Genomic DNA, 56,948 nt, shown 5'->3' with positions numbered 1-56,948 from the left:
CGGAAAAACTCGTTGGCGGCCACGTGCGCCGGCGCGAGCCATGACTCGGCGGCGGCCGCCAGTTTCGTGTAGGCGGTGGTCACCCCGATCGGCACCCCCGACACCGCGCACACGGCCGCGCTGATCCCGCTCAAACTCAAGGCCGCGGCCAGGGGGGAAACCCCCCCGGGCACGGAAAACGGCCGGGAAAGTTCCCCTCGGCGCCACCACCGCCACGCCCACCCCAGGAGGGCGGCTGTGAGCGGCAGGACGAGGGCCCACGGGGGAAGGCCGAGCGCCTGGGGCAGGGTCACGGCGTCGCCCCCCACCCTGGTGGGCGCGGCGACCCGGGTCCAGAACGGGTGAAATTCGGCGTAGAGCCCGCTTCCCCCGAGGATCCCGAGGAAGGCGGCCAGGTGGAGCCCCCTGCCCTGGGCCACCTTGTAAAGCGTGCCCACCACACACCCGCCGGCGAGCACCATGCCGACGCCGAAGAGGACCCCCCCGGCCGCACCGGCCAGGTGGGCCGGGCCCAACAGGGGAAAGGGGTAGGCGGAAAGGAGCCCCGCCGCCCGAAGGGCCTCGAACAGAAGGGCCGTCACGGCGATGCCCACGACCAGCGTGCGGGTCAGCACGCGGTCCCCGAACAGGAACGGGTCGCGCAGGGCGGCCACCAGGCAGTAATCGGCCCGGTGGAACAGCGCCCCGGCTGCGACGCCTAGCACGAAAAGGCTTCCTGCGAGAGTGACCGGCGTCATACGCCCCTTCCAAGGATCTTCGGCTAGGCGGCTGGCTGCTTGGCAGCTAGGCGGCTAAGAACATTCGGGATCCCGACATCATCGCGCCGGCCAACCCGTGGGAGCGGCTGCCGTATCAGGGGCCGGAATTCAGAAGACAGAAGTCAGAGCACCCCCTGTCCTCTGTCGTCTGTCCACTGACTCCTGACACGGTCGCCGGTCTGCGGCCTCCGGTCCTCTGTTCCAGGAGGTCTACCGGAGTTTCCACCTTTGCGCAGACCCGATTGCCCGTAAGGTACCGCTACTTGTGCTGCATGTGAAGGTCGGCACGTTCGGTGGCGTCCTTGAGGCGGAATCCCGGTTTTGGTGCTCAAGGCGAGCATTCGAGAAAAAAGAGGGCGACCCATGGTGGGTCGCCCACGGCGAAAGGGCTCCGGCGCCGCGGTTCGGAAGGAGGGCGCCTCAGCCGAGGTCCCGTGAACCCTTTCTCAAAACTCCACGGCGAGTTGGGCCGTGAGGGTGTCGGCGGAGTCGGTTTCGGGTTCGAAGTCCTCGTCGAAGGCGGCGTGGAGGTACTCGAGGGCGAGGCTCACCTGCTCCCAGGGGCTCCAGGACACGACTGCGCCGGTCTGGAGCCGGGGGAAGCCGGCGAGATCCCGGCTCCCGGCGAGGCGGGCGGCGACCTCCACGGTCGGCCGGACGTCCCAGGCGGCTTCCAGGTTCCAGGTGAGGGGGCGGTCGCCGGACCCGTCGGCGTCTTCGTCGAGGTCGGCCCGGTCAAAGGCCCCGAGGGAGCCCAGGAGTTCCCCGGAGAGCTCGAACGGCCCCGCCGCGATGACGGCGTAGGCGCTCCAGCCGGCCACCCGGTCCCTGTACTCCGGGAGGAGATCCGCGTCGGTGTCGGCGAGGTCCGACAGGAGGCTTGCCCCGAGTTCCACGCCGTCCAGGGGCCGAAGGACCGCGCTCACGCCCCAGTCCTTCACGTGATCCTCCTCGGCCTGGCCGGCGGCGTTCACCTTCTCGGCGTCGCCGTTCATGGCGAAGAGCGACAGCGTGAACCGGTCGTGGTCGTACCCGATGAGAACGGCGGTTTCCCGGGTTTCCCCGAGCTCCAGTGTGAGGGGGTCGGAAACGAAGTGGCTCGGGAACGCTCCGAAGGGCACGTACTGCCTGCCGAACCGGCCGAACCAGGCGCCCCGGCGGTAGTCCAGGGTGGCCTCGTCCACCTCGACCCCTTCGGTCTCGTCCTCTTCGTACAAGAGAACCAAGGTGGCGCTCAGGTTCTCGTGGATCGCGGCCTCGAAACCCAGTTGGGCCGTGGCCAGCACGAGGTCGCTCGCCGCCTCGTCATCCCCGGAACGGGCGTCCCGGCGTTCGTAAGAGGCTTCGACCTCGAGGAGCCCTGAAAGGGAAAGGCGGTCGCCGATCCGTGTGCCGACCCCGGCGGCCTTCTTTTCTTCGAGCGTGTGATAGAGTTCGGCGTTTCGCTTTTCCAACGCCTCCACCCGCTCTTCCAGCGTGGCAGCCGGCGACAGGGCGGGGGGCAGGGCCAGGATGGCGCACAGGCAAAGGGCACGGCAGCGCATGATGTCTCCTCCTTCTGGAATTTCCAAGGTTTCCGGCCGCACGGGTGCCCACCCGCCGAAGGGGGCGGAGGGGGAACCGAGGGCCGAAAGCGGGGGAAAGGAACGGGGGCCGGGCGGAGGGCCCGGCCCCGGGTCAGTCCGAAGGCCGGATCAGGTCGGGGAGTTCGCCGCGGTCCGGCCCTTTCTTCGCAGGGCGAACCCGAGACCCAGGGCCGCGGCCAGGGTGAGGAGGCCGCCCACGATCCCCGAGACGCTCGTGCCGGGGTCCACGGCGGGCCAGGCCTCGGATCCGGAGGCCTCCCCGCCCGCCTCGGGTTCCTCGGCGGGGCCGGGCAGGCTGTAGTCGGGCAGGAACGAGAGCTTCTCCTGGAGGCGGGCGAGCGCACCGTGGACGCCGTCGGCCGGGGCCGGGAGTTCCTCGGACCCGGTCACCTTGGCCAGCGACCACTCCAGGCCGTCGGGGTGGGCCGAGGCGAACCACGACAGGGCCCCGCCGACCACGAGGGCGGCCACGCCGAGGGCCACCAGGAGCCGGCGATGCCCGGCGGCCGACCGGGGAGCGTCGGGGGCGAACAGGCCGGGCTCGGCCCGGCGGGCGAAGTTCACGACCGCGGCGGTGACCAGGCCCTCCCCCACGCCGATGGCGAGATGGATCGGGAGTATGAGCGCGGCGAACTGGCCGAAGGAAAGCTCGGTGATGCCCGAGGCGATGGTCTCCACCACCACCCCCAGGACCCCGAGCTCCAGGCCCACCACGGCGCCTGCGAGGCTTGCGAGGCTCAGGCGCACCGGGGAGGGTCGGTCGCCGGCGAGCGGCCGGAAGACCAGGGGGTAGGCCACGAAGCAGGGAAACACCCCCAGGTTGAAGATGTTGGCCCCCAGGGCCAAGAGCCCGCCGTCCGCGAAGAAGAGGGCCTGGACCGCCAGCACCGAGGCGATGGTGAGAAAGGCGGCGTGGGGCCCCAGGAGGATCGTGAGGAGGAGGCCCCCTCCGATGTGACCGCTCGACCCGGTGCCCGGGATGGTGAAGTTGATCATCTGGGCCGCGAACACGAAGGCGCCCAGCACCCCCATGAGCGGCACTTTGCGGTCGTCGGCCTCCTGTTGCACCCTGCGGGCGCAGTAGACCGTGGTGGCGGCCGTGGCGGCCCACATCGCGCCGCCGACTCCGGGGGACAGAAGGGCATCGGCCATGTGCATCGGGGATCCTCCTGTGTTATGGTTTCTGCAATCGTGGCACCGAACGCTACCCGTCCCCGGGGCTCGTGTCAACAAAAAAATATTCGTGCTACCGTAGTCCTTAGAGCGTGCCACGAGGGCGGGCGGTCATGGAGGCGGAGGCATCCGATGGGAGAACTGGTTCGGTTCGGGATCTCGATGGACGAGCAACTTTTGGGTCGGTTCGACGAGCTCATCGCCCGCAAAGGGTACGCGAACCGGTCGGAGGCGATCCGCGACCTCATCCGAAACGCCCTGGTGGAGGACCAGTGGAGCCGGGGGGACGAGGAGACCGTGGGAACGGTGACCCTGGTCTACGACCACCACGTGCGCGACCTCGCGGACAAGCTCACCGAGCACCAGCACGACCACCACGACGCCATCATCTCAGCCCTGCACGTGCACCTGGACCACGACCACTGCCTCGAGGTGGTGGTGGTGCGGGGGCCGGCCGAGCGGGTGCGGCGCCTGGCCGATGAGCTGATCGGCACCAAGGGCGTGAAGCACGGGAAACTCGTGACCACCACCACGGGGCGGGGCATCGCCTGACCATGGCCCGCATCGAGGACGCGGTTCTCGACCTGGGGCGGCTCGACCGGCTGGCCTACGCCGACACCCCGGTGCACCGGCTCGACCCCCGGGCGAAGATCCTGGCCACGGTGGTCTACCTGGTGGCCGTGGTGTCCCACGGCAAATACGAGGTGTCGGCCCTCCTGCCCTTCGCCGTGTTCCCGGTGGTGCTGGCGGCCCGGGCCGGGCTGCCGGCCGGGTACCTCCTGCGGAAGCTCCTTCTGGTGGCGCCGTTCGCGGTGCTCGTGGGGGCCGCGAACCCTTGGCTCGACCGGGCCCCGCTTCTCCAGTTGGGCCCCGTTACGGTGACGGGCGGGTGGGTGAGCTACGCCTCGATCCTGGTGCGGTTCGCGCTCACCATCGGGGCCGCGCTGGTGCTCGTGGCCACCACCGGCTTCTACGGGGTGTGCCTGGGGCTCCAGCGGCTGGGCACGCCGCGGGTCATGGCCGTGCAGCTCCTTCTGCTCTACCGCTACCTCTTCGTTTTGGCCGGGGAGGCCCTGCGGCTCGTGCGGGCCCGGAACCTCCGGCGCTTCGGTAGGGGCGGGGCCGGCGTGGGGGTGTACGGAAGCCTCGTGGGCAGTCTGCTCTTGCGAACCCTGGGGCGCGCCCGGAGGATCCATACGGCCATGCTGTGCCGGGGGTTCACGGGAGAGTTTCGCACGATCCGGGACCTTCGGTTCCGGCCGACCGACTGGGCGTTCCTGGTGGGCTGGTCGGCCGTGTTCGCCCTGTTTCGGTGGGTCCATCTGCCCCGCCTGCTGGGCAGCCTCTTCACCTGACCGCGTACGCATCATCGGGACGCCATGAGCCATCACATCGTCGAAGTGTCGGATCTCCGGTTCGCCTACCCCGACGGCACCCAGGCCCTCCGGGGCGTGTCGTTTCGGATCACCCATGGGGAGTCGGTGGCCGTGGTGGGCGCGAACGGGGCCGGGAAGTCCACCCTGCTCCTGCACCTGAACGGCGTGCTCGTCCCCCAGGCGGGCGACGTGCGCATCGGGGAGGTGCCGCTCACCCGCTCCACCCTGCCCGAGGTGCGGCGCACCGTCGGCATGGTGTTCCAGGACCCGGACGACCAGCTCTTCATGCCCACGGTGTACGAGGACGTGGCGTTCGGGCCCCTCAACCTGGGGCTCCCGCCCGATGAGGTCGACCGGCGGGTGCGGGAGGCCCTGGAACGGGTCGGGGGCTGGGAGCTCCGGGATCGCCCGCCCCACCGGCTCTCGGGGGGGGAGAAGCGGGCGGTGGCCATCGCCACGGTGCTCGCCATGGGCCCCGACATCCTCGTGATGGACGAGCCGAGCTCCAACCTCGATCCCCGGGCCCGCCGCAGGCTGATCCACCTCCTCGCCTCGTTCGAACACACGAAGATCATCGCCACCCACGATCTCGACCTCGCCCTGGAGCTCTGCGAGCGCACGATCGTGATCGCGGGGGGGCAGGTGCTCCGCGACGGTCCGACGCGCGAGGTGTTCTCGGACGACGAGGTGCTGGAGCAGGGCGGGCTCGAGCGGCCCCCGGCTCTGCGGCCGTGCCCGGCCTGCGGCGCGGTGCCCGCCCGGCCGGTTGACACGGCCCCTGTGCCGTGATACGAACGTTCGCCATGCAGACCGAGCGTTTCCTTCCCGCGATCCCTGCGTCGGCTCGAGCTACCGGCGCGGCCGCTGCGGCCGCATCGCGTGGGTCCGCCCGTGGAGCGGGGTCCGGAGGCGCCCGGTAGAGCGATCCGAGGCGGGTTCCGACACACCGAAGGCCACGGGCAGAACGCCCGTGGCCTTTTTCATGGGAGGCGAAACGGCCATGCGCAAGAACATCGTCCACGTGGGAGCCGGGGAGCTCACCTACGAGATCCGGGCCATCGTGCGGGTGGGCGAGGAGCTCCAACGCCTGGGGGTGCCGGTGCGGTGGGAGAACATCGGCGATCCCGTGGCCAAGGGCGAGCCGGTGCCCCGGTGGATGAAGGAGATCGTGGCCGACCTGGCCCTGCAGGACTGCTCCTACGCCTACTGCCCCACCAAGGGGCTCCAGGAAACCCGGGAGTTCCTGGCCGACCGGGTGAACGCCCGGGGCGGGGCCCAGGTCACCCCCGAGGACATCGTGTTCTTCAACGGGCTCGGCGACGCGATTCAGAAGGTGTACGGGTTCCTGCGGCGGGAGGCCCGGGTCATCGGCCCGTCGCCGGCCTATACCACCCACTCCTCCGGCGAGGCGGCCCACGCGGGCCAGAAGCCGGTGTGTTACCGGCTCGATCCCGACCGGGGGTGGATGCCCGACCTCCAGGACCTTCGGCTCTCGGTCAAGTACAACCCCTCGGTGGCGGGCCTGTTGCTCCTCAACCCCGACAACCCCACGGGCGCCGTGTACCCGCCCGAGGTCCTGGAGGAGATGGTCGAGATTGCCCGGGAGTTCGATCTGTTTGTCGTGGCCGACGAGATCTACGCGAACCTGGTGTTCGACGGGGTGCGCACCTGCCAGCTCGCGGACGTGATCGGCGATGTGCCGGCCATCTCCATGAAGGGCATCTCGAAGGAGCTCCCCTGGCCCGGGGCGCGGTGCGGCTGGATCGAGGTCTACAACGCAGAGAAGGACCCCGTGTTCCGGCGCTATGTCCAAAGCATCGTGGACGCGAAGATGGTGGAGGTGTGCTCCACCACCCTGCCGCAAAAGGCGATCCCGCCGATCCTCTCCCACCCGGAGTACCCCGGGCACCTGGCCGAGCGTCGGGCCCGGTACGCCCGGTACGCCGATCTGGCCTGTGAGGTCCTGAACGCCTTGCCGGGGATCCACGTGGTGCGGCCCAACGGGGCCTTCTATCTCACGGTGCGGTTCCTGCCAGGCGCGCTGACCGCCCGCCAGACCCTTCCGGTGGCCCAGGAGCCGGTGCGGCGCCTGGTGGAGCGGCTGGTGGCCGAGCCGGGTACCAGCCTGGACAAGCGGTTCGTGTACTACCTACTGGGGTCGGCGGGGGTGTGCGTAGTGCCCCTGAGCTCGTTCGCCACCGAGGAGCAGGGGTTCCGGATGACCCTGCTCGAGCCAGACGAGGGGCGGTTCCGAGAAACCCTGGAGATCCTGGCCGACGCCATCGAGCGTTACCTGGCCTCGGACCCGGCGGTCCAACCGGCGGCCCGGGCGGCGGCGGGGTAAATGGAATTATCCTTGCAAATTGGGAGACAGGCTTCCCGATTTGCAAGGATAACCAGGAGGGCGTGGGGTTCCGAGAAGCGCGAAGCCCCGTCAGACCCCACCTGCCTGGCCGGCGAGTTCCTGGGCCAGGAACGCAAGGGGAACGGCCCACACGTCTTCCGAGAGCGGGTAGGGCTCGTTGCCCGGGTACACCACGAACCGCCGTGCCGGCTGGAGGTCGGCGCAGGCCGAATAGAACCCCCGGGCGGGCTTGGGTGTGAGGTTTCGCTTGACCTCCACGGCCCAGAGGGCACCTTCGGGAAAGCGGAGGAGGAGGTCGATCTCGGCACCCCCGGCGGTCCGATAGTAGAACCCTTCGACCCCTTCCGGGGCCACCGCCAAGAGATTCTCTACCACAAACCCCTCCCAGCTCCGGCCCGCGATGGGGTGGGCCAGCAGGGCGTCCAGGTCGCGGATCCCGAGCAAGGCGTGCACCAGGCCGCTGTCCCTCACGTAAACCTTCGGGGATTTCGCCAGGCGCTTTCGGATGTTCGCGTGCCAAGGGGGAAGGCGCCGCACCAGGAGCAGGTCGGCCAGAAGGTCCACGTACGCCGAGGCCGTCTTGGACGACACCCCCAGGCTCCGGGCGAGTTCGGATGCATTGAGGGGGGAGCCCTGAAGATGGGCGAGCATCGCCCAGAAGCGCCGTAGGGTCTCCGCCGGGATTCTGCGGCCGAACTGGGGCACGTCCCGTTCGAGGTACGTGCGCACGAAGTCCAAGCGCCACCGAAAGCTTCGGGCGTCGTCCGGCGCGAGAAAACTCTCGGGAAAGCCCCCCCGGAGCCAGAGACGGCTCTCGGGGTCCGGTGCTCCCGCGTCCTTCACCTCAAGAAGATCGAAGGGCCCCAGTTCGAGGAACGATACCCGTCCGGCCAAGCTTTCCCCGGATTGCCGCAGTAGGTCCAGCGAGGCGGACCCCAAAAGGAGGTACAGCCCCTCCCGGTGCCCCTCTCTCCTTGCGCGGTCGATGAGCCCCCGCAGTACGGGAAAAAGCCCCGGCGCGCGACGAACCTCGTCGAGGATCACCAGTCGGCCGAACAGGGTGGGCAGGTAGCGCTCCGCCTCCGCGAGTTTGGCCCGGTCCTGCTCCGACTCCAGGTCCAAGTAGACGGCCTCCATCGCCTCCGCCACGGTCAGGGCGAGGGTCGTCTTTCCCGCCTGGCGTGGCCCCAGTAGCACCACCGCCGGGGTGTCCTGAAGCCTGCGGAGCACGGTGGGGAGGAGGCGCCGTTGGATCATGGACGTCACTATGGAGGGTGAGATCCAAAATTGCAAGAATAAAATAATCTACGGCTAGTTGTTATTGGATTTTTGGATATGCTAAGACCTGAAAACGCATTGCCGGAGCCGGGTGGGGCCGGTTCCCTCCGGGCGCGAGTGCGGCACCCCTTTTCGCCGCGCCTTCGCACGCCGCCGCCAGTCCGGGGCACCAGTGGCGGAAGTTCGGGATCTTCCAAAGCCATGCAAGCCTGGTGGGCCGCGACCACGTGAGGGGCCACCCCCGGTCTTCCTTCAGCCCCCCACCCGCTGGTTTCCGCAGCAATGACGGGGCTCCGACAATGTTCCCGTTGGCGTTGGTAGAATTATGCCTGCAAATTGGGAGACAAGCTTCCCGATTTGCAAGGATCATCGGCGAGGACGGTTGGGGGTTCATACCAAGTTGCGTTCAAAACTACCGTTTCCTGATTCGGCCCGGTAAGGGGCCTGGTGGAGCGCCGGGCGTGGCTCCTACAGTCGCTGCATCCGGCACTCAGCCGATGTCTCCTTCGCCACGAGCCCACCAATGGCTCGCCAACGTTCGCGTTTCCGCCCTCCATGGAGCGGCCGGGCTGAGTGCCGGATGCAGCGTAAGCCGGATGCCGCACTCACGCACGGCCGGAACCAGGCCCCTTGCCGGGCCCCCGGGATGGATGTCTGTTTGAGCGCAACTTGGTACCAATGCGGGAAGCGCAAAACGGGCCGGAGAGGGATCTTCCCCTCCGGCCCGTTTCCGTCGCCGTCGCTTCGGGGAGCGGGCTCCCGGGATCAGATCCCGAGGCCCGTTCGCTTCGCCTCAATGTGGGCCGTGATGGCCTCGGCGCATTTCGCCGGGTCGGGCTCCACCACGAACCGGGCCCCGATCACGTCCTCCAGGCCCTCGGTGGCGAGTTTCACGATGTTGGGGGAGCCCAGGATCGGGGGCACCACCCCGAGGAACGTGGTGATCCCGGCCGCCACCACGTAAAAGGCGATGGCCACCGCCTTTTCCGAATACCACTCGGGGGCGGCCCCGGCGAGCGGCAGTTGGGCCGTGTCCACCCCGAGGGCGTTCGCCAGGGCGCCGGCCAGGTGGAGGATCCGGGTGTTGTCCACGCACGAGCCCACGTGGAGCACCGGCGGGATGCCCAGGGCCTTGCACACCTCCCGCAAGCCGGGGCCGGCTAGGTCGGCCGCCTCGGGCACCTTGAACCCGGCCTTGGCGTTGGCCACGGCGGCGCACCCGGTGTCGAGCACCAGGATGTCGTTGGCGATGAGCCGGCGGGTGAGCTCCACGTGGCCCTGGTCGTGTTTGACCTTGGGGTTGTTGCAGCCCACCACCCCCACGGCGCCCCGGATCTTGCCGGCCGCGATGGCGTCCACGAGGGGCTTCGGGGTGCCGCCCAGGGCCTCGAGCACCGCCTCCACGCTGAACCCCGACATCTGGCTCACCGGCTCGGCCGGGATCGACACGGCGCCGGGTTTGCGGTTCCGGAAGTTTTCCACGGCCTCGCGCACCACCTCCCGGGCGAGGGCCTCGGCGTTCTCGGGGTTGAACTCCCGGTGCTCGGCCCCGGGGAACTTGGCCTTGGGGCTCGTGGACACGAACTTGGTGTGGTAGCACCCGGCCGTGCGGGTCAGCGCCGGCATGATGCACTGGTAGTCCACGATCATCATGTCCACGGCCCCGGTGACGAGGACGAGCTCGGTCATGAGGTGGTTTCCGGCCATGGGGATGCCCCGGCGCATCAGAAGTTCGTTCCCGGTGCAGCACAGCCCCACCAGGTTGATGCCCTGGGCCCCGAGCTCCTTCGCCCGGGCCACGAGCGCGGGGTCCTCGGCCGCCCGGGCCACCATCTCGGACACCACCGGGTTGTGGCCGTGGAGCAGGATGTTCACCTGGTCGGCCCGGATCACCCCCAGGTTGGCCCGGGAGGTGGTGGGCTTGGGCACCCCGAACAGGACGTCGGAGAGCTCGGTGCCGATCATGGAGCCCCCGAGGCCGTCGGCCAGGGCCGTGCGGAACCCGTGGAGCAGGATGTTCACGTAGTCGTTGTCCACCCCCATGTGGGTGCGGTGCATCATCTCGGTGACCTCCCGGTCGATGCCCCGGGGGAGGACGCCGAGCTTCTCCCACACGGCCACCCGCGAGGCCGGCATCCGGTTCACGAACTGGAGCCGGCCCTTCTTCATCCCGAACTCCTCGAGCATCTCCTCGGCGAGCTCCCGGGCCAGCGCGAGGGCGTCCTTGCCGTCGGTGGCGATCCCGTACTCGGCGGCCAGGGCCCGAAGTTTCCCCTCGTCGGCGATGGCGTAGCCGGGGGCGCGGCCCTCCCCCACGGCCAGGAGCGTCTCCACGAGGTCTCGGCCGTGGTCGGAGTGGCTGGCCGACCCGGCCGCGATCATCCGGCCGAGGTTGCGGGCCACCATGATGTCGGCGTCGGCGCCGCACACCCCCTGCTGGGGGCCTTCGCCGAAGGGGTCGATGCGGCACGGGCCCATGGCGCAGATGCGGCACGACAGGCCCAGATCGCAGTACCCGCACCGGGGCTTCTGGGCCTCGTGGCGGTCCCACACGGTCTCGATGCCCTCCCGGCGGGCCTTCTCGATGACGCCCGGGGCGTCCTGGGTCACGGTGAGTTCTCGGACTTCCTCGATCTTGACGGCCATCGGTTCTCCCTCCTGGCGGTGGGAACGGGGGTTCGAGCAAACAGAGAGGGGCGGGCCTCAGGCCCCCGGCCCCCCGGCCTCGGCGGCCTCGCCCAGGGTGCGCCACAGTTCCACGGCGGGGGGCCGCCGCGGCGGGGCTTCGGCCGCAGCCCGGAGCCCCAGGCTCACCTCCCGGGCGAGCCGGCGGGACTCGGCGCGCAGGATCTCGTTGGGGTCACCGAACTCCAGGGCTCCCACGAGGCAGGTCTCCACGCAGGCCGGGACGAGGCCCTGCTTCTGGCGCTCCACGCAGTTGTCGCATTTGACGGCCACGGTGCGGCCGGGCACGCGGTGGTCCTCCCGGTACCGGACGACCCCGAACGGGCAGGCCATGGCGCACATGCCGCAGTTGATGCACCGGGAGGGGTCCACCACCACGGCCCCGGTGGGCCCGTCGCGCCGCAGCGCCGCCGGCATGCAGGCCTGCACGCAGGGGGCCGGATCGCAGTGGCGGCACTTGTTGGGGAAGGCCAGGGTGCCGGGGCCGGGGCCCACGTGGATGCGGGGCGCGGGCCTCGGCGTCTCGAACACGGCGCCGTAGAGGGTTTGGGTTCGGGAGTGGGCCACGGCGCAGGCCGTCTGGCACTGCATGCAGCCCACGCACCGGTCGGGATGGACCACGACGGTCTTCATGCTCGCTACCTCCCGTGGATGGATGGAAACGGCGGAGGGGCAAGGGGGAACGCGAACCCGCCCCACCCGATGCGGTCGCGAAGGGGATCGAGGGGGAGCTCCGCCAGGGAGGCGCCCCGCCGGATGGCCGCGATCACGATGCCGGCCCGGCTCGGCGGGGCCGACCCGTCGGGGCCCCAGGCCACGAACCCCACGAGGCGCCCGTCCCGGAGCACCACCCGGCGGTACCCACCCTTCGGGTCCTCGGCCTCCCGCACCTCGAAGGGTCCGTCGGGCGGCCGGGTGATGCCGGCGCTCACCAGGTGCCAGGGGCCGATCTTCACCGAGTTTCGGGCGAGGCTTCCGGGGTAGGCCTCGTCGCACCCGGCCATGTTCCGGCCGGCCAACGTGCCCTGCTCCACGGCGGCCGGCCAGACGGCGTTGAGCCGGGGTTCGCCCCAGGCCACGTCGTACGCCCGGATCGCGTCGCCGGCGGCCCACACGTTCGGAAGGGGGGTGCGAAGCCCCTCGTCCACCGGGATGCCTTGCCGGGCATCCACGCCAGCGGCCCCCAGGAGTTCCCCCCGGGGCTCCACCCCCTTTCCCCGGATCACGAGGTCGCAGGGCAGCACCTCACCGCCCTCGAACCCCACCGCGGTGGCCCGGCCGTCCTCCCGCACGATCTCGGCCGGCCGGAGCCCGGTGCGGACCCGGATCCCCTCGGCCTCGAGGGCCTCGGCCACCCGCCGCCCGGCCTCCGGGTTCACCACCTGGGACAGGGGGGCCCCGGAGCCGATGCACAACGTCACCTCCAGGCCCCGGCGGGCGAGCGCGTGGGCCGCCTTCACCCCCACGAGCCCTCCCCCGAGCACCGCAGCCCGCCGGGCACCCCCGGCGACTTCACGGTCGATCGCCTCGGCGTCGGCCCGGGTGCGGAACCCGAAGACGTTCGGGGCGTCCTCCCCGGGAATCCCCAGCGGCTTCGAGGCCGCGCCGGTGGCGAGGAGGAGCCGGTCATAGGCTAGGCCTTCTCCGGAAGCGAGGCGCACGGTCCGCTCCACCGGGTCGAGGCCGACGGCCCGTTCTCCGGTCCGGATGCGGATCCGCCCGTCGGAGGGAAGGGGCAGGGGGTAGAGGGTTTCCGGCGCCTCGCCGGCCAGCACGTAGGAGATGAGGGGCCGGCAGTAAGGGGGGTGGGGTTCCTCGGTGAGGAGGGTGATCTCGGCCGCGGGGTCCACCGAGCAGATCGCCTCGGCCGCCGCGAGCCCCGCGGCGCTCGCTCCCACGATGACATAGCGCATGGTTTGTCCCCCGATCGCCGTGGTACGCTGGAAACGGCGGAAACCTAGCAGGCGAAACGCCGTTCGACAAGGGTTCGAGGCGGCGCCACGGGGTATATATTAATACCTCCAAGAGTATTGCCGGGGGCGGGTGGGGGACTGGTTCCGGCCGGGCGCGACAAGGGCCTGGGCGCCGGTTCTCGCCGCCGAGGGCCCAGGAAAGCGACGGCGCAGAGACGAAGGGGCTTTCTCCCATTCTCGCCTTCCAGTTAACCTCGGTCACCGGTCACCGGTCACCGGTCACCGGTCACCGGTCACCGGTCACCGGTCGCCGGTCTCCAGTCCTTTGGCCCAGGCCGCGGCGATTCACCTGTGGCTGAAAGCGAAAAGTTATGGTTCTTGCGAGCTGGCCGCCCTGCGGCCTACGAGAGCTTCCATGAAGGAGCGCATGACCATCGAAGCGGTTTCGTTCGACGCGGGAAACACGCTCATCCGGCCCCGCACGTCGGTGGGGGAGGTCTACGCCGAGGCGGCCCGGCGCCACGGGGTCGAGGCCGACGGTTCCGCCCTCGACCGTCGGTTTCGCCAGGTGTTCGAGAAGCGGCGGGCCGAGTTCCTGCCTGCAGTCTCGCGGCCCCACACCCCGGAGCGGGAACGGGCCTTCTGGAGGGGGCTCGTGGCCGAGGTGTTCGGGGCCGAGGGGCTCTGGCCCGCGGTCCAGGACCGGTTCGATGAGATCTTCGACCACCTGTACGACGCCTTCGCCCGCCCGGAGCCCTGGGAGGTGTTCCCCGACGTGCTGCCGTGCCTCGCCCTGCTGGGCGAGCTCGGGATTCCCGCGGTGGTGGTCTCCAACTGGGACAGCCGGCTACGGGAGATCCTGGCCGGGCTGGGCCTCCTGGACCGGTTTCGGTTCGTGGTCGTATCGGCAGAGGTGGGGGCGGAGAAGCCGGATCCGGAGATTTTCCACGGGGCGGCGAGGCGCCTGGGCCTGCCCCCCGAGAGGATTCTCCACGTGGGCGACCTCGTCCGGGAGGACCTCCTGGGTGCGCAGCGGGCCGGTCTGCGGGCAGCCCTGGTGGACCGGGAGGGCACGGCGCCGGGGCACCGCCCGGTGGTGCGGGATCTCCGGGAGATTGGGGGGTGGCTCAACGGAGGGCAACCGTGAGGCGGCGGCCTTCCGGTTGGGTCCCACCCGGCCCGGTACCCCCGGGGGACCGGGGGGACCCGGAGCTCCGGCCCGCGCCGGGGGAGACCCTGGACTGCCTCTCGGGGCACTGGAAGATCTTCCAGTTGCGCCGGGGACACCGGTATTCCACCGACGACCTGCTGACGGCCTGGTACGCCGTGGCCTGTTGCCGGCGGGTCGGGCTCGTCCCACGGCGCCTCCTGGACCTGGGGTGCGGCATCGGCTCCGTGGGGCTCATGGTGCTGTGGCGGTTCCCAGAGGCGTGCCTCGTGGGCGTGGAGGCCCAGGCCGTGAGCGCTGGGCTTGCGAGGCGCACCGCCCGGTATAACGGGGTGGCCGACCGCGTGGAGATCCGGCACCGGGATTTCCGGGGCCCGGACGCGTTCGGGGCCGGCGAGCGGTTCGACCTGGTCACCGGGAGCCCGCCGTACCTAGAGCCCGGGGAGGGGACCCGGAGCTCCCTGCCCCAGCGGGGGCCGTGCCGGTTCGAGGACCGGGGCGGTATCGAGGGCTACGCCCGAGTGGCGGCGGAGAGGCTTGGGGAGGGCGGGCTGTTCGTGTGGGTTCACGCCACCCGGTACCGGGACGGGAACCTCCAAGCGGCTGAAGCTGCCGGCCTGGGCCGGATCACGCTCCGCCCCGTGGTGTTCCGGCAGGGCCGGGAAAGTCTGATCAGCTTGTTCTGTGCGTCACGATCCGACAGGCTGGTGGTGGAGGAGGAGCGGCCCCTCACCGTCAGGGCGGCCGACGGCACCTGGACCGAGGAGTACCGGGCGGTCCGCCGGGAGATGGGGTTCCCGGCGTATTCCCCAGGGCCACGCTAGGGCCCGCAGGAGCCTGTGCCAAGGGATCGCGGAGACCGCAAGACGGGTGACCGGCGATGGAAGTTTCTCGGAACAGGTGGGGACGGCGACCGTGCCAGGAGTCAGCGGACAGACGACGGAGGACAGGGATTCTCTGACCCCTGACCTCTGAATTCTGGCCCCTGACACGGTTGCCGCTCCTACAGACTGGGACAGCCGTTGACGCTGGAACCACGAAGGACTTTAGCCTCCCAGTCGGAGTTCTCTGCAAGCCCTGTCCTCGGTCTTCCGACCCCCCGAAAAAACAAAAGCCGCCAACGGCGGCAACGGATGCTTCCCCCAGGATGCCCTTCTCCGGGAAGGGTCAGGCCGCCTTCCGTCGCGAGATCGACTTGATCTCCCTCCAAAGCCTGCGCTTCGTGTCGGGGTCGAACCCCTGGCGGTCGGCCCAGGCGTCGAAGGCCAGGCGCTTCTCGACGGGGTAGAGGCGGTAGTCGCGGAGAAATTTCTCCGCCAGGTAGGTGGTGTACTCCCGGGTCATGGTGTCTCACCTCCGTGTCGGGGAGTAGGTGTGGTAGTGCTCCTTTTCACGAACCGTGAGAATAGATCCAACTAAAATGGTTGTCAACCCTGGGGCGCCAGAAAAAGGGCGCCCCCGCCGAAGCGGGGGCGCCGGGGTTTCGCAAACGGGGCGGCTCAACGCGGGGAGTCGTGTTCCGCGATGAACCGCTCTGCCTCCCGTACGTTCTCCACCGAACCGGCGAAGAAGGGAACCCTCTGGTGGAGCGATTCCGGCACTACGTCCAGCACCGGACCCGTGCCGGTGCTGGCGGCACCGCCCGCCTGCTCGCACAGGAACGCCATCGGGGCACACTCGTAGAGGAGCCGGAGCTTGCCGTGGGGTTTGCGGGGGTCCTTGGAGTCGGCCGGGTACATGAAGATGCCGCCCTTGAGGAGCGTCCGGTGCATGTCGGCCACCATCGACCCGATGTACCGGGCGCCGTAGGGCCGGCCGGAGGCCGAGTCCTTTTCCTTCATGTACGACACAAATCGCCGCACCCCCTCCGACCAGTAGGGGAAGTTCCCCTCGTTCACCGAGTAGGTCTTGCCCCGGGCCGGGATCCGGATGTCCGGGTGGCTCTTCAGGAACTCGCCCACGGAGGGGTCGAGGGTGAACCCGTGCACGCCGTTCCCGGTGCTCAGCACGAGCATGGTGGAACTCCCGTACACCACGTAGCCCGCGGCCGCGAGCTTGCGGCCCGGCTGCAGGAGGTCGTCGGGCGTGCCCTCGTCGCCCTCGGACACCCGGCGGTGGATCGCGAAAATCGACCCGATGCTCACGTTCACATCGATGTTGGACGACCCGTCCAGGGGATCGAGGGCTATAGCATATTTGGCTTTGCGCCATTTCGGCGGGAACACCACCGGTTCGGCCAGTTCCTCGCTCGCCAGGATGCAGAAGTGCCCGCTGTTGCGAAGCACCGACATCCAGACCTCGTTGGCGTACCGGTCGAGTTTCAGGACCTCCTCCCCCTGCACGTTCCGGTCGCCGGTGTAGCCCAGGATGTCCACCAGGCCCGCCTTGTTCACCTCCCGGGAGATCACCTTGGCGGCCCAGGCGATCTGGTTCAGGATGTCGCTGAACTCGCCCGTTGCCTCCGGGTGAACCTGCTGCTCCTCCCAGATGTGCCGCGTGAGCGTGATGCCGAGTCCCCGTCCGTCCATGCTCGTTCCTCCCGTGGAAAGGCTGAAACGCTGGAAAGCCAGGAGGTTGGGAAGCCGGAAGGCGAACCATCCGCTGTTCCGGCCCGTTCCGGGCCTCCTGGGGAAAAAGCACTCTGCCCCCTGCCGCCTCCGTGATCTCCGTGTCCTCCGTGGTGGATCCCCTGGCGCGCGACCCACTTGGTGGAACCGGGGCGGTTAGGTCCCCTCCCCGAACTCCACCCACACCGGGGCGTGGTCCGAGGGGCGCTTCCACCGCCGGGGGGAAAGGTCCACCCCCGCGTCCGTGCACCGGCCCGCCACCGGAGGGGTCGCCAGCACGTGGTCGATCCGCAGACCCTGGTTCTTCCAGAAGGCGCCTCCCCGGTAATCCCACCAGGTGTACAGTTCCTCTCCGGGGTGGAGCCGGCGCAGGCAGTCCTCGAGCCCGAAGTCCCGCAACCGGCGGAGGGCATCTCGTTCCGGTTGGGAGAACAGCACCCGGCCCTCCCAACTCGCCGGATCGTAAACGTCCTGGGGTTCGGGGGCCACGTTGAAATCCCCCGCCAGCACGAGTTCGTCCCCCGGGGTGAACTCCCGGTCCAGATACTCCCGCAAGGCCTCGAAGAACGCGAGCTTGTAGCCGAATTTTTCCGACCCCACCGCCTCGCCGTTGGGCGCGTACACCGAGATCACCCGGAGGCCCTCCACGGTCACCGCTAGGAGCCTCCGCTCCCGGTTCAGGGGGTGATCGTCCGAAAGGTGGGGAAACCCCACCACGGGATCGGCCAGGGGCAGCCGGGACAGCACGGCAACCCCGTGGTAGCCCTTCTGCCCCGCAACCGCCAGGTGGATGCCCCGTTCCTCGAACGGCTCCCGGGGGAAGGCGTCGTCCTCCACCTTGATTTCCTGCAGGCACAGGACGTCGGGGCGGCGCCGATCCCAGTACCGGAGCACGTGTTCGAGCCGGGCCCGCAGGGAGTTCACGTTCCAGGTGGCCAGGACCAAGACGACCTCCGGGATGGGCAGGCGACGGTGGACCACGTGCTTGAATAGCAAACCGGGGCGCCCGTGCCAAGGAGGGACCCTCCGCCTGGCGTGGAGCGGACCGGACCCCTATACTGCCAACCCATGCTCACGCGAACGCGCTGGAAGGTGCAGGAGATCCCGGCCGAGCCGGGGGAGGCGGAGGGGCTGTGGGCGGCGGCCCGGGAGGGCGGTGCGACCGGGGCCGTGACGTCCTGGGGGAGCAGGATTCCTGGCCGGCGATTTCTCCGCGTCTTTTGGGAGGTCCGCGAGGACGCGCCCGTCCCGAGCGAGGGGGAGGATCTGGAGGAGGAGAACTGGACGCCGTACTGGCGTCAGACCCTGCGCGCGGTGCCCGTGGAACAGGGGATATGGCTGGTGCCGGCCTGGACGGAGCCCCCGAACGAGGCCGAGGGAACCGTTCTGCGGATCGACCCGGGCATGGCGTTCGGCGCCGGCGACCACCCGACCACCCGGCTTTGCCTGCGGCTGCTCCGGGAACTCGCCGGGGCAGGCCGGCTGCCCGATCGGGTCCTCGACGTGGGCACGGGCACGGGGGTTCTGGCCCTTGCCGCCGCGGTCTGGGGCGCCGGGGAGGTGATTGCCCTCGACATCGACCCCTTCGGGTTTGCCGCCTGCCGCCGGAACGCCCGGTTGAACGGTCTCGAGGATCGGGTGCGGCCCCTCCTGCTGTCTCCGGATCTGCTCCGGGGCCGGTACCCGTTGGTGCTTGCGAACATCGTGGCCTCCCAGTTGCGAACCCTCGCGCCGGACCTGCGCCGGTTCCTGGCCCCGGCCGGCCGGCTCGTGGTGAGCGGGTTTCAGGCGGAGGAGGCGGACGGGGTGGCCACCGCCCTGGGGCTCCCGTTGGAGGAGCGCCGGGAGGAGGACGGGTGGGTCGCCCTGGTTCTGGCGGGTCGGGAGGAGGAACCGTGACGGCCCAGGTGATTCCGCTCCTGCCGCGACGGCGGATCGAGGCGGAGATGCTCGCGCGGGTGTACCGGGTGCTCTGCCCCCAGGTGGGCCCGGAGAAGGCCCTGGCCGTGATCCGTTCTGCAGTGGAGGGCGCGGCCGAGGCGGCCGGCCGGGAGTTCGCGGCCGCGGCCGCCGAAGGGCCGTGCCTGGCGCACTTCGCCACAGTCGTGGACCGGTGGCGCCAAGGCAACGCCCTCGAAATCGAGGATTTTCGCCTCGGGGAGCGGGAGCTGTCGTTCCGGGTGACCCGGTGCGCCTACGCCGAGCTCTACCGCTCGATGGGGCTTTCCGAAACCCTCGCCCACACCCTCTCGTGTTCCAGGGACGCGGCCTTCGTCCGGGGCTACCACCCGGAACTTCGGATGGAGCGGGAGGGAACGATCGTGGAGGGCCACGGGGCGTGCCGGTTTCGGTTCCTATGGGGTTGCTCGGCGTAGCGCCGTCGGCCGCCCCGGATCAGCCCCATCGCCACAGGCCGAGAACCACCAGGACCCCCAGGGCCACGACGAGGTTCGCGTAGGACAGCACGAGGAACACCCGCTTCGCGGGATGCCGCCGTTCGTCTCCTTCCTCGAGGGCGGGCCACGAAGGGAACCCTTCGAGCTTTTCCGGGCCGTGGGGCGCGTGGGCGAGGGCCTCGGTGAGATCCTGCCCCGCCCGGTGTCGACGCACGTGGACGCCGTCGGCCCACCGGGGGCTTCGGGTGAGGTCGTAGATCCGGTCGCCCACCCGCACCCAGGCCGGCCGGCCTTCCTGGCCGTCGTTCTTCTGCCAGGCGCCCTGGAGCCGTTTGAGCCGGGGGCTCAGCACCAGGGTCACGAAGGCTGCGGAGACGACGAGGAACAGGAAAAGCCCGATCTTGACGAGCAAGAGTCGGCCCGACTGGGTCGCCAGCAGGGCCGAGGGGTGGTGGAACCGCATTTTCGTCAACGGCACGCCCGTGGCCGCCAAGAGCGCCATGGAGACCCAGGCCAGCCGCATCTCGGCCTTGGGCAGCCCGCCCAGGGCGTACCGGGGCCTCAAGATCAGGTGCACGTAGAAGATCGTCCCGAACCACACCACCGCCGTGGTGAGGTGGACGAATCCCAGGACGAACCGAAGGACCTTGACCGGGCCGGACCAGGCCGAGCGCTTGACCTCCCCGGGAACCGGCCACCGGTACCCCCCGGCCGAAAAGGCCTCCCCGGTGGGCGTGAGGGGGCCGCCGCCCCCCGGGTCGCGGTGGCACAGGGCGCAGTCCTGGCCCGTGCGCTCCGCGTACTCCTCGGTGGACAGGCCCGGAGAGGACCAGCCGATGGCGAGGGCGATGCCCATGACCAGGATCGAAAGCCCTCGGCGCATGGTAAACCCCTTTCTTCGACGCGGCGGCACGGGGAGCGCCCCGTGAATAGCACCGGTAGGCCGGCCGACACAAGGCGTTCCGACCGGGCGGGCCCAAGGCCCGCCCCCCATCCCGAAGTGGAGGTGACCCATGACCTACGAAACCATCCGGTTGGACCGGGACGGCCCGGTGGCCCTCCTCACGCTGAACCGACCCCAACAGATCAACGCCCTGAGCCTCAAACTCATGAACGAGGTGCTCCACGCGCTGGAGGTCATCGCGGCCGACCGGGAGGTGGGGGCCGTGGTGATCCGGGGCGCGGGCAAGCACTTCTGCGCCGGCCATGACCTCTCCGAGATGACCGGTCGCGACGTGGTGGCGTATCGGGAGATCTTCGACACCTGCACCCGGATGATGAACCGGATCCAGTCGATCCCCCAGCCGGTGATCGCCCAGGTGCACGGGGTGGCCACCGCGGCGGGGTGTCAGCTCGTGGCCACCTGCGACCTGGCCGTGGCCGAGGAGGGGGCCCGGTTCGCGACGCCAGGGGTGAAGATCGGGCTCTTCTGCTCCACCCCGATGGTGGCCCTGAGCCGAGCCGTCGGGCGCAAAAAGGCCCTCGAGATGCTTCTGACCGGGGAGTTCCTCGACGCGGCCGATGCCCGGGCGTTCGGGCTCGTGAACCGGGTGGTGCCGGCCGAGCGCCTGGCCGAGGAGACCCTGGCCCTGGCCCGGAAGGTGGCGGCCGCGAGCCCGCTCACCGTGGGGCTGGGGAAGCAGGCCTTCTACCAGCAGATCGACATGCCCCAGCCCCAGGCCTACGCCTACGCCAAGGAGGTCATGAGCCTCAACGCCCTGGCCGCGGACGCCCAGGAGGGGATGTGCGCGTTTCTCGAGAAGCGGGCGCCCAAGTGGCAGGGCCGGTGAGCCGTTCGGCCTGGGAGCGATGGAAGCCGGCCGCCAGGGCCCGGACCCACGCCCTGGCGGCCGCGGTGCTCTGGACGCTCGTCGGCTTGGGGCTCGCGACGGCCGGGATCGTGTGGACGGCCGGGGGCCTCGGGGTGTGGGGGTGGGTCTCGGGGCTCGCGGCGGTGGGCGCAGGCGTCGCCAAGGCCCGGGTGGCCCTGGAGCCCACGGCCCGCAAGGCCCTGGTGCGGATCCGCACCAGGGGGGACGGCCGATGCCTCGGCGGGTTCTTGTCTTGGAGATCCTGGCTCTTCGTGGCCGCCATGATGGGGCTCGGGGCCGTCCTCCGCCGTAGCCCCGTGCCCCGGGGCCTCCTGGGGTTCGTCTACCTGGCCGTGGGCACCGGACTCGTGTGGGCGAGCCGGGAGTTCTGGGCCGGAGCCCGGCGGCTTTGACACGGGCCGCCCGTCGGGTAGGTTGACACGGGTACCTTCCCTACCCCTTCCCTACGGAGGCGACGTCCATGGCCACCGAGCAGGTCTGTTACCCGCGGGTCAAGAATGTCGGGCTGCGGGGTGTCACCGTGGCCGACACGAAGGTGAGCTTCATCGACGGGAAGGAAGGAATCCTCATCTACCGGGGCTACCGGATCGAGGACCTGGCCCGGTACAGCACCTACGAGGAGGTGGCCCACCTTCTGATCCACGGCCATCTTCCGTCGAAGGCCGAACTCGAGGCGTTTTCGGCCCGGCTGCGCAGCGCCCGGGCCGTGCCGGGTGCGACGGTCGAGAGCCTTCGGCTGCGGCCGGCGTCGGCCTCGCCGATGGACGTCCTCCAGGGTGCGGTGGCGTTTCTGGCGGACCACGACCCGGATCTCGGGGCGACGGAGAAGGGGGCCGTGCGGGCCCAGGCCGAGCGCCTCGTGGCGCGGCTGCCCGGGGTGGTGGCGGCCTGGGACCGGATCCGAAAGGGTAAACCCCTGCCCGAGCCCCGGGACGACCTGGGCCACGCCGCCCAATTCCTCTACCAGCTCACCGGCGAGGTCCCGGACCCGGAGACGGCCCGGCTCTTCGACGTGTGTCTGCTCCTGCACGCCGACCACACCTTCAACGCCAGTACGTTCGCGGCCCGGGAGGTGGCCAGCACCCGGGCCCACCTGTACGCGGCCGTGGGGGCGGCCGTGGGGGCGCTTTCGGGCGAGCTCCACGGCGGGGCCAACACCCGGGTGATGGCGATGCTCCGGGAGATCGGGTCGGTGGAAGCCGCGGAACCCTACGTCAGGGCCAGGCTCGACGCCGGTGAACGGATCATGGGCATGGGCCACGCCGTGTACAAAACCCTGGATCCCCGGGCCCGGATCCTCAAGGATATGGCCCTTCGCCTGGCCGAACGCACCGGAGACCGCCACTGGCTCGACCTTGCGGAACGGGTGCGCGAGGTGACCCAACGGGAGTTCCGGGAGCGCAAGGGAGCCGAGATCTACCCCAACGTGGATTTCTACTCGGCGCCGGTCTACTACCAGATGGGGATCGAGCCCGACCTGTTCACCCCGGTGTTCGCCCTGGGGCGGGTGGCCGGCTGGGCGGCCCACGTGATCGAGGAGAAGTTCGCCGAGGCCCAGGAAAAGCCGGCCCTCTACCGGCCCAAGGCCGAGTACGTGGGCGAGTACTGTGGTCCCCAGGGGTGCGTCTACGAACCCCTGGAGGCGCGGGAGAGGGGGGCATGACGGCAGAACGTCCAGAGGTGGTCTACATCCCAGGCGACGGGATCGGCCCCGAGGTGATGCCGGCGGCGATCGAGGCGATCGAGACGGCGGTCAGGGGCGCCTACGGCGGGGCCCGGGCCATCCGGTGGACCGAGGCGGCAGCCGGGAAACGGGCCATGGACGAGGCGGGTTCCCCCTTGCCTGAGGCCACCCTCGACGCCATCCGGCGGGCCCGGGTGGCCCTGAAGGGCCCCCTGGAGACGCCGGTGGGGGGCGGGATCCGAAGCCTCAACGTGGCCCTGCGGAAGATCCTGGATCTCTACGCCTGCGTGCGCCCCGTGCGGTATTTCCCCGGCGTGCCCTCGCCCCTCAAGAACCCGGAACGGGTGAACGTGGTGATCTTCCGGGAGAACACGGAGGATGTGTACGCGGGGTACGAGTGGCAGGAGGGTACCCCCGAGGCCCTGCGGGTGATCCGGTTCCTGAACGACGAGATGGGCTGCGAGATCCCCGAGGACTCGGGGGTCGGGATCAAGCCCATGAGCGTCACGGGGTCGAAACGCCTCGTGCGGATGGCGATTTACCACGCCCTCGAGCAGGGTCGGCGGGTGGTGACCCTGGTGCACAAGGGCAACATCATGAAGTACACGGAAGGGGCGTTCCGGCGGTGGGGCTACGAGGTGGCCGCCCAGGAGTTCGCCGAAAAGACCGTGGTGGAGGCCGAGCTGGGGGATGGCGGCCCGCCGCCGGGCTCCGTGGTGGTGAACGACCGGATCGCCGACGCCATGTTCCAGGAGCTCATCCTCCGGCCCGAGCACTACGAGGTGCTCGCGCTGTCCAACCTGAACGGCGACTACATGTCGGACGCAGCGGCGGCGCTGGTGGGCGGACTGGGGCTCGCGCCGGGCGCCAACATCGGCGACGAGTACGCCGTGTTCGAGGCCACCCACGGCACCGCCCCCGACATCGCGGGCCAGGGCAGGGCAAATCCCGGAAGCCTGATCCTTTCGGGTGCGATGCTCCTTCGGCACCTGGGCTGGGCCGAGGCGGCCGATCGCCTGGAGGCGGCTGTGGCGAGGGTGCTCGCCGCCAAGCGGTTCACCCCCGACCTGGCGGCCCAGGTGGAGGGGGCGGAGCGGCTGTCCACCGAGGCCTTCGGCCGGGCCGTGGCCGCCGAGGCGGCCTGAGCACCGTCGGGCCCCCTCCTTGACTTCGCTTCCCCCCCTGTACTATGGTGCCGGCGCTCTGAAATATCGTAATATTTCTCATGTTTTTCTAATTCTGCTCGGGGGTCTCGTGACGGCCAACGCGACGGGTGTACGCATCTGGGCGCTGCTCCTCGCCCTCGGATGGCTCGTGACCGGCAGCGCGCCCCCCGCCGGCGCCAAGGTGTACATCGACATCAACGCGCCGGCGCTCCGGCCCGTGCCGGTGGCTGTGCCCCTCCTGCGCAAGGAGGCAGGGGTATCGGGCGAGCCCCACCGGGTGATCGCCGAGGTGCTGCGGTGGGACCTGGGGTTCGCGGGGCTGTTCGAGGTGGTGGATCCGCGGGCCTACCTGGAGGACCCCCAGCGGGCGCCGCTCCAGCCCGACGCCGCCGGGTTCGCGGACTGGATGGCCATCGGGGCGGAGCTCCTGATCAAGGGGAGGGTGCAGCCGGGGGAACTGGGCCTTTCGGTGGACCTGTGGGCCTACGACGTGCTCCGCCGGAGCTTCATCCTGGGGCGCCACTACGACGGCCCGGGTGAGTCCGCGCGCAGCATCGCCCACCGGTTCGCCAACACCCTGCTCGAGGAGTTCACGGGCACCCCGGGTCCGTTCGGGTCCCGGATCGCGTACGTCGTGGGGGTGGGGCGGGGCAAGGAGCTCGCCCTGGTGGACATGGACGGGGCGAACCCCGTGCGGCTCACCCGGACCGGGTCCCTCAATTTGAACCCCTCGTGGTCGAGGGAAGGTGGGTTCCTCTACTACACCTCCTACGTGCTCGGGGAGCCGGATCTCTACCTGCTCGACCTCTCGGACGGCCGATCTTGGGTGGTGTCGCGGCGAGGGGGGATCGATCTGGGGGGCCGGGATTCGCCCGACGGTACCGAGATCCTGATCACGCTGTCGGAGAACGGCAACTCCGAGATCTACCGCATGGAGAAGGCCACCCGCCGACTCGTGCGACTCACCCGCAGCCGCGCCATCGACGTGGCGCCGGCCTGGTCGCCCGACGGCCGCCAGGTGGTGTTCGTGTCGGACCGCATGGGGAACCCCCACATCTTTGTCATGAACCGCGACGGGGGGGACGTGCGGCGGTTGACCTACGCGGGCACCCACAACGGCGACCCCGAGTGGTCGCCAAGGGGCGACTGGATCGCGTTCACGGGCAAGGACGACCGAGGCCGGTTCCAGGTGTATCTCGTGGATCCCCGGGGTCGGGAGGTCCGGCAGTTGACGTTTGGGGCCTGGGACACCTACGATCCCACCTGGTCCCCCGACGGGCGGTTTCTGGCAGTGACCTCGAACCGCGAGGGGGAGAAGGCTGTGTACGTGTTCCGGGTCGGCGGCCAGGAGTTCCGCCGGGTCACCCCCCGGGGCGAGGTGGCCGAGCAGCCGGCCTGGGGCCCGGCGGTCCAGTGATCCCGGAGCCGGGGTGCGGGGGGGGGGGCGGCTTCGAGGCGACGACCCGCCCGGGAGGCGGGGGCCCCGGGCGATACGGACCCCACGGCGGGCCCTTCGGGGGGCGCTGGTGGGCGTTCCGCGGTCGGGCGTTTTGACGTTCCATCTTGTCTGCCGCTTGGTGCAGGACGACGAAAAGGAGGATCGTGACATGGGTCGGATGACACTGCGATGGGCCGTGGTGGGGATGCTGTTGGCCGCGTTGGCCGTGGGGGGATGCGCCAAGAAGCAGGTGCGCCAGGAGGGCGAAACGGCGGCCCCGGCGGCGAAGGTGACGCCCGTGAAGCCGGCGCCCGCCCCCAAGCCGGTGGTCCGGGAGACGCCGAAACCCGCGCCCGCGCCCGAGCCTCCGCCGGCTCGCACCGGCGCGGTGGAACCGGCGCCCGAAAAGCCCGTGGAGGGGGCGGGGCTCGCGCGGGAGACGACCCCGGGGCTCGAACGGATCCATTTCGATTTTGACAAGGCCGTGATCCGGCCCGATGCCCAGGAGGTGCTGCGGAAGAATGCCGAGTACCTGCAGCAGAACCCGGGGGTGCGCATCCGCATCGAGGGGCACTGCGACGAGCGGGGGACCACCGAGTACAATCTCGCCCTCGGGGAACGGCGGGCCAAGGCCGCGTTCCAGTACCTGATGGACCTCGGCATCGACCCTAACCGGATGAGCGTGGTGAGCTACGGCGAGGAGATGCCGCTCGATCCGCGCCACAACGAGGAGGCCTGGGCCAAGAACCGCCGGGCCGAGTTCGTGGAGGTGGGGCGGTAGATGCCGTCCGTGTTCGGTCGCGGGAAGGCCGTGGGCAGGGCCCTGGCGGGGGTCCTGCCCACGCTTGTGCTCCTTGGGGCCTGCGCGCAGATCCCCACCCGGGACGATGTGGCCCGGCAGGACGCGCGGTTTGCCGCTTTGGAAGAGCGGTTCCTCAAGCTCGAGCGGGCGCTGAGCGAGGCGCGGGCCACCGAGAAGGTCCCTGCGGCGCCCGACTACGGGCCCCGCCTGGCGGAGCTCGGCCAGCAGATCGAGGCCTTGGACGCCCAGGTTCGGACGCTCCTCGGCCGCGTGGACGCGCTGGAGAAGCGGCCGGCCCCCGCGATGCCCGGGGATCGGCTGGAGGCCCTGGAGCGGCGGCTCGACGACCTCGGGAAGCGGGTGGCCGCGCTCGAGGCGAGAACGGCGGCTGCGGCGCCGTCCGCAACGCCGGCTCCGACACCCGCGCCGCCAGCGGCCGCGGCCGAGCCCCTCAAGCCGGAGCCGGCGCAGCCCCGGGGCTCGGCCCAAGAGCTCTACGACAGGGCGTATGCCCTCTACAAGGAGGGCAAACACGCCGAGGCCCGGGAGGCGTTCCAGCGGTTCATCGAGCTCTACCCCAAGACCGACCTCACCGACAACGCCTATTTCTGGATCGGCGAGAGCTATTACGACCAGCGGGAGTTCGAGAAGGCGATCCTCGCGTACGACAAGGTGGTGCAGGAGTTCCCCCGGGGGGACAAGGTCCCGAGCGCGCTCCTCAAGCAGGCCTTCGCCTTTGACGCCATCGGCGACCCGGTGGACGCCCGCATCCTGCTAAAGAAGCTCCTCCGGGAGCATCCCTCCTCGGAACAGGCCGCCATCGCCCGCAAAAAGCTGGAGATGCTGGGGGAGTGAAGGTGACGCCCCGTCGCCGCTCCATCCTCCCGCGGCTTCAGGACGACGACCCCGAGGTGCGTCGGGTTGCCGCCGAGGCCTTGGACCGCCTCGACCTCTTGGAGCGCCTGTCGCAGGCGGTGCGGGAGGCCTCGGCGGGGGGCGAGGAGGAGTGGGTGGCGCTCCTGCGGGCGCTCGAGGGGGTGCGCGACGACCTGGGGCTGCGGTTCGCCGTGCGCGGGCTGGGCCACGCCCAGCCCGGGGTGCGAGTGGCGGCGCTCCGGGTGGTCGAGGCCTACCGGGACTGGCGGGTCACCCCCAGGGTGGTGGAGCGGTTGGCCGACGAGGAACCGCTCGTCCGGGTCCGGGCGGCCGAAGTCCTGGGGGACCTGGGCGACCGGCGGGCGGGCCCGGCCCTGGCCGAACGACTCGACGACCCGTCGCCTTCGGTGCGGGCGGCCGCGGCCCGGGCGGTGGGGCTCCTCGGGTTCCAGCCGGCGGTGGCTCCGCTCACCCGGTTGGCGGCGGATGCGGACGCAGCCGTTCGGGCCGCCGCCGTAGAGGCCCTGGGCCGCATCGGGCTCAGCGGCGAACCCGGGCCAGAACCTCGTGGGGCCGGATCCCGTGGACCAGCGGGTCCACCCACCGAACCACCTCCCGGCCGGTGATGGGCCGGACGACCTGCTCCCCCGGCGGAAGCGGCCGGCCGGTGGGATCGACCACCACACACACCTCGCCCACCTCTCCGATAGCGGTCAGCCGGGTCACCACGGCCACCTCCCCGCTCGTCAACCGCACCGCCGACCCCACCGGCACGGTGCCGATCGCCTTCCGGAAGGCCTCCACGGCCTCCGGGTCGAAGTTCTTCCCCGAGAGCCACTGCACCTGGGACACCGCCTCGGGAAGCGGAAGGGGCCGGCTGTACGGGCGGTGGGTCGTCATGGCGTCATAGGCGTCCACCACCGTGACGATCGGGCTCAACCGGTCGAGCCGGTAGCCGGGAGGGCGGTCCGGATACCCGCCGCCGTCGTGGTGCATGTGGTGTTCGTAGACCAGCCGGGCGACGCCGGGGGGAAGCCCGTCCATGGCTTCCAGGAGTTGACGGCCCAGAACGGGGTGGCGCCGCATGGCCGCCCACTCCGTGGGATCCAGGTGCCCGGGTTTGCGGACGATCTCGGCAGGGGTCCGGGTTTTTCCGATGTCGTGGAGAAGCGCCCCCACGCCTAGACGCTCGGTTTCCCCTGTGCCGACCCGTAATTGCTGGCCCAGGGAGAGGGCTAGGAGGCACACGTTCACGCTGTGGTGGAACGTGTAGCGATCGTAGCTCTTGAGGAGCGCGAGGCCTTGGCCCACGGCGGGATCCTCTTCCAAGATCTTCACGAACGACTGGACGCACCGGCACGCCCGTTCGGGATCGGGGATCCGCCCCTCCTGGGCTTCCCGGTACGCGACCTCCAAAGCGTCCAGAGCCTCGAGATAGGTGCGTTGCCCCCGCTTCCAGGGATCCCCCTCGTCTACCTTGGTCAGGCGCACGTGGCGCCCTTCCCACGGCGCCGGGTCGGAGCCGGTGAGCCAGGCGAGGAACCGCCCCACCTCGGCCCCGGTGGCCCTCGGCCCGATCTCCACGGCCTCGACGTCTCGGGCCGCGAACCACCGGACCAGGTCCGCCGCGACCGGGTCTTCGGGGAGCCAGGTGACGCCGCCCAGCAAAAGGTGCGAGGGGGTCTTGGCGAGGAGCAAGGGTTCGCCGGGGGCCAGGGCTTCGGCCAACTCCCGGTCGAGGGCCTGCAGGGCCCGCACCACCGCCGTGTGCCCGGACGGGTAGAGGGTTTGGGCCTTGGCCGCGCCCACGAGGCTTCTCAGGAGGCGGTCGGCTTGGCCGGGAAACAGCGCGCCGCTCAAGATTCTGCTCCTCCGTCCCGGGCCGCGGCGATCGCCCGGCGGGCGGCCGCGCGGAGCCGCGGGCTTCCGGTTTCGGCTACGCGCTCCAGGGCTGCCAGGGCCTCTTCGCCCCCCAGATCGCCGAGCGCCTGGATCGCAGCCTCCTGGATCTCCTCCCAGCGCGCCCTGCGCAGCCAGGGACGCTTTCGGACGATCCGCAGGAGCCGTGGCACCGACTCCCGGTGGCCGATCCGGCCCAGGGCCCGCAGCACGGCCGGCTTCAGGTCCCAGTGGGGGGCCCGGACCGGGATCCCGTCGTAAAGCTTCCAGAGGGCTTCGGCCATGGCGGCCGACCGCCGGGCCGTCGCCGCGGAGATCGCCATCAGGCGCACCGACGGGTCAGGGTCCTCGAGGAGCTCCCGGATCCGGTCCTCGGCCTCGGGGAGCGGCGAACGGCCGAGCATCCGGGCGGCTTCGCGCCGGATCCGGGGGTCCGGGTCGGCGCTTGCGCGCAGCATCCCCTTCACGGCCTCGGGCGTACCGATACCGCCCAGGATCGTCACCATGTTGCGCACCACGTACCACCGCTGGTCCTCGAGCATCTTGAGGGCCACGGGAACCACCGGTTCCCCGATGCCTACCAAGATCTCCACCAGCCGCCGTCTGCCGAGGCGGCGTTTTTCGGCCACGAGGGCGTTCACCAAGGGCACCACCGCGGTTTTTCCGAGCGCCCTGAGCACATAAGCCCCGGCCTCGGCGTCGGCCTCCGAGGTCTCCCCGGCCACCCGGCCGATGAGCCATTCGAGGAACTCGCCCCTGAGGAGCATCCGGATGGTGTCGAGCAGATAGTCCCGCCGGACCTCGTCCCCCAGGGCGTCCATGCCCTGGGCCTCTCGGAAGAGGAACAGGATCACGTCGTAGGCCTCCCGGAACCGCTGCATCTCGGTGTAGTCGCCCACGAACCGGGCCACCTCCTCGAGCACCGCCAGGAACCCCGGCACGCTCTCTTCCTGGCCGAGGCGCATGAGGAGGTCGAACACCCGCTTTTCCCGGGGGCCCCGTTTGCCGAGCGCCCCCCACCGGGCCTGGAGCGCCGGGTCGGCCAGGGCCTGGGGGACCCGGTCAGACGGGAGCGGTTGCCCCCACGCGGTGGGCCTGCGCGGCTCCGGCCGGTTCGGGGCTGCCACCGCGCGAGCCGCCGTGATCTCGAGGTGAGCCGCGTACAGGCTCCTGGCCCACAGGGCCGCGAGCCCTCCCTGGGGGGCGAGGGTGTCCGGGCTCGCGGCCAGAAGGTCCACCAGGTGGGCGAAGGCGTCCTTCGAGCAGGGCCGGAGCACCCGCAACCCGCGAAGCCCGTGCCGGCCCAACAGGCGGGCCAGTCCGGTAACCGCCGGATTCCGGGTGCCCACGGGCTCGTCGCCGAGCCAGAGTTTTCCGTCCCGAAACTCGAGCCCGGGCTCGGCCCAGCGGTAGTCCTCCTCCGCCTCCCGCCAGGACCGGTACGCCTGCTGGAGAATGCCGGCGAGTTGGGGGTGTCCCTGGGGGTAGAACTGCCGCGCCGATACGGCCCGGTGCAGGCTGGCGAGGGCCGCCTCGATCTTGGCCGGGGGAAGCACGAGCCGGTTATCGGGCACAGGGGTGGGTTCCATGCAGTTCGGCTTTCTTGTTCGGGTTTTTGGGCCTGTGCTAGAGTGTCTGGGAAACCGAAACGATCATCCTTCCCGGGCTCCTCCCACGGCGCCGGGTTGTCTCCTCTTGCCGGACGGTATCCTTTCCATGGGCAAAACGGCCCGCTGGTGTCTGGCCGCCGCGGCGGTCCTCGCGGTCGTCGGGGGCGCGGCAGGCCTCCTCCTGCGACAAGTCCTCGCCGATCTCCCCGACGCGACCTCCCTGCGGCGGTACCGGCCCCCCCTGACCACCACGGTATGGAGCCGGGACGGCGTGCTCCTGGCGGAGTTCTACCAGGAGCGGCGCAAGCTGGTCCAGGTGGAAGACCTCCCCGCCCACGTGGTACGCGCCTTCCTCGCCGCTGAGGACAGTGAGTTCTTCTCCCACGAGGGCGTGGACCTGGCCGGCATCGTGCGCGCCGCCTGGACGAACCTCCGGGCCGGCCGCGTCGTGCAGGGCGGGAGCACCATCACCCAGCAGGTGGCGAAATCGCTCCTCCTGAGCCCCGAGCGAAGCCTCCAACGCAAGATCCGCGAGGCGGTCCTGGCGGTACGGATCGAACGGGACCTCACGAAGGACGAGATCCTGCGGCTTTACCTCAACCAGATCTACCTCGGCCACGGCGCCTACGGGGTGGAGTCGGCCGCTGAGGTATATTTCGGCATCTCGGCGAAAGAGTTGAGCCTCGCCCAGGCTGCGCTGCTGGCCGGGCTGCCCCAGGCGCCGAGCCGGTACGACCCCTACCGGCACCCGGAGCGGGCCTTGGAGCGGCGCCGGTACGTCCTGGGCCGGATGGCCGAGGAGGGGTGGATCCTGGAGGAGGAGGCCGCCGCCGCGGCCGAGGAACCGCTGGAGTTGGCCGGATACGAGAACCCCTTCGGCCGCGTGGCCCCTTACTATGCGGAGCACATCCGTCGGCTCTTGGTGAAGCGATACGGGGAGAACGCGGTGCTGAGGGGGGGGCTCACCGTGGTGACGGCCCTGGACGCGCGGCTCCAGGCCGCGGCCCAGGAGGCGCTCCGCCGGGGTCTCGAGGCCGTGGACCGGAGGGGAGGGTTCCGGGGCCCGGTGGGCCACGGGGACCCGGCCGATCCCGGCCCGTTTGGGGAAGGCCCGGCCCCTGCCCCCGGGAGCCGGGTCCAGGGCCTCGTGGTAGATGTGTCGGAGGGGGGGGCCGCGGTGCTCGTGGGGGGACTCAGGGTCCCGATGCCCGCCGAAACCATGGGGTGGGCCCTCCCCCGCGGCAAGGGGCCCACGGATCTGCTCCGGCCCGGCGACGTGGTGTGGTGCGACATCGAGGACGACGGGGCCGGGGGGCTCACGGCCCATCTGGCCCAGGAGCCCGAGGTGGAAGGGGCCCTCGTGTGCCTCGACCCCCACACCGGGGAGGTCCTGGCCCTGGTGGGGGGATACGACTTCCGACGGAGCCAGTTCAACCGGGCCGTGCAGGCCCGGCGCCAGCCGGGTTCGGCCCTCAAGCCCCTTCTGTATGCGGCGGCCCTGGCCAAGGGGTACACCCCCGCTACCCTGGTCTACGACACCCCGGTGGTGTTCGGGTCGCCCGACCTGCCGGAGAAATGGAAGCCCCACAACTACACGGAGCGGTTCTACGGGGCCACGACCCTGCGCGAGGCGCTCGTGCGTTCGCGAAACGTGGTCACCGTGAAGGTGCTCCAGGACATCGGGGTGGGATACGGGGTGTCGTTCCTGAAACGACTGGGCCTACGGGCCGAGATCCCGGCCGACCTCTCGGTGGCGCTAGGCTCCCCGGCGGTGAGCCCGCTGGACCTTGCCGCCGTGTACACCGCGTTCCCCTCGGGAGGCCTCCGGCACGACCCGGTGTTCCTGCTCCGGGTGGAGGACCGGGACGGCAACGTGCTCGAGGCCTTCGAAGAGCCCGCAGGCGACCCCGTGCTGGACCCGGCCCTGGCCTATGTGATGACCGACATGATGCGGGGCGTGGTGCGGGAGGGCACCGGGCGGGCGGTTCGGGCGCTGGGCAGGCCGGCCGCCGGAAAAACCGGCACCACCAACGACTACCGGGACGCCTGGTTCGTGGGGTTCACCCCGGACCTCCTGGCCTTGGTCTGGGTGGGGTACGACGACAACCGAAGCCTCGGCCGCAAAGAAACCGGAGGCCGGGCCGCGGCGCCCATCTGGCTCGCCTTCATGCGGGAGGCGCTCCGGGGCCGGCCGAAGGCCGATTTCCCGGTGCCCCAGGGCGTGGAGTTTGCAAGGGTCGACGCGGAGACCGGAAAACTGGCCGGCCCCGGATCCCGAAAGACGTTTACGGCCGCGTTCGTGAAGGGCACGGTCCCCGAGGCCCCGCCTGCGGCCGCGCCCCGTGAGGAGGCGGAACCCGCCGTTCCCGTGGGCCGCGCGGTGGACCCCCGCGATCCGGCGGCCCTGGAGCTCCTGCGATGAACAATCCCCAGCCCCTGACCGATCGTCACCGCCGCCGCATCAACTACCTGCGGATCTCGGTCACCGACCGGTGCAACCTGCGGTGCCGGTACTGCATGCCCGAGGAAGGGGTGCCGTCGCTTCGGCACGAGGACGTGCTGTCCTACGAGGAGTTCCTGCGAGTCGCCCGCGTGGCCGTGCGGCTGGGGATCGAAAAAATCCGGGTTACCGGCGGAGAACCCCTGGTCCGCAGGGGGATCGAGGCGTTCCTGGCGCGGCTCTCGGCCCTGGAGGGCCTGCGGGATCTGGCGCTCACGACGAACGGGGTGCTCCTGGCCGAACGGGTGGAGGCCCTCCAACGGGCCGGCCTGCGCCGCGTGAACGTGAGCCTCGACACCCTCAGGCCCGACCGGTTCGAGCACATCGCCCGTCGGCCGGGGTTGGAACGGGTGCTCGCCGGCATCCGGGCGGCACGGGATGCAGGGCTTCGGCCGGTCAAGGTGAACGTGGTGGCCATGCGGGGGGTGAACGAGGACGAGATCCTCGATTTCGCCGCCTTTGCCCGGGACGAGGGGGTGGAGGTGCGGTTCATCGAGTTCATGCCGGCCGGGGCCGACTGGGAGGAGGCCCGGGTCGTCCCGGCTCGGGAGATCCTGGAGGTGCTCTCGACCCTGGGGCCCCTCGTGCCCCGGGCCAATGGGTCCCACGGCGGGCCGAGCCGGGTGTTCGAGCTCCCCGGCGGGGGAACCGTGGGCGTCATCAGCCCGCTGAGCGATCACTTCTGCGGCTCGTGCAACCGCATGCGGATCACGGCCGAGGGGAAACTCCGCACCTGCCTCTTTTCCCGGGATGAGATCGATCTGAGGCTCGTGCTGCGGTCGGGCACGGACGACGCCGAGCTCGCCCGGGTGCTGCGGGACGCCGTCTCGGCCAAGCCCCCGGGCCACGGCATCGCGGCCGCCCCCGACGGCCCCCGGGACCGGCCCTTTATGCACAAGGTGGGGGGGTAAGGAAAGGCGCGAACGCGCGGACGCGAAGCGAGCCCCGTTGCCTCCCAGTTCCCCCGAGGGGGTTACTTTGCCCGGGCGACCGGGTAGGGCACCCGGCCGCGGTCCAGGAGGTAGTGCTTGGGGTTGACGTATTTGCCGTCCACCTTGACCGAGTAGTGAAGGTGGGGGCCGGTGGACCGGCGGCCGCTGGAGCCCATGGTGGCGATCCGATCGCCGCGCTTGACCCGCTGGCCCCGCTTCACGAGCACCTTGTCTAGGTGCCCGAAAATGGTCCGGATGCCGTTGCCGTGGTCCAGGGTGATCGACCGGCCGAGGTTCCGGTCACGCACCACGCGCACCACTTTACCGTCGGCGGGGGCCACGATCGGGGTGCCCTTGCGGCCGGCCATGTCGATGCCGTTGTGGAACTCCCTCTTTCCGGTGAACGGACTCCGGCGCCAGCCGAATCCCGAGCTGATCCAGTGCTCCCCGTCCACCGGGGTGATCGCCGGGATCGCGTCCCAGGAGCGTTTCTGGGCCTCCACGGCCCGGGCAAGATCCCCCAGGTCCGTGGCCAGGGACCGCACGTCATCCAGGAGCCGGGGGGCCCGGGTGCCGGGTGCGGCGTCCTCCTCGGCCTGAGCCGTGCGGTCGGCCGGCGAGACCGCGTCAATCGCTACGTCGCCGAGGCTGCCTTTCCCGCCTCCTTCTTCGGCGGGGAGTTCCGTCGCCGAATCCTCGCCCGTATCGGTCTCGAGGCCCAGCCAGGACCGGATCTTTGCTTCCTCCGCCCGCACCCGGGCGAGGCCCTCCCTGACCTGTTCCATCTCGGTCCGGGCCGCGGCGAGCCGCTCGGCCAGTTCGGCCCGTTCGCCCTCCACTCGGGCCAACCTCTCCCGCAGGGCCGCGCTTTCCGCCTGCAACCGGAGTGCGGTGGCCGTGCCGACCACCGCCAGCAGCACGGCGGCCAGAACGACGCCCAGGCTGACCAGGAGAAACCGGCGAGAGAGCACCAGCCGGTTCGCCTCGCCCGTGGCCCGGGAGGTCCAGGAGAGGGTTACGAAATCGGACTTTTGGTCCATGGGAATCCTCGCTGAGGCAATCTCCGGCCTCCCCCCGGATCGGCCGAAAAACGGCCGGCATTTCTTACCACAGGGGTCCTTCGATGTCCATTTCACGGGGCGTCTCCCCCACCCGTGCTGCAAACCGCGGGCCCGGTCAGAGGGAAGCGTCCTGTTCGCAAGAACAGGAACGTCCGCTGTTCGGTCACAGAGGGATCGCCCGTGCCAGGGGTCAGAAGACAGAAGACAGACGACAGAGGACAGGGCCTTTCTGGCATCTGCCCTCCGAACGTTAGCCCCTGATTCGGTGCCACTCCCACAGGGTGTGGCACGGGAGAGGACGCCGGAGTCCCAAAGGTTCTTGGCCGCCTAGCCGCCAAGCAGCCCAACCGCCCAGCGGAAGTCACTCGGCTGGCTCGATGGAGGGGGTGCGGGCGAGCACGAGCACATCCACCGCTGCCGCGCCGGCCGCCAGGCAGGCCGCCGCGGCCGCCCGGGCCGTGGCCGTGGTGGTGGCCACGTCGTCCACCAGGAGAACGCTCCCGTCCAGCCGCTCCGCGGCCCGGTAGGCTCGGGCGGTTTGGCGGAACCGATCGGGGGCCGACCGGCCCACCAGGTCCGGGGCGGTCGGGTCCTTCGCAAGGGCGCGGGGGCGCCAGGGGGCCCCGCTGTGGTGCGCCACCGCCCGCGACAGGATGCCGGGCAGGTCGAACCCCCGGCGCAGGAACGCGGGCCGGGCCGGGGGGACCGGCACCACGGCATCGTAGTGCTCTTCGGGATAGTGGCGCTCCAGCGCCTCCCGGGCCCACCGGACCAGGGTGGACCGCACCTCGATCCGACCCCCGTATTTCATGGCCTGGATGAGATCGGCCGCCGCCCCCCGGTAGGCGGCCCAGGCCCGGAGCCGGCGGAACGGGGGCGGCGCGGCGAGGCAACGGGGGCAGGGATGGGAGGCGGTCTCGCCGGGGTAGGGCAGGGAGCACGTGGGACACCACGGCTCCCCGAGGAGGTCGAGGCTTACGGAGCAGTCGGGGCAAAGGCCCGTGGGGCCGGGAGCCGATCCGGCGCACCGGGGGCACAGGGGCGGCACCACCACGTCGAGCACCGCGCCCCAGGCGGCGCGGGCGAGGGCCCGGATCACCCCGCCACGAGGTCCTCCCCGGTCATGGGGTCGGGCTTGGGAATCCCGAGCACCCGGAGCAGGGTGGGCGCCACGTCGGCCAACCGCCCGCCCTCGCGCAGCCGCAGGCCCGGCCGGTCCGGGTCCGAGAAGATGCAGGGCACACGGTTCGAGGTGTGGGCCGTGTGGGGCTGGCGGTGGGGCTCGTCCCACATCTCCTCGGCGTTTCCGTGGTCGCCCGTGATGAGGAACGCGTACCCCTCGTCCCGGAGGGTCGCCACCACCTCCCCCACGCAGCGGTCCACCGCCTCCACGGCCCGCACGGCGGCCTCGTAGACCCCGGTGTGGCCCACCATGTCCAGGTTCGCGAAGTTGACCACGACGAGCCCGTAGGCGCGCCTCCGGATCTCCTGGACCAGGCGGTCCTTCACCGCGAAGGCGCTCATCTCGGGCTTCTGGTCGTAGGTGGCCACGTCCCGGGGGCTCGGGATCAGCACCCGGTCTTCCCCGGGGAAGGCGGTTTCCTCCCCGCCGTTGAAGAAGTAGGTCACGTGGGCGTACTTCTCGGTCTCGGCGATCCGGAGTTGCTTGAGGCCCGCCTCGGCCACCACCTCTCCGAAGATCTTCTCGAGCCGCTCGGGGGGAAAGGCCACCGGGAGGTCGAAGGTCTCGTCGTAGAGGGTGAAGGTGACGAACCGGCTGAGCCGGGGCCGGTCCGAGGCGTCGAAGGCGTCGAACCCGGGCTGGGTGAACGCCCGGGTGAGCTCCCGGGCCCGGTCGGCCCGGAAGTTGAAGAACACGACGGCGTCCCCGTCGGCCACCCGGGCCACCGGCTGGCCCGCGGGGGTGTGGATGACCCGGGGCACCACGAACTCGTCGGTCTGGCCCTCGGCGTAGGCCGAGCGGACGGCCTCCGCCGCCGAGGGGGCGGGAATCCCCTCCCCTCGCACCAGGGCGGCCCAGGCCTTCTCCACCCGGTCCCAACGGTTGTCCCGGTCCATGGCGTAGTACCGCCCGCTCACCGTGGCGATGGCCCCCACCCCGATCCGGGCGAGCTCCCGCTCCAGGGCCTCGATGTAGCCCAGACCGCTCTGGGGCGGCGTGTCCCGGCCGTCGAGAAAGGCGTGGACGTACACCCGGTCGAGCCCCTGGCGTTTGGCGAGTTCCACGAGGGCGTAGAGGTGCTCCTGGTGGCTGTGGACCCCGCCGTCGGAGACGAGGCCCAGGAGGTGGACCGCTCCGCCGGCCTCCTTCGCGGCCCGGCAGGCGTCCGCGAGGACCGGGTTTTTGAAGAAGCTCCCGTCCCGGATGGCGAGATTGATCCGGGTGTAATCCTGGTACACGATCCGGCCGGCCCCCAGGTTCAGGTGCCCCACCTCGGAGTTGCCCATCTGGCCCTCGGGGAGTCCCACGTCGAGGCCCGAGGCGCCGAGGGTGGTCCACGCCTCGGTGGCGAACAGCCGGTCCAGGTTCGGGGTGCGGGCCCCGGCCACGGCGTTGTGGGTGCCGTCGGGCCGGTACCCCCAGCCGTCCAGGATGATAAGGGCCGCGGGCCTCATGCCGCAGCCTCCCGGGCCACCGGGGTCTTCTCGGTCCGGGGCGGCACGGCCTCGAGGTCGAGTTCGAGGGTGTCGATCCGGGAGCACCCCGGGCACCCCACCTGCCAGATCGCGGTGCGGCGGCCGCAGGCCGAGCAGACGAAGGCGAATCCCGGGCCGTCGGGGCCCTCGCCGGCCACGGCGGCCCGGAACTCGGCGGCCGCCAGGTCGAACGACCGGGCCCGGTGGAGCGCCTCGGCCTTGAGAAGCCGGGCCGTCCGGGTGCCCGCCACCGGGGCGGGCAGGCGGTCGAGGACCTTGAGGGCCTCCTCGTTCTCCTCGAGGTCCAGAAGGAGCCGGGCGAGAAAGAGGGGGCCGGCTTCGTTCTTGCGGCTCAGTTTCTTGAGGGTCTTCGCCAGGTCCTTCTCCGCGCCCCTGCGTTTCGCCTCGTCCACGGCACGCATGAGAAGCCCGGGCTGCCCGGTGGCCTGGTACCCCCGGATCCAGGTCTGGAGGGCCTCGTCCGCCCGGCCCTCGGCCAGGAGCGCCTCCCCCAGGGCCAGGTGGGCCGGGGCGAACCCCCGCTCCGACCGGATCAGTTCCTGGAGCACCGCCACGTCGGGCCGGGCCGGATCGGCCGTGGCCTGGCGGAACCGCATTTCGAGCAACTCCCTTCTCGCCGCAGCCTTGGCCTCCCGGCCCTCGGCCAGGGTCACCAGCTTCTCCTGGACCCGCACCGCCTCGCCCCAGTTGCCGCGCTCCCGGTAGAGGTCGCGCAGCCGCGAGAGCGCCTCGCGGTGGTTCGGGTCGCGTTCGAGCCACCGCCGAAGCACCGCCACCTGGCCCTCGTAGTCCCCCCGGAGCCGGTACACGTCGAGGAGCTGCACGAGGGCCTCGGCGTTGGAGGGATCGCGGGCCAAGAGGTCCTTGAGCACCTTCTCCGCCTTCTCCGTTCGGCCCTCGGCCAGCTCCACCCGGGCCATCTCCAGGGCGACGAGGGCCTCGTCGCCGGCCTTCCGGCGGGCCTGCCGGAGGAGCCGCAGGGCCCGGCGGTGCTTGCCCATGGCCGCCTCGGCGCGGCCGGCCAGAAGGAGCGCCCGGGCCTCGGCCAGCCGCTCGTCGGCCTTGCGGTGGCGCCAGAACCCGAACGACCGCAGGGCCTCCCGAAACGCGCTCAGGCCCATGGCCGCGCCGAACCCGGCCAGGAAAAACAGGAAGATCACCAGGGCGACGCTGGTGGTCACCCGGGTGCCGGGGTAGATCTGGAACTCCACGGACCCCGGGTTCAGGGTGAACACGTACCCGAACGCCACCAGCAGCAACACGATCGCGACGACCGCCAGTTTGTTTTTCACCTCGTCACCCCTTCCGGGGCCTCGGGGCCCCTCGAACCCCGGCACGCGGTCCGGGTCCGTTGTCCGACGGCGCGGGACGACCGGGCAGGCCACGGGCGCCCCCCCGGAGTCGGCCTCCCGGGACGTCTTCCCCGGGGCCTACCCCGCCGGGTTTCCTTCCTTCTCCCTCAGGGCCTTGCACTCCACGCACAGGGTGGCCCAGGGCACCGCCTCCAGCCGGGCGTCCGGGATCAGCTCCCCGCAGTCCTCGCACCGGCCGAAGCTCCCGTCGGCGATCCGCTCCAGCGCCTCCTCGATCTGGCGCAGCCGCTCGCGCTCGCGTTCGCTCAGGTTGAGCAGAACCTGGCGGTTGTACGTGTTCGCCGCGTCGTCTCCCACGTCCTGCACCGCATCGGTGCCCAGGGAGAACCCCTCCTCGCGCAGTTCCTGCACCTCGTCCGCCAGTTCGTCCCGGAGGGCGAGGAGTTTCTGCTTCCAACGTTCAAGCTGTTCCGGCTTCATCGGCCTTATCCCTTTTCGTTGGTCGTTCGTCGGTTCCGGTGATCCGCTGCGGGGCCGTGTACACGTTGAACCGCTCCCCCCGCACGTAGCCCACCACGGTCACGTTGAGGTCCCGGGCGAGTTCGAGGGCCAGGTGGGTGGGCGCCGAGCGCGACACCAGCACCGGACACCCCATCTTGGCCGTCTTGAGCAGGATCTCCGACGAGACCCGGCCCGTGGTGAGGAGCAGGGTCCCGGCCGTGTCCACGCCCTCCAGGAACGCCCAGCCCCCCAGCATGTCCACCGCGTTGTGGCGCCCCACGTCGGTGCGGAAGCAGAGCGTCCGCTCCCCGTCCGACAGGCTCGCGTTGTGGGTCCCCCCGGTCTCCCGGTAGAGGCCCGAGCGCTTCTGGAGTTCCTGCATCCGGCGCAGGATCTGGCCCGGCGCCACCCGCAGCCCGTCCGGGAGGGGCCGGGTCCGGAGCCCGTCCAGGGCCGAATAGAAGGTCGTGCCCTTGCCGCAGCCCGTCGTGACCACCCGGCGGTCCATGAGTTTCAGGAGGGCGTCCACGTCCCGCCGCACCCGCACCCGGACGGCCCCGGGTTCGGCCCGGTACGACTCGAGCTCCTCGCGGGTCTGGAAGAACCCCTCCGACCGCAGGAACCCCAACGCCAGTTCCACGGGGTGGTCCCCGAGGGTGAGGAGGGTCACCACCTCGCGGTCGTTCACGTAGAGGGTGAGGGGCTCCTCCCGCACGACCACGTCGTCGAGCCGGTGAAACCCCCCGTGCTGGTAGCGCACGATCGGCCAGGTCTGGGTTCCCATCGAAGGGTCAGCCTCCGGTCCGCGGTCGTCGGTCTGCGGTCAATCCCCCGCCGGCCCGGGTGGGGCGCGGGCCGGCCGCTGCAGAGGGCAACCCGGTTGCGTTCCCCTCGGGGTTTCCTCCCCCCTCTCGGGCGTTCCGGCCCCTAGCCTCCGGATTCGGCGGCCGGATCCCTCGCTCGCGCCTTGGGTCCGGGCAGGCGCACGTCGCCCCGGCGGGTGGTGATGCGCTTGCCGTCCAGGTACTCGAGGAGCGGGATCGTGTACTTGCGCGTCGTGTTCGTGAACGCCTTGATCTCCGCCACCCCGATCTCGGGTTTCTCCCGGAAAAGCGCCACCACGTGGTCTGCCAGGGCCTCCAGGTCCTCGGTCCGAAAGAGGTAGCCCTCCTTCGTCCGGTGGAGGACCCCCTGCTCCACCAGGTACTCCACCACGGGGCGGACCGTGCGTTCGTCCTCCCCGAGCTCGGCCGCCAGTTGGGCCAGGGTCGGCCCCTCGAACCTGCGCCGCTCCATGACGGAAAGGATCCGCCCCCTCGCGACCTCGTCGGCCGCGTCGAGCTGGGGCACGAACGAGGCGAGCCGCACCGTGTTCCCCTCGGTGGCGATCCGGCCCTCGGCGGCGAGCCGCTCCAGGGTGAACTCCACGAGCTTCGCATCGGCGAACCGGGGCAGGCGGCCCCGCAGTTCCTCGAGCCCCAGCCCCCGGCGCAGGGGGTTTTCCGCGTGGAACCCTTCGAGGATCCTCTCCGCCCGGGTCTCCAGGTCCTCCACCACGGCCCGATGGTGGTGGCGCTGGGCCTTGCGGTCGGTCACGAGCGCGACCCCCGACCGCACGGCCGCCTGGAGGAGTTGGCGGGCCTCGTCGATCGTGCCCCCCAGGGCCACCTGGGCCTCCAGCGGCGTCATGCCCCGGTGGGCCCGGGCCGCCAGGAACTGGGCCAGCCGGTCCGCCGGTTCCCCGAGGTGGAGGACCCGGAGGCTCTCCACGGTTTCCGCCCGTTTGCCCCGGTGCTTGCGGGGCTGGTGGTCGAGCACCACCCCCCCGCCCAGGGTGCGCGCGGGGGAGAAGGCCCGGAGCACGAACCGGTCGCCGGGGCAGGCGACGAACCACTCCGGGCTGCGAAGCTGGGCGTAGGCCGCCTCCCCCGGGGCCAGCCGGTCGCCCTCCTGCAGGGCCACGATGACCGGCACCTCCTGGGCGGCCACGTGGAGCCGCACCCGGGCCCGGTCGGGAAGGGCCCGAACTTCGTGCGGCAGGAGTTCCAGGTGGACGTCCACCATCCGGGTGGGGGCCAGGGTGCCGGGGTGGGCGACCGTGGCGCCACGCTCCAGGTCTTCCACCTCCAGGCCGGCCAGGTTCAGCGCCGCCCGCTGCCCGGCCACGGCCTTGGTCACCTCCCGGCCGTGGACCTGGATGTTCCGGATCTTCGTGGGCCGCACCCGGGGCAGCACCACGGCCTCGTCGTCCCGGCGCGCGGCGCCCGAGATCACCGTGCCCGTGACCACCGTGCCGAACCCCCGGATGGTGAACACCCGGTCCACGGGCAGCCGGAACACGCCCCGGCTGCCCCGGGGCGGGATCTTGGCCACCAGGGCGTCGAGCTCCCGCAGGAGGTCCCCGAGGCCCTGGCCGGTCACGGCGCTCACCGGCACGATGGGAGCCCCCTCGAGGAAGGTGCCCTCGACCGCGAGTTCCACGTCGTCCCGGGCGAGCTCGAGAAGATCGGGGTCCACCATGTCGGCCTTGGTGAGGGCCACCAGGCCGTGGCGCACGCCCAGGAGCCGGCAGATGTCCAGGTGCTCGCGGGTCTGGGGCATCACCCCCTCGTCCGCGGCGACCACCAGGAGCACCAGGTCGATCCCGGCGGCGCCGGCCACCATGTGGCGCACGAACCGCTCGTGGCCCGGCACGTCCACCACCGAGAGCCCGACCCCGCTCGGCAGCTCCAGGTGGGCGAACCCGAGCTCGATCGTGATCCCCCGCTCCTTCTCCTCCTTGAGCCGGTCGGTGTCGATGCCGGTCAAGGCGCGGACGAGCGAGGTCTTGCCGTGGTCGATGTGCCCTGCGGTGCCCAGGGTGAGGCGCGGCGCGTCGGACATGTGCCCCGTCGGGTGAGAGAACGAAAACGCAAGGACCCCCTGGCGAAAGACCGTAGGATGCTAGCAGAGGGCCCCCGGCCCTTCAAGCAAACCGGGCCGCGCGGGAAGCCCCTTGACACGGCGGGGGCGTTATGGGATTTTACCGTCCGGTAAGTAAGCGACGGGGCGCGGGGCGGCCTCCCCACCGAGACCCGGGCCGTGGGGTTGTCGCGGCTCGATCGCCGCTCCCCCAACGGTCCGACAAGGGCAACGAAGGAGGTCGGATCGGCTCTCGGCCGCCCGGCCCTTCCACCCCCCAGCGAGGCGATCCGTGGCTCAACCCGTTACCCGGGAAGACCGGCGGGAACAGATCTTCGCGGTGGGCGCGCGGCTCTTCGCCCGGCGGGGCTACGAGCGCACCACGCTCCAGGACGTGGCCGACGCCCTGGGGGTCACGAAACCCGCCTTTTACTACTACTACCGGTCGAAGGAGGATCTCCTCTACGAGATCCTCTCGTTCTCCATGGACCGGGTCACCGAGGACATCGAGGCGGCCCTGGCCCTGGACGCGCCCCCCGAGGAGCGCGTGCGGGAGTGGATCCGCCGGTACGTCGGGTTCTTTACCTCCCATCCCAACGAACTGACCCTCCTTTCGACGGCGGTGGACGCCGTGGGCCCCGAGCGCCGCGAGGAGCTCAAGGCCCGCCAGCGCCGGTACCTCGCCATGGCCCGGCGCCTGGTGGCCGGGGTGAAGGACCCCGCGGCCGGGCTCGACGACACGGTCACGGCCTTCGCGCTCCTGGGGATGATGAACTGGATCTTCCAGTGGTACCGGCCCGACGGTCCGGTGGACCCCGAGGCCCTGGCCGGCCATTTCTACCGGATCTTCGTCCACGGGGTGGCCCCCCGGTGGGAGACGACACGAGGAGGTGCGCCGTGACCCAGTTCGCCCTCACGCCCGAGCAGCGGGACATCCAGCAGGCCGCCCGGGAGTTCGCCCAGAACGAGTTCCCCAAATACGCCCGGGAGGCGGACGAGAAGGAGGAGTGCCCCAAACACCTCTACCGCCAGGCCGCGGACCTGGGGTTCCAGGGGATCTTCTTCCCCGAGGAGTACGGGGGCGCCGGGCTCGGGTACCTGGAGTTCTGCCTGGTGGTGGAGGAGTTCTGGCGGGCCGATCCCGGGCTCGGCCAGGCGCTGGGGTCGGTGGTGTTCGGCTCGGATCTTCTCCTCCTCTACGGCACCGAGGAGCAAAAGCGCCGGTACCTCCCGCCGCTCACCACGGGCGAGGCCATCATGGGCGCGGCCATCACCGAACCCGACGCCGGAAGCGACATCTCGGCCGCCCGCACCACCGCCGTCCTGGACGGCGACGAGTGGGTGATCTCGGGCACCAAGATGTTCATCACCAACGGCACCCTGGCCGACTTCCTCATCGTGTACTGCCTCACCGAACCCCACGCCCCCGACCGCCACAGGCGCCATTCCTGCATCCTCGTGGAAACCGACCGGCCCGGGTACAAGGCCCAGAAGCTCAAGCGCAAGATGGGCATCCGGGCCTCGGACACGGCCGAGGTGGTGCTCGACGAGGTGCGGGTGCCGGCCTCGAACCTGATCGGGACCCGGGGCGAGGGGTTCCGCCAGTTCATGGAGTTCTTCAACCGCACCCGGCTCCACGTGGCGGCCCAGGGCATCGGGGTGGCCCAGGGGGCGCTCGACCGGGCCGTGCGCCACGTGCGTACCCGGGAGCAGTTCGGCCGGCCCCTGGGGGCGTTCCAGGGGGTGCAGTTCAAGGTGGCCGAGATGGCGACCCGCATCGAGGCGGCCCGGAGCCTCCTCTACCGGGCGGCGGCCCTGGTGGACGCCGGCACGGTGGACCACAAGCTCATCGCCATGGCGAAGTGGCTCGCCGGCGAGACCGGGGTGCGGGTGACCGACGAGGCCCTCCAGCTCCACGGCGGCTACGGGTACCTGGCGGAAAACGACGTGGAGCGCCTGTACCGCGACGCCAAGATCGTGGAGATCTACGAGGGCACGAAGGAGGTGGAGAAGCAGATCGTGGCCCGCGGGGTCATCGGGCGGCTCGGGGAGTGAGGATTCGATCGTGCCCAAGCTCCGAGACATCGAAGGCGTTCCCCTGGCCGAGCGGTTCGAACTGGCCGCCTGCCTCCAGTGCGGCCGGTGCACCGGCGGGTGCCCGGTGGGGCTGCGCTCGCCCCTGAACTCCCGGCGGCTCCTCTACGAGGCCCTCCTCCGGGAGGACGGCGAGACGCTCGTGGAGCGCGAGGAGGTGTGGGACTGCACGGCCTGCCGCACCTGCGCCGACCGGTGCCCCCGGGGCATCGACCCGGTGGGCGTGATCCGGTCGATCCGCACCCTCAAGATCGAGGAGGGCCGGATCCCCCAGACCGTGATGGACGCCCTGGAGTCGGCCCTCAAGCACGGAAACCCCTGGGGCCGGTCCCGCCGCAAGCGCGTCGAGTGGGCCGAGGGGCTCGGGGTGCCGAGCCTGGAGGAGGGGGACGAGGCGCCGAACCTCTGGTTCGTGGGATGCACCCCGGCCTACGAGCCCCGGTGCCAGGGGGCGGCCCGGGCGTTGGCCGGGGTGCTTTCGGCCGCCGGGTATCCGTTCACGACCCTGGGCGCCGAGGAGACGTGCTGCGGGAGCGAGATCCTGCGGCTCGGGGAGCTGGGGCTCTTCGAGGAGCTCGCCGAGGCGAACCGGGCGCTCTTCGATGAGGTGGGGCCCGAGGCGATCCTGACCACCTCGCCCCACTGCATGAACGCGTTCCGGAACGATTACGCCCCGGAGCTCCCCGCCGAGCACTACGCCCAGGTGCTCGCCCGGCTCGCCGGGGAGGGGCGGATCCCGTTCCGGCGCGAGGTGCCCCTGCGGGCCGTGTTCCACGACCCCTGCTACCTGGGGAAGCAAAACGGGATCTACGACGAGCCCCGGGCCGTGGTGGACGCCGTACCCGGCGTGGAACGCCTGGAGTTCGACCGCTCCCGGGAGCGGAGCCTGTGCTGCGAGGGTGGAGGGGGGCGCATGTGGCTCGAGGGCCTGGGGGAGGGGGAGCGAAACGCCCAGCGCCGGGTGCGCGACGCCGTGGAGCTCGGGGCCCAGGCCGTGGTCACGGCCTGCCCGTTTTGCCTGTTGACCCTGGAGGACGCCCGGAAGACCACGGGCCTGGAGGAGGCCCTCGAGATCGTGGACCTGGCCGAGCTCGTGTGGCGCTCGGTCGTCCCGGACGAAGACGCGTCCATCGAGGGGTGAGCGGGGGCCGAACCGGGATCGAAACCACGGAGGACACGGAGACCACGGAGAAGGGGTGAGGCGGGTTTTCGCTTTTTTTGCTTCCCAGCTTCCCAGCTTTCTAGCTTTCCAGCCTCAACAAGGAGCCACCCATGAACCTAGCCGTGTTCGTCAAGCACGTGCCCGACGCGGCGGAGGCCGATCTTCGGATCGCCGACGGCGGCCGCGCGGTGCGCACCGAGGATCTCCCCTTCCAGATGAACGAGTGGGACCGGTTCGCCCTGGAGGAGGCCGCCCGGCTCAAGGAGGCCGCCGGCGGCACCCTCACCGCGTACCTGATCGGGCCCGAGGCCCACGAGGATTCCCTGCGGCGGTGCCTGGCCGTGGGGGCCGACCGGGCCGTGCGCATCTGGGACGAGGGGTTCACCGAAATGGGGCCCGCGGCCGTCGTCGAGGCCCTGGCCAAGGCCGCCGAGGCCGAGGGGTACGATCTGCTCCTCTTTGGCGCCCAGGCCGCGGACGACGGCTACGCCGCGGTGGGCCCGGGCGTGGCCGCCCGCCTGGGACTGCCCTGGGCCGCGTTGGTGTGCCGGCTGGAGCTCGGGGAGGGCCGGATCGTGTGCGACCGGGAGCTCGAGGCCGGGTGGCTCGAGCGGGTGGAACTGCGGCTTCCGGCCGTGGTGACCATCCAGACCGGCATCAACGAGCCCCGGTACGTGTCGATCCTGGGGATCCGCAAGGCCCGGTCGAAGCCGCTGGAGGTGAAGGCCCCGGCCGACCTGGGCCTCGACCCGGCCGCCCTGGAACGGGCCGGGAGGCTGCTCACGGTCGAGGCGCTCGAGCCCCCGCCCCCGGGCCGGGAGGCCGAGATCCTCGAGGGCAGCCCGGCCGAGGTGGCCCGGCGGGCGGTGGAGATTCTCCGGGAGAAGGGAGGTGTGCTGTGAGCGTCTGGGTGGTGGTGGAGCACCGAAACGGCGAGGTCCGGGAGGTCACGGCCGAGCTCGCGGCGGCGGCGCGGGGCCTGGGCCTCGGCCCGGTCACCGGGTTCGTGCTCGGGGGGCCGGGGGAGACCGAGGGGCCGGCCGCCGCCCTGCCGGGCGGGTTCGACCGGGTGGTGCGGATCGAACACGAAACGCTCCGGGGCGGGAACGCCCCGGCCGTGGTGGAGGCCCTGGGGCGCCGGGCCGCGGCCGAGGGGCCGCGTCTCATCCTCGGCGCCCACTCGGCCGCCGGCATGGACTGGGCCCCGGCCCTGGCCGCGCGGCTCGGAGCGCCGCTTGCGACCGACGTCACGGCCCTGGGGACGGACGACGCCGGGTTCTCCGCGACCCGCACGGTGTACGCCGGGAAGCTCCAGGCCCGGGTGCGGCTGGCCGGCGCCCCCACCGCCGTGGTCACGCTGCGCCCCGGGGCGTTCGCCCCGGCCGAGGGGAGGGAAGCCGGCGCCGCCGAAGCCGCCACGGAAGACCTCCCGGCCGACCTCGGCCGACGGTTCGTGGAGTGGGTGCAGGAGGCCGCCGGCGAGGTGGACATCACCCAGGCCGACGTGCTCGTGAGCGTGGGCCGGGGGATCGGCGACCCCGAGGACCTGGACGTGGCCCGGGAGCTCGCCGAGGCCCTGGGAGCGACGCTTTCGTGCTCCCGGCCGGTGGTGGACCTGGGGTGGCTCCCCAAGGAGCGCCAGGTGGGCATCTCCGGGAAGACCGTCAAACCCAAGGTCTACATCGCGCTCGGCATTTCCGGCGCGTTCCAGCACGTGACAGCCATGAAGGACTCGGGGCTCATCCTGGCGGTGAACAAGGACCCCAAGGCCCCCATCTTCCGGGTGGCCCACTACGGCATCGTGGGCGATCTGTTCAAGGTGGTCCCCGAGCTCACGAAGGCCGTGCGGGAGGCCCGGGGGTGAAGAATCGTCCCGGGGCCGAGGGCGCGGCGGTTGGCCGAGCGGCGGTGCGAGCCGCCGGCCTCCCCGCTTTGCCGGTGCGTGGGTGTGGGGGCTCGGCCTTCGCTGACGCCCTCGCAGGGGCCGCCTCGGTTCGGTCCGCTGCGGCGCGTGAGGGCACGCGCCGCGGCCGCTCCCCTGCACCGGGCGGCCCGGGCTGCTCGGGCGTCGCGCTCCGACCAAGCCCCCACACCCACCCGGCGGCCGCCCGGTTCCCCCTGCGTGCCCCCCCCTCGGCGCGGCGTTCGGGTTTTCCTGTCGGTGGGGACCGCGGTAGGGGGAGCGCCGGGTGGCTGGTGCCCCCATCCTCCGTGCCCTCCGTGTTCTCCGTGGTTTCCCCCACGCCCGTCCTCCTGGGAGGGTAGCCGTGCCCCGGGTCCTCGTGGTGGGCGCCGGCATCGCCGGCATCCAGGCCGCCCTCGATCTCGCCGAGGCCGGGGTCGAGGTGGTGCTCGTGGAGCGCGAGGACTACGTGGGCGGCAACATGGCCCGGCTCGACAAGACCTTCCCCACCCTGGACTGCTCGTCGTGCACCCTGACGCCCCGCACCTCGGAGGTGGGCCGCCACCCCCGGGTGCGCATCTGGACCCGGGCCGAGCTCGTGGGCCTGGAGGAGCGGGGCGGCGGGTTCGCGGCGCGGGTCCGGGTGGGGCCCCGGTACGTGGACCCGGAGCGGTGCGTGGCCTGCGGCCGGTGCGCCGAGGCCTGCCGGCTGGCCGGCCGCGTGCCCCGGGCGTTCGACCTGGGCCGCTCCCGGGGCGCGGCCATCGATCTCGCCTTTCCCCAGGCCGTCCCCGCCGCCTACGCCGTGAACCCCGGGGCCTGCCTCCAGCTCACTCGGGGCCGGTGCGGCCGCGACGGGCCCCGGTGCGTCGCGGCCTGCGACGTGGACGCGATCCGCCTCGACGAGGCCCAACGGGTCGAGGAGCTCGAGGTCGGCGCGGTGATCGCGGCTGCCGGGTACCGGCTGTACCGGCCCGACGCCCCGGGGGAGGGCCGGCCCGAACTCGGGTACGGCCGGTACCCCGGGGTCATCACGAACCTGGAACTGGAGCGGATGCTCTCGGCCTCCGGGCCCACGGGCGGCGAGGTGGAGGTGGAGGGCCGGCCGCCGGCCCGGGTGGCGTTTCTCCAGTGCGTGGGGTCCCGCGACCGCACCACCGGCGCGGCCTACTGCTCCCGGGTGTGCTGCATGGCGAGCCTGAAGCAGGCCCTCCTGCTCCGGGAAAAGCTCCCGGAGGCCGAGATCACGGTGCTCTACATGGACCTCCGCTGCTTCGGAAAGGGCTACGAGGAGTTCCTGGAGCGGGCCCAGCGGGCCGGGGTGCTGACCCGCCGGGGGAACCCCTCCGAGGTGGTCCGGGGCGGCGGGGGGCTCCGGGTCCGGTTCGAAGACACCCTCCTCGGCCGGGCCGAGGAGCTCCCGGCCGACCTCGTGGTGCTGGCGGCCGGGCTCCGGCCGGCCGAGGGGTTGGCCGATCTGGCCGGGGTCCTGGGGGTGGCGGTGGGGCCCGACGGGTTCCTGGAGCCCGCCGACCGGCGCGACCCGGCCGTGGCGGCCCGGCCCGGGGTGTTTTTGGCCGGGGCGTGCCTGGGGCCCATGGACATCCCCGACGCCGTGGCCTCGGGGTCGGCCGCGGCCGGCGCGGCCCTGGCCCACCTGGTCCGCAGGGGGGCGGCGTGAGCCGGCGGGTGGCCGTGTACCTGTGCCACTGCGGCCGCAACATCGCGGCCCACGTGGACCTGGCCGAGGTGGCCCGCCGCGCCGGCGCCGAGCCCGGGGTGGTGTTGGTCCGGGACTACCCCTACCTGTGCTCCAAGCCGGGCCAGGATCTCATTCGGGCCGACCTCGAGGCCGGCCGGGCCGACCGGGTGGTGGTGGCGGCCTGCTCCCCCCGGATGCACGAGCCGACGTTCCGCCGGGTGCTCGCCGAGGCCGGCCGGAACCCGCACCTGCTGCACCACGTGAACGTGCGGGAGCAGTGCGCCTGGGTCCACCCCGACCGGGCCGCGGCCACGGCCAAGGCGGCCGATCTGGTGGCGGCCGGGGCCGCCCGGGTGCGCCGCCACGAGCCGCTCCGGGCCTCGGAGGCCCCGGTGGAGCGCCGCTGCCTGGTGGTGGGCGGCGGACCGGCCGGGCTCGCGGCCGCCGACACCCTGGCGACGGCCGGGGTCGAGGTGGTGCTCGTGGAGGCGGCCGACCGCCTCGGCGGACGGGCGGCGGATCTGGGCCGGGCGTTCCCCGGGGGCGGCGAGGTGGGGCCCTGGCTCGGGGAGATCACCGGGCGGGTCCTGGGGAGCCCGCGCACCCGGGTGTGGCTCCGGAGCCGGGTGGTGGCGGTGGAGGGGGTGCCCGGGGCGTTCCGGGCCCGGATCGAGACGCCGGAGGGCCCCAGGGAAGAGACGGTCGGGGCCCTCGTGGTGGCGACGGGGTACGACCTCTACCGGCCCGACGATCCGGACGAGGGCCGCCCGGAGCTGGGGTGCGGCGCGGTGCCCGGGGTCGTGACCCAGGCGGAGTTCGAGGAGGTCCTGCGGCGGACCGAGGGGCCGGTGGCGGTGGGCGGCCGGCCGGTGGGCCGGGCCGTGTTCGTGCAGTGCGTGGGTTCCCGCGACCGCACGGCCGGGGCGTTCCACTGTTCCCGGGTGTGCTGCATGGTCAGCGTGCGCCAGGCCAGGGACCTGCGGGCCCGGAACCCGGAGGCCGGGGTGGAGGTGCTCTACATGGATCTCCGGGCCTACGCCCGGGGCGCCGAGGAGGACTACGAGACGGCCGGCCGCGAGGGGGTGGTGTTCCGGCGGGGCGGGGTGTCCGAGGTGTTCCGGCGGGGGAACCGGGCCGTGGTGCGCTGGGAGGACACGCTGCTGGGCCAGGCCCAGGAGACCGAGGCCGATCTCGTGGTCCTGGCCTGCGGGGCCCGGCCCCGGGCCGACGCCGGGGACGTGGGCCGGGCCCTGGGGCTCGCCCGGGGGCCCGACGGGTTCTTCCTGGAGGCCCACGTGAAGCTCCGGCCGGTGGAGGCCGCGGCGGCCGGCCTGTTTCTGGCCGGGGCCTGCCTCGGGCCGCGCACCCTGGACGAGGCCGTGGCCTCGGGCCGGGCCGCGGCCGCCCGGGCCCTCACCCTTCTCCTCCGGGGCCGGATGCCCCTCGACCCCCAGGTGGCCGTGGTCGACCCGGACCGGTGCGCCGGGTGCGGCACCTGCGAGGCGGTGTGTCCGGCCGGGGCGGTCCGGCCCTCCGGGCCCTCGCGGGTTCGCCGGGTGGAGCCCGGCGCCTGCCGGGGCTGCGGGGCCTGTGCCGCGGCCTGCCCCTCCCACGCGGTGGTGCTCCTCCACCACCGGGACGACCAGATCCTCGCCGAGTTGGATGCCTGCCTGGCCGAAAACCGGTTGGCCCCGGGCGGGCCGGCCGTGGTAGAGTGAATTTTTACCGATCCTCCCGGCCGGAACGCCCATGCCCCAGACGTTCGCCTGCGACCCCCAGGTCCTGGAACCCCTGATCCGGCTCACCTCGTCCCTGGCGGCCGCCCGTTCGGCCGCCGAGGTGGCCCGGTGCGCCGTGGAGGTGCTGGGGGAGATGGGGTTCGGGCCGGTGGGCGTGTTCCGGGCCGCCCGGGACGGGGCGGCGCCGGAGCCCGTGGCCGCAAGCCCCGGCGCGGAGATCCCGCTCCCCGATCCCGAGGCGGACTCCGGCGCGGACCCGGCGGGACCCGACCGGGTCCGGTACCGCACCCCGGCCCGGAGCCACGACCGGGCCGTGGGGTGGGTGGTGGCCGAGGGGCCCGAGGCCCCCTGGGCCGGATCCGCGGTGCGGGTGGTGGCCGACTGCGTGGCCCTGGCCTTCGAAAACGAGGCCCTCCACGAGGCCAACGAGGCCCGGGTGCGGCAGCTGCTGGCCGTGCAGCGGGTGGGCCGGGAGATGACCTCCACCCTGGACCTGGAGCGGCTGCTGCGGATGGTGGTGGGGGAGGCGGCCGGCCTCACGGGCGCCGACGCCGGGGCGGTGTACCTGCGGGTGCCCGGATCCGAACGGCTGGCGCTCGCCGCCTGGACGGGCCGGCAGCCCGCCCGCCGCGAGGTGGAGGTGGGGTACGGCATCCCGGGCTGGGTGGCCCGGGAGGGGCGGCCGCTCCGGGTGGTGGACCGGGGCCGGCCCGACGCCCCGGTGGCCGAGCGGCGAAACCACCTGGCCGTGCCGCTCCTGAGCGAGGGGGAGACCCTGGGGGTTCTCGCCCTGGAGGCCCGTGGCCCGAACCCCTTCACCCCGACCCACGAGGAGATCCTCTCGATCTTCGCGGCCCAGGCGGCCAAGGCCATCGAGGCCACCCAGTTCTTCCGCCAGATCCGGGAGGAGAGGGATCTGCGGGACGCCATTCTCTCGGTGACCCCCAACGGGGTCGTGGCCCTGGACGCGCGGCGGCGGGTGGTGCTCATGAACCCGGCGGCCCGGCGGCTCCTGGAGGTGCGGGAGCCCCCCGAGGGGAACCCGGTGGAGCGGTACCTGGGGCCGGCGCCCGTGCTCGAGGCCCTGGGGCGGATCGTGGAAGGGGACTCCGACCTGGAGCAGGTGCCGGTGGACCTGGGTTCGGGCCCGGGCCTGCGCCACCTGCTCGTCAGCATGGTGCCCATGGGCGAGGCGCCGCCCCGGGGGGCCACGGTGATCGTGCAGGACCTGACCGAGCGGCGGAGGCTCGACGAGCGGGTCCAGCGCATGGCACGGCTCGCCTCGATCGGCCAGCTCGCGGCCGGCATCGCCCACGAGATCCGAAACCCCCTGACCGGCATGGCGATCAGCCTCGACGTGCTCGCGGAGGAGCCGGGGTTGGGCGAGGGCGGCCGGGGCCTGGTGGCCGACATGCACGCCGAGATCGACCGGCTGGAGGCCCTGATCCGGGGCCTTTTGGACTTTGCCCGGCCCCAGCCGGTGGAGGCCCGGCCCATGCGGATGGCCAAGGCCCTGGAATGGCACCGCACCTTTGAGAAGCAGTGCGGCCGCAAGGGGGTGCGGTTCGCCCTCGACCTGGGGCCGAACCCGAAGATCCAGGGCGACCCGGAAAAGCTCAAGCAGCTCTTCCTGAACCTGGCGATCAACGCCCTGGAGGTGACCCCCGAGGGCGGGGAGATCCGGATCGGGGTGGCCCGGGCGGGGGACGACTGGGTGCGGGTGACGGTGGAGGACACCGGGCCCGGCATGGACGCCGAAACCCTGTCCCACGCCTTCGACCCGTTTTTCACCACCAAGAACGAGGGCACGGGGCTGGGGCTCTCCATCGCCCACAGCATCGTGGAGCAGCACGGGGGCCGGATCGACGTGGAATCCGAGCCCGGCCGGGGCACCCGGTTCACCGTGGACCTGCCGGCCCACGGCGCGGCCGCGGGGCGGGAAGGCGGGGATTGAACCACGGAGGACACGGAGGACACGGAGGGGGACTGTTGCGGTTTGGGACCCCCCCTGGCCCCGTGCGGAGGCCGTACGGCGCGAGGACGTGACCGGGGCGCTTTTCCGCGTGGGCATGGGGCCTGCTTCCGGCCGGGCGCGAGTGCCGGCACCGGATCCGCCGCGCAGGGCAATCCCGTGGGCGACGGTTCCATGCCCTTGGCCCCCGGACAAGCGGGTTGGTGGTCCGGGCGCGATCGGCACCGCGCGGCGTTCGAAGGAGGCCGCACCCGGCTCTCCAGCAGACCCCATGCCCGCGGGCCATCGGCGGTGCCACCGGGGTCGCCGCGATCCGGGCCGAAGGCCCGCGTACCGGGACCGGAGTTCGAAAGACCGAAACCGGGAGGGGAGGACCGACGGAAGGTCGCGAAGGGGGCCGAGCGGTCGGACGATTCACGAATTCACGATTCACGGCAGTGGAGCCGTCAAGCCGCCAAGCCTCCTAGCTTCCCAGCCTCCCAGCTTCCCAGCTTTTCACCATCGGAGTCTCCCATGGCCGATCGCATTTTGATCGTGGACGACGAGGCCCTCATCCGGAAATCCTTGGGCCAGATGCTCGGGCACAAGGGGTACGACGTGGTCACGGCCGCGAGCGCGGCCGAGGCCCGCAAGGTGTTCGCCCCCGGCGAGTTCGCCCTGGCCCTCCTGGATCTTCGGCTCCCCGACGCGTCGGGCATCGACCTCCTGCGGGAGTTCAAAGCGGCCCAGCCCGATCTCCTGGTCATCATGATGACCGCCTACGGCAGCGTGGAGACCGCCGTGGAGGCCATGCGGCTCGGGGCCTACGACTACGTGAACAAGCCGTTCAAGTCCCGGGAGATCGAGGTCATCGTCCGGCTCGCCCTGGAGGCCCGGCACCTCAAGCGCGAGGTCAAGGAGCTCCGGGAGGAGGCCCTGGGCGCCACGGGCCTGGGGAACCTGGTGGCCCGCGACCCGGCCATGCTCCGGGTGCTCGACATGGTGCGCAAGGTCGCCCAGAACCCGGACGTGACCGTGCTGATCCAGGGGGAGAGCGGCACCGGCAAGGAGATGATCGCCCGGGCCATCCACGCCGAGAGCCCCCGGGCCGACGAGCCCTTCGTGGGGATCAACTGCGCCGCGATTCCCGGGAACCTCCTGGAGAGCGAGCTCTTCGGATACGAAAAGGGCGCGTTCACCGACGCCAAGGCCCGCAAGATCGGGCTCATCGAGCGGGCCCAGGGGGGCACCCTGTTCCTGGACGAGATCGGCGACATGGACGTGGGGCTCCAGGCCAAGCTCCTGCGGGTCCTGGAGGAGCGCAAGATCCGCCGGGTGGGGGGCTTGGACGAGGTGGCCGTGGACGTACGGATCCTCGCCGCCACCAACCAGGACCTGGAGGAGAAGCGCCGCAACGGCGCGTTCCGGGAGGACCTCTACTACCGGCTCAAGATCATCCACATCGACATCCCGCCCCTCCGGGACCGGAAGGCCGACATCCTGCCCCTGGCCCTGCACTTCATCCAGGACGCGAACCGCCGGTTCCACAAGAACGTCCAGGGGTTCTCGCCCCAGGCCGAGGAACTGCTGCTGGCCTACCGCTGGCCCGGGAACGTCCGGGAGCTCAAGAACACCATCGAGCGGATCCTGATCCTGGAGGACACCGACTGGATCCGGCCCGAGCACCTGCCGCCCGAGATCCTCCGGGGCCGGCCCCCCGAGGAGGGCGGGGTGTGGATCCCCCAGGAGGTGGAGATCCTGCGGGGCATCTCCTACGACCGGGTCATGGACGACGTGGCCCGGTACCTGATCGGGGAGGCCCTGCGGCTCGCCGGGGGCAACAAGGCCCAGGCCGCCCGGCTCCTCGATATGGACCGGGGCACCCTGCGCTACCAGATCAAGCGCCTGGGGATCGAGGCGTGATCCGGCCGCCGGTGGAGGCCCTGGGCGATCCCGCCCGGGTGGTGGAAACGGTGCTCGGGTGCCGGCCCGAAGACGTGGCCCCCCGGGTGGTGGTGACCCCCTTCGTGCCGCTCTCGTCGTTTCGGCGCCACGCCCCCGAGCCCCTGGCCGACCTCAATCCCCGGTTCTTCTTCCAGGGCTTCACCGCCGCGTTCGAGGGGGTGCCCGTGACCGTGGTCCACACCGGGGTGGGCCCGACCCGGGTCGGCGACTGCCTGGGCGCCCTGGCCCTCACCCCGGCCCGGCGGGTGCTCTTCGTGGGGGCCGTGGGCGGACTGGGGGACGATCTCGCCCTGGGCGACTGGTTTCTGCCCACGGCCGTGGCCGACGGCGAAGGGTACACCCGGTACGTGCGCGAGGGGTTCGGGGCCGTGGTGGCGGGGGCCGAGCCGGTCCCGGTGCCGGAGCCCCCGGGGCTCGGGCCGTTCCTGGAGGACCGGGGCGGCCGGGTGGCCCGGGGCCCGGTGTTCACCGTGGGCCCCATCACCTTCGAGTCCGAGGAGAATCTGCGGCTCCTCGCCGCCCGCGGGTACCGGGCCATCGAGATGGAGCTTTCGGCCTTCTACGCCGCCGCGGCGGCCCTGGGGCTCGAGCCCGCCTGCCTGACCTACGTGAGCGACCTTCCCCTTCGCAGCTCGCTCTGGGCCGAGAAGACCCCGGCCGAAACCGAGGCCCTGCGCGCGGCCTGGCGGGCCGCCCCCCGGTTCGCCCTGGAATGGCTTTGCGGCCAAGGGGAGGGATGATCCCGGTGCGGGAATTCCCTGAAGGAAATGGGTGCCGAGGTGGAAGGGGGCTCTTCGTGTTCACCCGGAGAGCCGCTGCTCGATGGCCTTCTTGTAGAAGAGGTAATGGCCGGTCGTGGCGAACCGGCCGCAGTGCTCACGCCGGAAGGCCTCGTCCAGGAAGAGCCGGGTCACGAACACCTCGTACTCGAGTCCGGACCGGCGCGCCTCGAGGATGCGCCGGCGCACCTCGGCCAGCGGGTTCGGGTACTGGGAGCTGTCGATGACCTGCATGCCCCAGGTGATGCGGTAGCCGGCGGGCGAGTCAGGGCCGGCGTCCCGGCGCTCGATCACGAGGCCCGTGGGCCGAAGACCCAGCGCCCGGACCCGGCTCAGGTGGTCCTGGGTGGCCGTGAACGCCCGGCAGGTGCCCTCGAAGATGACGGTGTGCACGCGCAGAACGTCGGCGAGCGCCTTCCCCTCCACCGGGCTTCCCGGCTGGGCCGCCACGTCGGGGAACACGTTCTCCAGAAAGTGGAGGAGCTTCGCCAGGAGGTAGGGCTGGGGGTCGGCGGGGGCCTCCCAGTGGCTCAGGTTCCCCGCCTCGTCCACCACGAACACCCGGTCCCGGTCCCCCTCCCGGAGCACGAACAGGTCCAGAATCCCGTGGTGGGCCTCGTCGAGGAGGGTCGCGATGAGGGCGAGATCCCCGGCCTGGCGTTCCACCCGGGTCTCCACCCGGCCGAACGGGCCCACGGCCCCGAGGATCCGGAGGAGATCCTCGCGGCCGAACGCCGTGCGGTGGGCGATCTGGTCGGGGCCGGTCTGGTCCAGCACCGAGTAGCCGCCCTCGGCCCCGCAGACGTATCTCCGTCGGGTTTCGGCGGGAAGCCCGGAGGCCAACCACCGGGCCACGTCCGGAAGCCGTCGGTCGAGGGGGAGGGCGAGGCGGTGCCCCCCCACCTTGGGGCTCGGCGCGTACACCCGCAGGCGCTCGGGGGCCCCCCGCTCCCGGAGGTAGGGCACGAAGGCCTCGTCCATGAGCCCCGCGTAGGCGCCGGGGCCGGTCCAGGTGCGGTAGAACACCTCCCCCCACGAGGTGGCCCACACCACGGCGAACCCCCCGGCGGATCCGGGTTCGCCGAGCACCACCAGGTCCTCGGTGCGGGGAGGCCGGAGCAGGGTGGGGGCGTCGGGCGACCGGGCCCGCACCCGGGCGAGCACCTCGGTCACCAGGCGGGCCGCGGGCTCGAG

At 71.6% G+C, this 56,948-nt stretch carries 49 protein-coding genes (1 of these 49 running past the window's edge); 28 read left to right on the top strand and 21 right to left on the bottom strand.

Annotated elements, in window-relative coordinates:
• The 3 genes from ACY0I8_RS01775 to ACY0I8_RS01765 form a co-directional block, all read right to left on the bottom strand.
• Positions 1–704 carry the 5' portion of a YeeE/YedE family protein gene (locus ACY0I8_RS01775; RefSeq protein ID WP_459940184.1) on the bottom strand. The gene continues 409 nt to the left of window position 1, outside the view, so only the first 704 of its 1,113 coding nucleotides appear in the window; it begins with the start codon at positions 702–704; the stop codon falls past the left edge of the window.
• 500 nt (positions 705–1,204) lie between these two features.
• Positions 1,205–2,302, bottom strand: a complete 1,098-nt coding sequence (locus ACY0I8_RS01770; RefSeq protein ID WP_459940185.1) for an LbtU family siderophore porin — start codon at positions 2,300–2,302, stop codon at positions 1,205–1,207.
• 150 nt (positions 2,303–2,452) lie between these two features.
• A complete protein-coding gene (locus ACY0I8_RS01765) occupies positions 2,453–3,502 on the bottom strand; it encodes an energy-coupling factor ABC transporter permease (protein ID WP_461393315.1) in 1,050 nt (349 codons plus the stop codon).
• Between the two features lie 147 nt (positions 3,503–3,649).
• Between ACY0I8_RS01765 and nikR the strand changes: the two genes are divergently transcribed.
• From nikR to ACY0I8_RS01745, 4 genes are all read left to right on the top strand, one after another.
• Positions 3,650–4,069 (top strand): nickel-responsive transcriptional regulator NikR, encoded by a 420-nt coding sequence (nikR, locus tag ACY0I8_RS01760; RefSeq protein ID WP_459940187.1) that lies wholly within the window; start codon positions 3,650–3,652, stop codon positions 4,067–4,069.
• Between the two features lie 2 nt (positions 4,070–4,071).
• Positions 4,072–4,872, top strand: coding sequence for an energy-coupling factor transporter transmembrane component T family protein (cbiQ, locus tag ACY0I8_RS01755; RefSeq protein WP_459940188.1), 801 nt, complete (start codon positions 4,072–4,074; stop codon positions 4,870–4,872).
• 24 nt (positions 4,873–4,896) lie between these two features.
• On the top strand, positions 4,897–5,682 hold the full coding sequence (locus ACY0I8_RS01750; protein WP_459940189.1) for an energy-coupling factor ABC transporter ATP-binding protein: 786 nt from the start codon (positions 4,897–4,899) through the stop codon (positions 5,680–5,682).
• 211 nt (positions 5,683–5,893) lie between these two features.
• Complete coding sequence (locus tag ACY0I8_RS01745) at positions 5,894–7,237, top strand: pyridoxal phosphate-dependent aminotransferase (RefSeq protein WP_459940190.1); 1,344 nt, start codon at positions 5,894–5,896, stop codon at positions 7,235–7,237.
• Between the two features lie 90 nt (positions 7,238–7,327).
• On the opposite strand, the gene ACY0I8_RS01740 is transcribed toward ACY0I8_RS01745, so the two are convergent.
• From ACY0I8_RS01740 to ACY0I8_RS01725, 4 genes are all read right to left on the bottom strand, one after another.
• Complete coding sequence (locus ACY0I8_RS01740; protein ID WP_461393314.1) at positions 7,328–8,515, bottom strand: ATP-binding protein; 1,188 nt, start codon at positions 8,513–8,515, stop codon at positions 7,328–7,330.
• Positions 8,516–9,301: 786 nt separating this feature from the next.
• On the bottom strand, positions 9,302–11,182 hold the full coding sequence (gene cooS, locus ACY0I8_RS01735; RefSeq protein WP_461393313.1) for an anaerobic carbon-monoxide dehydrogenase catalytic subunit: 1,881 nt from the start codon (positions 11,180–11,182) through the stop codon (positions 9,302–9,304).
• Positions 11,183–11,239: 57 nt separating this feature from the next.
• Positions 11,240–11,854 carry a 4Fe-4S dicluster domain-containing protein gene (locus ACY0I8_RS01730; protein WP_461393312.1) on the bottom strand — a complete coding sequence of 205 codons (615 nt, stop codon included), beginning with the start codon at positions 11,852–11,854 and terminating at the stop codon, positions 11,240–11,242.
• Between the two features lie 5 nt (positions 11,855–11,859).
• Entirely contained in the window at positions 11,860–13,134 is a 1,275-nt protein-coding gene (locus ACY0I8_RS01725) for an NAD(P)/FAD-dependent oxidoreductase (protein ID WP_461393311.1), read from the bottom strand.
• Between the two features lie 427 nt (positions 13,135–13,561).
• On the opposite strand from ACY0I8_RS01725, the gene ACY0I8_RS01720 reads away from it, so the two are divergent.
• Together ACY0I8_RS01720 and ACY0I8_RS01715 are read left to right on the top strand one after the other, a co-directional pair.
• Positions 13,562–14,281 (top strand): HAD-IA family hydrolase, encoded by a 720-nt coding sequence (locus ACY0I8_RS01720; protein ID WP_461393310.1) that lies wholly within the window; start codon positions 13,562–13,564, stop codon positions 14,279–14,281.
• Complete coding sequence (locus ACY0I8_RS01715; protein WP_461393309.1) at positions 14,278–15,126, top strand: tRNA1(Val) (adenine(37)-N6)-methyltransferase; 849 nt, start codon at positions 14,278–14,280, stop codon at positions 15,124–15,126. Before ACY0I8_RS01720 ends, ACY0I8_RS01715 begins: the two co-directional genes overlap by 4 nt.
• Before the next feature lie 343 nt (positions 15,127–15,469).
• On the opposite strand, the gene ACY0I8_RS01710 is transcribed toward ACY0I8_RS01715, so the two are convergent.
• From ACY0I8_RS01710 to xth, 3 genes are all read right to left on the bottom strand, one after another.
• Complete coding sequence (locus ACY0I8_RS01710) at positions 15,470–15,646, bottom strand: hypothetical protein (protein ID WP_459940197.1); 177 nt, start codon at positions 15,644–15,646, stop codon at positions 15,470–15,472.
• Between the two features lie 155 nt (positions 15,647–15,801).
• Entirely contained in the window at positions 15,802–16,830 is a 1,029-nt protein-coding gene (gene fbp / locus ACY0I8_RS01705) for a class 1 fructose-bisphosphatase (RefSeq protein WP_461393308.1), read from the bottom strand.
• A 195-nt stretch (positions 16,831–17,025) separates the two neighbouring features.
• Positions 17,026–17,865 carry an exodeoxyribonuclease III gene (gene xth / locus ACY0I8_RS01700; RefSeq protein ID WP_461393307.1) on the bottom strand — a complete coding sequence of 280 codons (840 nt, stop codon included), beginning with the start codon at positions 17,863–17,865 and terminating at the stop codon, positions 17,026–17,028.
• Positions 17,866–17,937: 72 nt separating this feature from the next.
• Here xth and ACY0I8_RS01695 point away from each other — a divergent pair, with 72 nt between their 5' ends.
• Positions 17,938–18,768 (top strand): 50S ribosomal protein L11 methyltransferase, encoded by an 831-nt coding sequence (locus ACY0I8_RS01695; protein ID WP_461393306.1) that lies wholly within the window; start codon positions 17,938–17,940, stop codon positions 18,766–18,768.
• Positions 18,765–19,244 (top strand): L-2-amino-thiazoline-4-carboxylic acid hydrolase, encoded by a 480-nt coding sequence (locus tag ACY0I8_RS01690; RefSeq protein WP_461393305.1) that lies wholly within the window; start codon positions 18,765–18,767, stop codon positions 19,242–19,244. Before ACY0I8_RS01695 ends, ACY0I8_RS01690 begins: the two co-directional genes overlap by 4 nt.
• A 19-nt stretch (positions 19,245–19,263) precedes the next feature.
• Here ACY0I8_RS01690 and ACY0I8_RS01685 read toward each other — a convergent pair whose 3' ends face one another.
• Positions 19,264–20,148 (bottom strand): CopD family protein, encoded by an 885-nt coding sequence (locus tag ACY0I8_RS01685; protein WP_461393304.1) that lies wholly within the window; start codon positions 20,146–20,148, stop codon positions 19,264–19,266.
• 130 nt (positions 20,149–20,278) lie between these two features.
• Between ACY0I8_RS01685 and ACY0I8_RS01680 the strand changes: the two genes are divergently transcribed.
• The 8 genes from ACY0I8_RS01680 (at position 20,279) to ACY0I8_RS01645 (ending at position 27,689) form a co-directional block, all read left to right on the top strand.
• Positions 20,279–21,055, top strand: a complete 777-nt coding sequence (locus tag ACY0I8_RS01680) for an enoyl-CoA hydratase (protein ID WP_461393303.1) — start codon at positions 20,279–20,281, stop codon at positions 21,053–21,055.
• Positions 21,052–21,489 (top strand): hypothetical protein, encoded by a 438-nt coding sequence (locus ACY0I8_RS01675; RefSeq protein WP_461393302.1) that lies wholly within the window; start codon positions 21,052–21,054, stop codon positions 21,487–21,489. The genes ACY0I8_RS01680 and ACY0I8_RS01675 overlap by 4 nt, the downstream gene beginning before the upstream one ends.
• Positions 21,490–21,557: 68 nt before the next feature.
• Entirely contained in the window at positions 21,558–22,760 is a 1,203-nt protein-coding gene (locus ACY0I8_RS01670) for a citrate/2-methylcitrate synthase (RefSeq protein WP_461393301.1), read from the top strand.
• On the top strand, positions 22,757–23,926 hold the full coding sequence (icd, locus tag ACY0I8_RS01665) for an NADP-dependent isocitrate dehydrogenase (protein WP_461393300.1): 1,170 nt from the start codon (positions 22,757–22,759) through the stop codon (positions 23,924–23,926). Before ACY0I8_RS01670 ends, icd begins: the two co-directional genes overlap by 4 nt.
• A gap of 109 nt (positions 23,927–24,035) precedes the next feature.
• Complete coding sequence (locus ACY0I8_RS01660) at positions 24,036–25,364, top strand: Tol-Pal system beta propeller repeat protein TolB (protein WP_461393299.1); 1,329 nt, start codon at positions 24,036–24,038, stop codon at positions 25,362–25,364.
• Between the two features lie 190 nt (positions 25,365–25,554).
• A complete protein-coding gene (gene pal / locus ACY0I8_RS01655; RefSeq protein ID WP_461393298.1) occupies positions 25,555–26,166 on the top strand; it encodes a peptidoglycan-associated lipoprotein Pal in 612 nt (203 codons plus the stop codon).
• Complete coding sequence (gene ybgF / locus ACY0I8_RS01650) at positions 26,167–27,042, top strand: tol-pal system protein YbgF (protein ID WP_461393297.1); 876 nt, start codon at positions 26,167–26,169, stop codon at positions 27,040–27,042.
• 2 nt (positions 27,043–27,044) lie between these two features.
• The gene (locus ACY0I8_RS01645) at positions 27,045–27,689 is read left to right on the top strand and encodes a HEAT repeat domain-containing protein (RefSeq protein ID WP_461393296.1); all 645 of its coding nucleotides are present in this window, start codon (positions 27,045–27,047) and stop codon (positions 27,687–27,689) included.
• On the opposite strand, the gene ACY0I8_RS01640 is transcribed toward ACY0I8_RS01645, so the two are convergent.
• A complete protein-coding gene (locus ACY0I8_RS01640; protein WP_461393295.1) occupies positions 27,604–28,923 on the bottom strand; it encodes an HD-GYP domain-containing protein in 1,320 nt (439 codons plus the stop codon). The genes ACY0I8_RS01645 and ACY0I8_RS01640 overlap by 86 nt on opposite strands.
• Positions 28,920–30,551: a HEAT repeat domain-containing protein gene (locus ACY0I8_RS01635; protein WP_461393294.1), complete on the bottom strand. Its 1,632-nt coding sequence runs from the start codon at positions 30,549–30,551 to the stop codon at positions 28,920–28,922. Before ACY0I8_RS01635 ends, ACY0I8_RS01640 begins: the two co-directional genes overlap by 4 nt.
• A gap of 127 nt (positions 30,552–30,678) precedes the next feature.
• Between ACY0I8_RS01635 and ACY0I8_RS01630 the strand changes: the two genes are divergently transcribed.
• Entirely contained in the window at positions 30,679–32,994 is a 2,316-nt protein-coding gene (locus tag ACY0I8_RS01630; protein ID WP_461393293.1) for a penicillin-binding protein 1A, read from the top strand.
• Positions 32,991–33,983, top strand: coding sequence for a GTP 3',8-cyclase MoaA (gene moaA, locus ACY0I8_RS01625; protein WP_461393292.1), 993 nt, complete (start codon positions 32,991–32,993; stop codon positions 33,981–33,983). The genes ACY0I8_RS01630 and moaA overlap by 4 nt, the downstream gene beginning before the upstream one ends.
• A gap of 62 nt (positions 33,984–34,045) precedes the next feature.
• Here moaA and ACY0I8_RS01620 read toward each other — a convergent pair whose 3' ends face one another.
• The 7 genes from ACY0I8_RS01620 to selB all read right to left on the bottom strand — a co-directional run bounded on the left by ACY0I8_RS01620 (position 34,046) and on the right by selB (position 42,441).
• A complete protein-coding gene (locus ACY0I8_RS01620; protein WP_461393291.1) occupies positions 34,046–35,044 on the bottom strand; it encodes a M23 family metallopeptidase in 999 nt (332 codons plus the stop codon).
• Between the two features lie 382 nt (positions 35,045–35,426).
• Positions 35,427–36,164 (bottom strand): double zinc ribbon domain-containing protein, encoded by a 738-nt coding sequence (locus ACY0I8_RS01615; protein WP_461393290.1) that lies wholly within the window; start codon positions 36,162–36,164, stop codon positions 35,427–35,429.
• Entirely contained in the window at positions 36,161–37,702 is a 1,542-nt protein-coding gene (gene gpmI / locus ACY0I8_RS01610; protein WP_461393289.1) for a 2,3-bisphosphoglycerate-independent phosphoglycerate mutase, read from the bottom strand. Before gpmI ends, ACY0I8_RS01615 begins: the two co-directional genes overlap by 4 nt.
• Positions 37,699–39,036: a tetratricopeptide repeat protein gene (locus tag ACY0I8_RS01605; protein ID WP_461393288.1), complete on the bottom strand. Its 1,338-nt coding sequence runs from the start codon at positions 39,034–39,036 to the stop codon at positions 37,699–37,701. Before ACY0I8_RS01605 ends, gpmI begins: the two co-directional genes overlap by 4 nt.
• 138 nt (positions 39,037–39,174) lie before the next feature.
• Complete coding sequence (locus ACY0I8_RS01600) at positions 39,175–39,537, bottom strand: TraR/DksA family transcriptional regulator (protein ID WP_461393287.1); 363 nt, start codon at positions 39,535–39,537, stop codon at positions 39,175–39,177.
• Positions 39,518–40,342 (bottom strand): formate dehydrogenase accessory sulfurtransferase FdhD, encoded by an 825-nt coding sequence (fdhD, locus tag ACY0I8_RS01595; protein WP_461393286.1) that lies wholly within the window; start codon positions 40,340–40,342, stop codon positions 39,518–39,520. The genes ACY0I8_RS01600 and fdhD overlap by 20 nt, the downstream gene beginning before the upstream one ends.
• A gap of 143 nt (positions 40,343–40,485) precedes the next feature.
• Positions 40,486–42,441: a selenocysteine-specific translation elongation factor gene (gene selB, locus ACY0I8_RS01590; RefSeq protein ID WP_461393285.1), complete on the bottom strand. Its 1,956-nt coding sequence runs from the start codon at positions 42,439–42,441 to the stop codon at positions 40,486–40,488.
• A 310-nt stretch (positions 42,442–42,751) separates the two neighbouring features.
• Between selB and ACY0I8_RS01585 the strand changes: the two genes are divergently transcribed.
• The 10 genes from ACY0I8_RS01585 to ACY0I8_RS01540 all read left to right on the top strand — a co-directional run bounded on the left by ACY0I8_RS01585 (position 42,752) and on the right by ACY0I8_RS01540 (position 55,715).
• Entirely contained in the window at positions 42,752–43,360 is a 609-nt protein-coding gene (locus tag ACY0I8_RS01585; protein ID WP_461393284.1) for a TetR/AcrR family transcriptional regulator, read from the top strand.
• Positions 43,357–44,514, top strand: a complete 1,158-nt coding sequence (locus ACY0I8_RS01580) for an acyl-CoA dehydrogenase family protein (RefSeq protein ID WP_461393283.1) — start codon at positions 43,357–43,359, stop codon at positions 44,512–44,514. Before ACY0I8_RS01585 ends, ACY0I8_RS01580 begins: the two co-directional genes overlap by 4 nt.
• Before the next feature lie 10 nt (positions 44,515–44,524).
• Entirely contained in the window at positions 44,525–45,694 is a 1,170-nt protein-coding gene (locus ACY0I8_RS01575) for a (Fe-S)-binding protein (protein WP_461393282.1), read from the top strand.
• A gap of 131 nt (positions 45,695–45,825) precedes the next feature.
• Positions 45,826–46,617, top strand: a complete 792-nt coding sequence (locus ACY0I8_RS01570) for an electron transfer flavoprotein subunit beta/FixA family protein (RefSeq protein WP_461393281.1) — start codon at positions 45,826–45,828, stop codon at positions 46,615–46,617.
• Positions 46,614–47,579 (top strand): electron transfer flavoprotein subunit alpha/FixB family protein, encoded by a 966-nt coding sequence (locus ACY0I8_RS01565; protein ID WP_461393280.1) that lies wholly within the window; start codon positions 46,614–46,616, stop codon positions 47,577–47,579. The genes ACY0I8_RS01570 and ACY0I8_RS01565 overlap by 4 nt, the downstream gene beginning before the upstream one ends.
• Before the next feature lie 403 nt (positions 47,580–47,982).
• Positions 47,983–49,299: an FAD-dependent oxidoreductase gene (locus ACY0I8_RS01560; protein WP_461393279.1), complete on the top strand. Its 1,317-nt coding sequence runs from the start codon at positions 47,983–47,985 to the stop codon at positions 49,297–49,299.
• On the top strand, positions 49,296–51,038 hold the full coding sequence (locus ACY0I8_RS01555; RefSeq protein WP_461393278.1) for a CoB--CoM heterodisulfide reductase iron-sulfur subunit A family protein: 1,743 nt from the start codon (positions 49,296–49,298) through the stop codon (positions 51,036–51,038). Before ACY0I8_RS01560 ends, ACY0I8_RS01555 begins: the two co-directional genes overlap by 4 nt.
• 31 nt (positions 51,039–51,069) lie before the next feature.
• Positions 51,070–53,013, top strand: coding sequence for an ATP-binding protein (locus ACY0I8_RS01550; protein WP_461393277.1), 1,944 nt, complete (start codon positions 51,070–51,072; stop codon positions 53,011–53,013).
• A gap of 531 nt (positions 53,014–53,544) precedes the next feature.
• Positions 53,545–54,933 carry a sigma-54-dependent transcriptional regulator gene (locus tag ACY0I8_RS01545; protein WP_459940248.1) on the top strand — a complete coding sequence of 463 codons (1,389 nt, stop codon included), beginning with the start codon at positions 53,545–53,547 and terminating at the stop codon, positions 54,931–54,933.
• Positions 54,930–55,715 (top strand): phosphorylase family protein, encoded by a 786-nt coding sequence (locus ACY0I8_RS01540; protein ID WP_461393276.1) that lies wholly within the window; start codon positions 54,930–54,932, stop codon positions 55,713–55,715. The genes ACY0I8_RS01545 and ACY0I8_RS01540 overlap by 4 nt, the downstream gene beginning before the upstream one ends.
• A gap of 60 nt (positions 55,716–55,775) precedes the next feature.
• Here ACY0I8_RS01540 and ACY0I8_RS01535 read toward each other — a convergent pair.
• The coding region (locus tag ACY0I8_RS01535) for a hypothetical protein (protein ID WP_461393275.1) at positions 55,776–56,948 on the bottom strand (1,173 nt) is incomplete at its 5' end.

It is taken from the genome of Deferrisoma sp., assembly GCF_054681715.1.
The sequence above is the reverse complement of the archived record's forward strand: the minus strand, read 5'-3'. Positions and strand labels throughout refer to the sequence as shown.

Excerpts from the sequence above, each read along its gene's own strand:
- ACY0I8_RS01770 (WP_459940185.1), bottom strand. The coding sequence starts at position 2,302 with ATGCGCTGCCGTGCCCTTTGCCTGTGCGCCATCCTGGCCCTGCCCCCC.
- ACY0I8_RS01765 (WP_461393315.1), bottom strand. The coding sequence starts at position 3,502 with ATGCACATGGCCGATGCCCTTCTGTCCCCCGGAGTCGGCGGCGCGATG.
- nikR (WP_459940187.1), top strand. The coding sequence starts at position 3,650 with ATGGGAGAACTGGTTCGGTTCGGGATCTCGATGGACGAGCAACTTTTG.
- cbiQ (WP_459940188.1), top strand. The coding sequence starts at position 4,072 with ATGGCCCGCATCGAGGACGCGGTTCTCGACCTGGGGCGGCTCGACCGG.
- ACY0I8_RS01750 (WP_459940189.1), top strand. The coding sequence starts at position 4,897 with ATGAGCCATCACATCGTCGAAGTGTCGGATCTCCGGTTCGCCTACCCC.
- ACY0I8_RS01745 (WP_459940190.1), top strand. The coding sequence starts at position 5,894 with ATGCGCAAGAACATCGTCCACGTGGGAGCCGGGGAGCTCACCTACGAG.
- ACY0I8_RS01740 (WP_461393314.1), bottom strand. The coding sequence starts at position 8,515 with ATGATCCAACGGCGCCTCCTCCCCACCGTGCTCCGCAGGCTTCAGGAC.
- cooS (WP_461393313.1), bottom strand. The coding sequence starts at position 11,182 with ATGGCCGTCAAGATCGAGGAAGTCCGAGAACTCACCGTGACCCAGGAC.
- ACY0I8_RS01730 (WP_461393312.1), bottom strand. The coding sequence starts at position 11,854 with ATGAAGACCGTCGTGGTCCATCCCGACCGGTGCGTGGGCTGCATGCAG.
- ACY0I8_RS01725 (WP_461393311.1), bottom strand. The coding sequence starts at position 13,134 with ATGCGCTATGTCATCGTGGGAGCGAGCGCCGCGGGGCTCGCGGCGGCC.
- ACY0I8_RS01720 (WP_461393310.1), top strand. The coding sequence starts at position 13,562 with ATGACCATCGAAGCGGTTTCGTTCGACGCGGGAAACACGCTCATCCGG.
- ACY0I8_RS01710 (WP_459940197.1), bottom strand. The coding sequence starts at position 15,646 with ATGACCCGGGAGTACACCACCTACCTGGCGGAGAAATTTCTCCGCGAC.
- fbp (WP_461393308.1), bottom strand. The coding sequence starts at position 16,830 with ATGGACGGACGGGGACTCGGCATCACGCTCACGCGGCACATCTGGGAG.
- ACY0I8_RS01695 (WP_461393306.1), top strand. The coding sequence starts at position 17,938 with ATGCTCACGCGAACGCGCTGGAAGGTGCAGGAGATCCCGGCCGAGCCG.
- ACY0I8_RS01685 (WP_461393304.1), bottom strand. The coding sequence starts at position 20,148 with ATGCGCCGAGGGCTTTCGATCCTGGTCATGGGCATCGCCCTCGCCATC.
- ACY0I8_RS01680 (WP_461393303.1), top strand. The coding sequence starts at position 20,279 with ATGACCTACGAAACCATCCGGTTGGACCGGGACGGCCCGGTGGCCCTC.
- ACY0I8_RS01670 (WP_461393301.1), top strand. The coding sequence starts at position 21,558 with ATGGCCACCGAGCAGGTCTGTTACCCGCGGGTCAAGAATGTCGGGCTG.
- icd (WP_461393300.1), top strand. The coding sequence starts at position 22,757 with ATGACGGCAGAACGTCCAGAGGTGGTCTACATCCCAGGCGACGGGATC.
- pal (WP_461393298.1), top strand. The coding sequence starts at position 25,555 with ATGGGTCGGATGACACTGCGATGGGCCGTGGTGGGGATGCTGTTGGCC.
- ybgF (WP_461393297.1), top strand. The coding sequence starts at position 26,167 with ATGCCGTCCGTGTTCGGTCGCGGGAAGGCCGTGGGCAGGGCCCTGGCG.
- ACY0I8_RS01635 (WP_461393294.1), bottom strand. The coding sequence starts at position 30,551 with ATGGAACCCACCCCTGTGCCCGATAACCGGCTCGTGCTTCCCCCGGCC.
- ACY0I8_RS01630 (WP_461393293.1), top strand. The coding sequence starts at position 30,679 with ATGGGCAAAACGGCCCGCTGGTGTCTGGCCGCCGCGGCGGTCCTCGCG.
- moaA (WP_461393292.1), top strand. The coding sequence starts at position 32,991 with ATGAACAATCCCCAGCCCCTGACCGATCGTCACCGCCGCCGCATCAAC.
- ACY0I8_RS01620 (WP_461393291.1), bottom strand. The coding sequence starts at position 35,044 with ATGGACCAAAAGTCCGATTTCGTAACCCTCTCCTGGACCTCCCGGGCC.
- gpmI (WP_461393289.1), bottom strand. The coding sequence starts at position 37,702 with ATGAGGCCCGCGGCCCTTATCATCCTGGACGGCTGGGGGTACCGGCCC.
- ACY0I8_RS01600 (WP_461393287.1), bottom strand. The coding sequence starts at position 39,537 with ATGAAGCCGGAACAGCTTGAACGTTGGAAGCAGAAACTCCTCGCCCTC.
- fdhD (WP_461393286.1), bottom strand. The coding sequence starts at position 40,342 with ATGGGAACCCAGACCTGGCCGATCGTGCGCTACCAGCACGGGGGGTTT.
- selB (WP_461393285.1), bottom strand. The coding sequence starts at position 42,441 with ATGTCCGACGCGCCGCGCCTCACCCTGGGCACCGCAGGGCACATCGAC.
- ACY0I8_RS01570 (WP_461393281.1), top strand. The coding sequence starts at position 45,826 with ATGAACCTAGCCGTGTTCGTCAAGCACGTGCCCGACGCGGCGGAGGCC.
- ACY0I8_RS01550 (WP_461393277.1), top strand. The coding sequence starts at position 51,070 with ATGCCCCAGACGTTCGCCTGCGACCCCCAGGTCCTGGAACCCCTGATC.
- ACY0I8_RS01545 (WP_459940248.1), top strand. The coding sequence starts at position 53,545 with ATGGCCGATCGCATTTTGATCGTGGACGACGAGGCCCTCATCCGGAAA.